Below are 56,657 nucleotides of genomic sequence, written 5' to 3'. Positions count from 1 at the left end.
TCCAAGAGCGTGCGTGCACCGGTGTTGATCAGCACCTCGGCCGGCATGCCCGGTACCAAAGCCAGATTGCCCAAGGCCTTGCGGCCTTCATCGGTGACGGCCACACGAGCGAGGTAATAAGCCGTGCCGGTGTCCTTGTTGGTCAAGCGGTCAGCCGAAATCTGGATCAGCCGACCGCTGATCACGGGTGTGGTGCTGCTTTTAAAGGCGCTGAAGCGGATGTCCACCGGACGTCCCACTGAAATTCGGTCGATGTCGATCGGCGACACCTGGGCTTCGACGATCAATTCTTCGCTGGCCGGGACAATATCCAGCAATGGTGTTCCGGGGCTGATCACACCGCCGAGGGTGTGCACGGTCATGCCCATGACCATCCCCGATTCCGGGGCGAGAATCTCGGTGCGCTGGTCGCGGTCCTGCACGGAGGAGAGTCGTTCGCGAAGGTCATAGACTTTGGTTCGTGCCTCGCCCAGTTGCCCGGCCACCTCGGAAGCGAAGGTTTTTTTCAGTTGCAGGATCTTCAGCTTGGCCTCGCCTATCTGCACGGAAGCCCGGGCACTTTCCGACTGCTGCTCGGCCACTTCAGCTTGCAAGCGCGAGAGGCTGCGTTCCTGTTCACGCAGGCGCTGCTTGTCGACGTAGCCATCGGCCAGCAGCGCGCGCAGGTCGACGATTTCTTCCTCGTAGGAGTGCGCCAGTGTCTGTTTGCTGGCGACGATCGCTTTGAAGCCGCGGATCTGCTGCTCGATCTGCCCGATGGCCTGTTCCTGCAGACTTATTTCACCCAGCAGCGAGTTGCGGCGGGTCTGGAAAATCCGCAACTCACTGTCGTGTGCTTCACGCACCCGCGGATCGTCAGCGTTGAGACCCGGGACCGCTTTCGGCTCGGGCAACCCATCACGCTCGGCTACCAGGCGCGCTTCCAATTCGAGCGCGGCGACCAATTGGCTTCTCATCATTTCCATCTCGGAGCGGGCCTGGGTGTTGTCCAGCACCAGAAGGATATCGCCGGTTTTCACCTGGTCACCGTCATGCACACGCAATTCGCGAACGATACCGCCCTCCAGGTGTTGCACGGTCTTGCGGTAACTCTTGACCGTGACCACCCCGGGCGCCAATGCGGCGCTACCGAGGGGCGCCAGGGTCGCCCATCCACCGAACAGACCAAACGTCAGTAGCAGAATAAGGTAGCCGACGCGGCGGGTCGGCCGGTCATCGACAGGCAGTTCGGATGCATCAGTAGATAAGGGCTTGGGGGTTTGCATGGTGTGGCGTTCTACACTTTATCGTTGCACGGAGGTGGGTTCCGCGCTTGCGGCGGCCTGTTGCGTGTTTTGCAGCTTGGCCCAGACCTGTTTCAGCGGTCCGTACATGGCCAGTTCGCCATTGTTCAGCACCAGCAGCTTGTCGACATGGGCCAGGACACTGGGGCGGTGCGTAATCACGAACACCGTGGCACCACTTTGCTTGAGCTTGTGCAGGGACTGGGCAAGCATTTTTTCGCCGACGTCATCGAGGTTGGAGTTGGGCTCGTCAAGCACCACCAGCCGTGGCTCGCGGTACACGGCGCGGGCCAGCCCGATTCGCTGGCGTTGACCACCGGACAGGCCGCCACCATTGGCACCGATCACGGTGTCGTAACCATCGGGCAATTGCAGTACCAGTTCATGCACGCCGGCCATACGTGCTGCCGCCACGACGGCTTCGGCATCCAGTTCGGAAAAACGCGAAATGTTCTCGCTGATGGTGCCTTCGAACAGTTCGATGTCCTGGGGCAGGTAACCGATGTGCGGACCCAACTCGTCCCGCCGCCATTGTGTGATGTCCGCTCCGTCCAGCCGTACGCTGCCGGCCAGGGGCGGCCAGATACCCAGCAGGGCTCTGGCCAGGGTGGACTTGCCAGAGCCACTAGGGCCGATGATGCCCACCGATTCGCCCACTGCCACATCAAAGGTCAGGCCACGGATGATCGCTTTGCGGCTTTCGGGCGGAGCCACCGACAGGTTCTCCACGCTCACCCTCCCTTGCGGCGCCGGAAGTGACATGCGCTGAGGTTCGGCGGCGATTTTTTCCAGGAGTTCATGCAGGCGTCCGTATTGCGAGCGCGCGCCAATAAAACCCTTCCAGGCGCCGATCAACTGGTCGATGGGCGCGAGTGCCCGGCCCAGCAGGATCGAGCCGGCGATCATCAAGCCTGAGGAAATCTCGTGCTGGATAGCCAGATAGGCGCCGAGGCCCAGCACCAGTGACTGGACGATCTGGCGGAAAGTCTTGGAAATCGCCGAGATCGCGCCCGCTCGATCACTGGCCTGACTTTGCAAGGACAGCACCTTGTGGACTCGAGCGCTCCAGCGCTGGCGCAAATGCCCAAGCATGCCCATGGATTGGACGACTTCGGCGTTGCGCAGGCTTTTGTTGGTGAACGCGGTGGCGCCCATGTGTTCACGGTTGGCGGCATGCAGCGGACTGTTGGTGAGCTTGTCGTTGATGTACGCCAGCCCTACAAGCAGCAGGGCGCTGATCACGCCCATCCAGCCGTACCAGGGATGGAAAATGAACATCACCGCCAGGTAAATGGGAATCCATGGTGTATCGAAGAAGGCGAACAGGCCGTTGCCGGTAAGGAACTGACGCAGGCTGCTCAGATCGCTCAGCGGTTGTGCCGAGGCGTTCATGCCCCCGGTGTTGAGTGCCTGCTTGAAGCTGGCATCAAACAGGCGCTGGCCGAGCAGGGTTTCAAGGCGTGTGCTAATGCGCACCATGATCCGTGAACGCACCCATTCCAGGCCGCCGAGCGTGATCATCAGCAGCAGCATGATCAGGGTCAGCATCAGCAGAGTCGACAGGCTGCCGCTGCCCACCGCGCGGTCATAGACCTGAAGCATGTAGAAAGAGGGAACCAGCATCAGCAAATTGACGAAGAAGCTGAAGAAACCGACTGAAAGAAAGCTGCCTTTGCAAACGGCCAGGGCATTTTCCAGTTCGGTCCTGGGAGGGGCTGACATAGTCCATTACCTGAGGCCCGCGTAAGCGAGCCGTAAAAATTCGTTATCCGCGAAGGTGCAGACGGACCTTCGTGGCGGGAAAAATGTGTACCTTTTACAGCTTTCAGGGTATGCGACCTAGCCGCTGTAAAGATCGAAACCAATATTGTGCGTTCACGCTTGAATCGGTGATGCAATCTTCCGCCTCGAAGATCAAAACATCACGATCTGCACTGCCGGTTGTATGACCACTCTTGATGGTCGCCATTTTTTGCTTTTTTAATGGAAGGCGCATAAACAATCGTGAGTTAAAACGGCATTTCAGTGCAGGGCCAAACATTGAAGAAACACTGAAAACAACCTTTTTTGGCGCTATACAGCGCTGTGTTTTATCGAGTCGTTTTTTGGGAGAACAATAATCCCGACAAGGAAAAACATTTTCCGCTGCGGGCAGACCAGCGCTCCCGCGCGGCGAGCATATCTGCTTGCCGAGAAAAAAAATACATGCTCAGTGAAAAGCATATAGCAATAGGAAATGGCTAATTGCCATTAGCTTGCCGCCTTGCTATAACACTGCAATTTTAGCAGTCGCTTTAAACTGTCAATTCGCGCCCCCGCGAACCTGGCAGTGGTCATCACACCCCCATACAACGCCACGGCTAAAACGCCGCATTTCGCTATGCAAGGAAAGGATTATGAGCACTCCGACCCAGGTCCCAGGAAATCAAACGGATTATAGTTTCAGTGACGACGGTGAAAACATCGTAGTAACGGACAACGAAGGAAGTGTTATCCATAGTGTCGGCGGCGACAGCGGTGAGCGGGTTCTGGAATTTACCGATGGCAGCACGCTGACGGCTACTCGTGAAATCGAAACGAAAACGGCGGGCAACGGTGCCGAAAGCCCGAATGTGACGGCGCTCAGCGACGGTGGTTATGTCATTACCTGGGCGTTGAGTAACGACAACTTTGAAGGCATCGTGGTCAAGCGTTACACGGCCGATGGCGAGATGTTGCAACGCACCAACATTCCAACGCCGGACGCGGATGATCCTTCCGTCACTGCGCTGGCCAATGGTCAGTTCATTCTGTCCTGGACTTCGGAAAACGAAGCCACTCACGTCTCGACCGTTTACACACAGTCGTTCGGCACCAATGGCGTCGCCAGTGGCAATGCCGTAAAAGTTGCGAGCGCCGCCTTCGAGTTGGAGGATGCACAAGTCACGGTACTGGCCAACAACAAGTACATCGTGACCTGGGGTGAAACCCATGAACATATATCAGGTGACGAGCGGCTCGACCTTTCCGATATCAAGGCCGTTGTTTACACCAATGGCAAGCCGGGTGTCGTGCAAACCCTGACCAAAGGCAACGAAGCCCTGGGCGAAGCCGACGATATGACGGTGCTGCCGACGGGCGATGGCGGGTACTGGCTGACCTATACCACTCAGCATTTTTCCGTGGATAACAGTACATTCGACTCCAAGTTTCAGATCAGCCGGATTGACGCCAACGGCAAGGTCGTCGCGGATTCGGCGAAGACCCTGGACAGCTTGGTCAGCACCTTCGGATACGCCTCTTACTTCGATATCACTCCCGTCACCGACGGTTACGTACTCAGCCGTGTCGATCAAGGCTCGGGCGGTATGGATCGGGTGATCATCACCCAGCTCTACGACAAGAATTTCTCCCCTGTGGGAGACCCGGTTGAAGTCGGCAGCAACCTCTCGATCAATGGCGCGGCAATCACTTCGCTGCCGGACGGTGGTTATGTCCTGGCCTGGAACGAATTCGCCCAGGGTAGCGGCGGTGTTTTCATTCAGCGCTTCGCTGCCGACGGCACCAAGACCGATCTCTCGCCGGTGCGGGTGGCCACCGCCGATGCCGACGAACAACTGATGGACACCCCGGTCGTCACCGTGCGTACTTCAGGTACCGTCGTGGTCAGTTGGGAAAGCTCCAAAGCCGGAAGCGGCGCTGAAGTCCACATACAAAAAGTCACTGCCGGTAACCTGTTGGTTGGCTCCAGCACCACGGTGATCACCGGCGATGAAAACGACAATACCTTGAACTGGACGGGTACCGACGACGTCACCCTCAACGGTGGCGGGGGTGAAGATACCGCCGGTTTGTCTGGCCAGTCCGGTTACAGTTTTACTCAGGACAGCCAGGGCAATGTAGTGGTGCATGGCACCCAGGACACAACGCTGGTCGGTATTGAAAAAGTAGTCTTTGGCGACGGCACGACCGTCGGCATCAACGATGGCAGGTTTGACAACGAAGCCGGCAGTGTGGTCTCCATGGAACCCGCTTCCACGCTGCTGAGCGATGGCAACTATGTGGTGGTCTGGGAGGAAGCCGGGCAGCTTCATCTGCAGAAGTTCGACCAGAACCATGCAGTGCTCAGCGACCATTTGCTGGAAGGCATCAACGGCCGTAATCCGGTGATTGCCGCAAACAACGATGGCGGTTTCGTGGTCGGCTGGACCACTGACGGCAACAAGCTCGAGGTCCAGGCGTTCAACGCTGAAGGTGTCGCCACCGGTTCCCTGATCAGCCTGTCGCCGCAAGACAGCGACGAACCCAATGTTCACTTCGAGGACATCGCGGTTACCGTTCTGGCCAATGGCAACTATGTGGTGACTTGGGCAGAGGAGATGAATGGCTCCAGCAGCTCAAGCAATTCACCGTTCTACGCCTCCGAACTGTTCATGCAGATGTTCAGCGGCGACACCCACGCGCCGATCGGCGGAATGGTCAAGGTCGATACCAAAGTCAAGGACGCCGCGATCTTCGCCGAAGAGCCGAGCATCACCAACCTGAAGGATGGCGGCTTCGTCATCGTCTGGGAGCGCGAAACCAAAGCCGCGGGTGACGTCGATATCTACATGCAGCGCTTCAACGCCAACGGTCAAAAAGTCGGCGATGGCAGTGCAGCACCCGTCAATACCAGCAAGGCCGGCGATCAGTATGGGGTGGAAGTTGCCACGCTCGAAGACGGCAGTCTGGTGTTGACCTGGGTCAGCGTCACGATGAAAAACGGCGAGCCGGTCACCGGTAACGTCTACATGCAGCGGTACAACGACAAAGGGGTAAAACTGGGCGGCGAAACGCTGGTCAATACGCCCACTTCGGAAATTCAGGGCGAGCCGGCGATCACGGCACTGAAAGGTGGCGGCTATGTCATCAGTTGGGCCACTTCCGATGAAGCCGCGCACTCGGCAGACGCCAACCTGTACGCGCAGGTCTACGACAAAAACGGAGTCAAAGTCGGCAATCAGTTGCTGCTCACCAGCAATGAAAACGACATGTTCCCGGTGGTCAATGCCACCCAGGACGGCGGCTTCGTGATCACGTGGGAAGTGCTGTCGTCGGATAACCTGATCGGCGATATCCATAGCCAGCGCTTTGATGCGAACGGCAACTCCACAACGCTCACTGGCGATGCCAATGACAACACCTTGATCTGGAGCGGTTCGGGGTCGGCCATCCTCAAAGGTGAAGATGGCAATGACACGCTGACCGGCGGTGCCGGTAACGACAGCCTCGACGGCGGAAACGGCAACGACATCCTGAATGGTGGTGCCGGGGCAGATGCCTTGAAGGGTGGTTCGGGTGACGACACCTACGTGGTCGATAACCTCAAGGACTTGATCATTGAGGCAGCCAGCCAAGGTGTCGATTCGGTGCAGTCCTCGATTAACTGGACCCTGGGCGACAACCTGGAAAACCTGACCCTGACCGGCACCGCCGTGATCAATGGCAACGGTAACGGGCTGGACAACGTCATCACTGGCAACAGCGGCAAAAACATCCTCAGTGGCGGCGCCGGCAATGACACCCTCGACGGTGGTGCGGGTGTGGATTCGCTGATTGGCGGCACTGGCGACGACACCTACGTCGTTGACCTGGTCACCAGCGGTGTCGGTGCCAAGGCCATCGCCGTACTGCAAGACACCATCACCGAGAAGGCCGGTGAAGGTGATCACGACATCCTGAAATTGCGCGGCGATTCGCTGATCAACTTCAGCGGTACCGCTGCCGTGACCCTGGGTCTCAATCTCGAAGACCTCGATGCTTCCGCGACCGGCTCGCTGGCAATCAACCTGACCGGTAACGCGGCCAACAACATCATCACCGGCAACGACGGCAACAACGTCCTCAATGGTGGTGCCGGCATCGATACCCTGATCGGCGGCAAAGGCAATGACACCTACGTCCTCGACAAGGCGGAAGAGCAGGCGCTGGTGACGGAAGAAGAGGATGAAGGCAACGACACCCTGCAAATCGCTTACAACAATGTGTCCAAGACTGAGGCCCAGACCATCGATCTGAGCAGCGGCAACCTGCAGAACTTCGAAAACGTCACCGTCACCGGTACCGGGCTGTTCAATCTGGTCGGCAACGACCTGGGCAACAAACTGACCGGCAACGCGGCGCGCAACGAAATCACCGGCGGTGCCGGCAATGACCTGCTCGACGGCAAAAACGGCGGCGACCTGTTGACCGGTGGCAGCGGCGATGACGCCTACGTGATTTACAGCAACAAGGACGTGGTGGTCGAAGCTGCCGATGGTGGCAACGACACCGTGCGTGTCGCCGCCTACACCGGTAACAGCTACACCTTGGGCGACAACATTGAAAACGCCATTATCGACTCCCTGGCGGCGATCAACCTCGTCGGCAACGAGCTGGATAACACCCTGACCGGTAACGCCGCCAACAACGTCCTGAACGGCGGTGCCGGTGTGGACACCCTGATCGGTGGCAAGGGCAACGACACCTACGTCGTCGACAATGAAGACGACAGCGTCGTCGAGCTGCTCAACGAAGGTGTCGATACCGTCAACGCGTCGGTCGACTACACCCTGGCGGCCAACGTCGAGAACCTGATCCTGAGCGGATCGGCTATCAAAGGCACCGGCAACGGGCTGAAAAACGTCATCACCGGCAACAACGAGGCCAACCTGATCGATGGCGGCGCGGGTGCGGACACCCTGATCGGCGGCAAAGGCAACGACACCTACGTCGTTGACCTGGTCACCAGCGGTGTCGGTGCCAAAGCCATCGCTGTACTGGAAGACACCATCACCGAGAAGGCCGGTGAAACAAAACACCCTGCGAAAGCGTAGCCCTCGCAGGGTGTGGGGGTGACCATCTCATTAGCCCACCAAACGGTGGGCTTCGTGTTTACAGCCGTTCGATCAGAACAACTTCAGCTTCGGCGCTTCTTCTTTCAGCGGCTCGACTTTCGCGGTCTGCTCATTCCAGCCACCGCCCAGTGCCTTGTAGAGATTCACGGCACTGGTCAGTTGCGCCAGGCGATCGGTGATCAGCGCCTGTTGGGCACTGAACAGCTGACGCTGGGCATCGAGGAAGGTCAGGTTGCTGTCGACGCCAATGCGATAACGACGCTCGGCCAGACGGTAGTAGTCCTGGTTGGCGGTGACGAAATCACGCTGGGCCTGCAACTGCTCGGTGTAGGTCTGGCGGGCGGCCAGGCCATCGGCGACTTCCTGGAAGGCCGTTTGAATGGACTTCTCGTAGTTCGCCACGCCGATGTCTTTCTGGATTTTCGAGTAATCCAGGCTGGCGCGCAGGCTGCCGGCGTTGAAGATCGGCAGGTTGATTTGCGGCTGGAACAACCAGGTGCCCGAACCACCCTTGAACAGACCTGACAGGTCCGGGCTCAGGGTACCGGCATTGGCGGTGAGGCTGATGCTCGGGAAGAACGCCGCCCGTGCCGCGCCGATGTTGGCGTTGGCAGCCTTCAGGTTGTATTCGGCTTGAAGGATGTCTGGACGACGTTGCAGCAAGTCCGACGGCAAGCCCGGCGGTACGTCGCTCAGCAGGTCGTCAGCCAGCGGCTTGGCTTCTCGCAGATTGGCCGGGATGCCCGTGCCAAGCAGCAGCACCAGGCTGTTTTCATCCTGGGCGACCTGGCGGGTGTAACGGGCCAGTTGCGCACGGGCGTTTTCCACCGAGGTCCGCGACTGCGCCAGATCCAGCGCCGAAGCGACGCCGACTTCGTTGCTGCGTGCGGTGAGCTTGTAGCTCTCCTCGAACGCGCCAAGCGTGTCTTGAGTCAGCTTGCGCAGCTCTTTGTCAGCCTGCCAGGTCAGGTAGGCATTCGCCACGCTGGCCACCAGGCTGATTTGCGTGCTGCGACGGCCTTCTTCGGTGGCGAAGTATTTTTGCAGCGCTTCTTCACTCAGGCTGCGAACCCGACCGAACAGGTCGAGTTCATAAGCACTGATGCCGACGGTGGCGGAGTAGGAGCTGGTGATCCCCGCTTGACCGGTCTGCGATGCATCTGCCGGAACGCGCTGACGGCTGCCGGTGCCATTGGCTGACACGGCCGGGAACAGATCCGCACGCTGGATGCGGTACTGCGCCGCGAACGCGTCGATGTTCAGCGCCGCGACACGCAGGTCGCGGTTGTTTTCCAGGGACACCTGGATCAGCTGTTGCAACGCCGGGTCATGGAAAAACTGCTTCCAGCCCTGTTCGGCGGCGGCCTGGTTCGGCGCCTGGGCCGGCGAATACGCCGGACCTTGCGGGTACTGGGCTGCCACCGGTGCCTCAGGCTGCTGATAGTCGGGTATCAGCGAGCAACCGCTCAGTACGAACGCGGCGACTGCGATGGAGAGTAGCGACTTGCTCATTGGCCAGCCTCTTTAGAAGGTTCAATAGCGTCGTCCTGACCGGCGTTTTTACGCTGACCAATCGACGACACGGTGACAAAGAACAGTGGGACCCAGAAGATCGCCAGGATCGTGGCTGTGATCATACCGCCAATAACGCCGGTACCGATCGCGTGTTGGCTGCCTGAACCGGCGCCCGTGGAAATCGCCAGCGGTACTACGCCGAGGACGAAGGCGAGGGAGGTCATGATGATCGGTCGCAAACGCATGCGGCAGGCTTCAATCGCCGCGTCGCGCAGGCTGCGCCCTTGCTCATGCAGTTCCTTGGCGAATTCGACGATCAGGATGGCGTTTTTCGCCGCCAGACCGATGGTCGTCAACAGGCCCACCTGGAAGTAAACGTCGTTCGACAGGCCGCGCAGACTGGTGGCCAGGAGCGCACCGATGATCCCCAACGGCACCACCAACATCACCGCGATCGGGATCGACCAGCTTTCGTACAGCGCTGCCAGACACAGGAACACCATCAGCAACGACAAGGCGTAAAGCGCTGGCGCTTGCGAGCCGGACAGCCGTTCCTCGTACGACAAACCGGTCCAGGAAATACCGACACCGGCCGGCAGTTTCTTGGCCAGGGCTTCGACTTCCGCCATGGCTTCACCGGTGGAGTAGCCCGGAGCCGGGGCGCCGAGGATTTCCATCGCTTCTACGCCGTTGTAACGCGAAAGCTTCGGCGCACCGTAGATCCACTCACCCTTGGCGAAGGCGGAGAAGGGAACCATGGTGCCTGCGCTGTTACGCACATACCATTTCTTGATGTCTTCCGGGCTCATCCGCGCCCCGGGTTGACCTTGCACGTAGACTTTCTTCACCCGACCACGGTCGATGAAGTCGTTGACGTAGCTACTGCCCAAGGCAATCGACAGGGTGCTGTTGATGTCGGAGAGGGTAATGCCCAGCGCGCTGGCCTTCTCGTCGTCGATTTCGAGCTGATATTGCGGTTCGTCGTTCAGGCCGTTCGGACGTACCTGCGACAGCACTTTGCTCTGCGCTGCCATGCCGAGGAACTGGTTGCGCGCTGCCATCAGTTTTTCGTGACCGATACCGGCACGGTCCTGGAGGAATACGTCGAAGCCCGTGGCGTTGCCCAGCTCCAGTACCGCAGGTGGCGCGAAGGCGAACACCATGGCATCACGGAACGAGAAGAAGTGCTTTTGGGCCCGAGCGGCCAGGTTGAATACGCTGTTATCGGCGTTACGCTGGTCCCAGGGTTTAAGCATGATAAAGGCCATGCCCGAACTCTGGCCGCGTCCGGCGAAGTTGAAGCCGTTCACGGTAAACACCGAGGCCACCGCATCGCCTTCACCGCCGTCCTTGGTCGGACGCAGCAGGAATTCGCGCATTTCATCGATCACTACCTGCGTGCGCTCGGCGCTGGAGCCGGCCGGGGTCTGTACCTGGGCAAACAGTACGCCCTGGTCTTCTTCCGGCAGGAACGCCGTTGGAATACGGGTGAACAGCCAGATCATGCCGACAACAATGATCACGTACGCCAGCAGGTACGGCGCCTTGTGCGTCAGCATGTTGCCCACGCCACGCTCGTAGCTTTTGACGCCACGGTCGAAGCTGCGGTTGAACCAGCCGAAGAAGCCGCGTTTCGGTGTGCCGTGCTCGCCTTTCGGAATCGCCTTGAGCATGGTGGCGCAGAGTGCCGGGGTGAAGATCAGTGCGACCAGTACCGACAGGGCCATGGCCGAAACGATGGTGATCGAGAACTGCTTGTAGATCACGCCCGTGGAGCCGCTGAAGAATGCCATCGGCAGCAGTACCGCCGACAACACCAGGGCGATACCGACCAGTGCACCCTGGATCTGCCCCATGGATTTCTTGGTGGCCTCCTTGGGTGACAGGCCTTCTTCGCTCATGACCCGTTCGACGTTTTCCACCACGACGATGGCATCGTCCACCAGCAATCCGATGGCCAGCACCATACCGAACATGGTCAGGGTGTTGATGCTGAAACCGAACGCCGCGAGGATCCCGAAGGTACCCAGCAATACCACCGGCACAGTCATCGTGGTGATGACGGTGGCGCGGAAGTTTTGCAGGAACAGGAACATCACCAGGAACACCAGCACGATCGCTTCGACCAGGGTTTCAAGCACACCCTTGATCGACTCGGTCACCACCGGAGTGGTGTCGTACGGGAACACCACTTCCATGCCTTGCGGGAAGAACGGCTTGAGCGTGTTGATGGTGTTGCGCAACGCTTTCGCGGTGTCGAGGGCGTTGGCTCCGTTGGCCAGTTTCACCGCCAGACCGGAAGCCGGTGCGCCGTTGAACTGAGCGTTGATGCTGTAGTTTTCACCGCCCAGACCCACATCGGCGACATCGGACAGGCGCACTTGCGAGCCGTCCTTGTTGACCTTGAGCAGGATCTTGTTGAACTGATCGGCTGTTTGCAGACGGGTCTTGCCGATGATCGTGGCGTTCAACTGCTGGCCGGGCGCGGCAGGCAGGCCGCCCAGTTGACCGGAGGACACCTGGATGTTCTGCGCTGCGATGGCCGCTTTCACGTCCACTGGCGTCAGGTTGAAGTTGTTCAGCTTGGCCGGGTCGAGCCAGACACGCATCGCGTACTGGGAACCGAAGACCTGGAAGTCACCGACACCGGCGGTTCGCGAGATCGGGTCCTGCATGTTCGACACGATGTAGTTGGACAGGTCGTCCTTGGTCATGCTGCCGTCGCGCGAGACCACGCCGATCACCAGCAGGAAGTTCTTCACTGCCTTGGTCACGCGAATACCCTGTTGCTGCACTTCTTGCGGCAGCAGCGGGGTGGCCAGGTTCAGCTTGTTCTGGACCTGAACCTGCGCGGTATCGGAGTTGGTGCCTTGCTCGAAGGTCGCCGTAATGGTCATGCTGCCGTCGGAGTTACTTTCCGAGGAGACATAACGCAGGTTATCGATACCGTTGAGCTGTTGCTCGATCACTTGCACCACGGTGTCCTGCACGGTTTGTGCAGACGCGCCTGGGTAAGTCACCTGAATCGCAATGGCCGGAGGCGCAATGCTCGGGTATTGGTTGATCGGCAGTTTGAGAATCGAGAGTGCCCCGACCAGCATGATCACCAGGGCAATTACCCAAGCGAAAATCGGACGGTCGATAAAAAATTTCGACATGGTTTACTCCCCTTTGCCGCTGGAAGCCTTGCTAGCTGCCTGTGCGGGGGCCGGGTTCTTTGCGCCAACGTTAGTCGCCTCAGTGGCCTTGACTTCAATGCCAGGTTTGACGAATTGCAGGCCTTCGGTGATCAGACGATCGCCGGCTTTCAGGCCGTCCTCGATCAGCCATTGGCTGCCGACTGTGCGGCTGGCCTTGAGCTGACGCAGTTCGACCTTGTTGTCCGCACCGACGACCAGCGCGGTCGGGGTGCCTTTGAGGTCGCGGGTCACGCCTTGTTGCGGCGCCAGGATTGCAGCGGCGTTGACGCCAGCCTGCAGCTGGGCGTGCACGAACATGCCTGGCAACAGGGTGTGATCAGGGTTCGGGAACACCGCACGCAAGGTCACGGAACCGGTGGTCTGGTCAACCGAGACTTCGGAGAATTCGAGCTTGCCGTCGAGTTTGTACTGGCTGCCGTCTTCGAGGGTCAGCTTGACAGTGGCCGAGTTGTCGCCGGCCTTTTGCAGACGACCGCTTTCCAGTTCGCGACGCAGTTCAAGCAGCTCAACCGAGGACTGGGTGACATCGACGTAGATCGGATCGAGTTGCTGGATCACCGCCATGGCGTCCGCTTGTCCGCTGGTGACCAGAGCGCCTTCGGTCACGTTGGAGCGACCGATGCGACCGGACAGTGGCGCGTACACTTTGGTGTAGCGCACATTGATCTGGGCGCTTTGCAGCGCGGCTTCCGATTGCAAGCGGTTGGCCAGGGCCGTGTCGTATTCCTGACGGCTCACGGCCTGTTCATTGACCAGTTGCTTGTAGCGATCGGAGATCGATTTGGTCTGTTGCAGGTTGGCTTCAGCGCTTTTCAGCGTGGCTTCATAAACCGCCGGGTCGATCTGATACAGCTGCTGACCGGCCTTGACGTCGCCGCCTTCCTTGAACAGACGCTTGAGAATGATGCCGTTGACCTGCGGGCGAACTTCGGCGATGCGGTAGGCGCTGGTGCGGCCCGGCAGCTCGGACGTCAGGGTAAAGGCTTGAGGTTGCAGGGTTACAACGCCGACCTGAGGGGGTGGCGCGGCCGGTGCCGCTTCTTCCTTTTTGCATCCGCTGAGCAGCGATGCCAAGGCGACGGCAGTGACCAGAGCGGTAACAGCTGGCTTGAATTGCATGAAAATCCTCGGGTCAGGCGCGCAAATTGCGCACAAGAAATGTGAAAGGGTAAAAAATGTGCGCTGAGTGGATAAGTAGCTTGCTAAGGAATATACTTACGTTCATGGTTGTTTGTAAATACCTTGGCTGCGTACCCACACCGTTACAAAAGCCGTTCAAAGGTTCGAATTGTAGGCCGGGGACGACACCCAAGAGCGTTCGCCCCACTTTTATTCAGCGGCTGTTCAGGCATCGCTGAAGCATCCTGATTGAGGTTGTACTGCCATGGTCCGTCGTACCAAAGAGGAAGCTCAAGAAACCCGCAGCCAGATACTCGAAGCGGCAGAGAAAGCCTTTTATGAAAGGGGCGTGGCGCGCACGACGCTGGCGGACATCGCTACCCTGGCCGGCGTGACTCGCGGGGCCATCTATTGGCATTTCAGTAACAAGGCGGATCTGGTGCAGGCCATGCTCGATACTTTGCATGAGCCGCTGGATGAAATGGCCAAGGCCAGTGAAAGCGAAGATGAACTCGATCCGCTGGGTTGCATGCGCAAGCTGCTGATTCATTTGTTTCATCAAGTTGCCCTGGACCCGAAAACCCGACGCATCAATGAGATTTTGTTTCATAAGTGCGAATTCACCGATGAAATGTGTGACTTGCGCCAGCAGCGTCGGGAGGTCAGCCTCGATTGCAATGTGCGTATCGGCCTGGCCCTTACCAATGCAGTGAATCGGGGGCAGTTGCCGGAAAACCTCGACACTGCGCGCGCAGCTATCAGCCTGCATGCCTACATCGATGGCATTTTGTATCAGTGGCTATTGGCGCCCGACAGTTTTCAACTGCATACCGAAGCCGAGCGTTGGGTCGATGCAGCGTTGGACATGCTGCGCCTGAGCCCCAGTCTGCGCAAATGAAACAAAATGCGTAATTGGATCCGTTTCTGTCAATAGACGCGGGCGAAGATAAACGCTTCGCCCGCGTTGGTGTAATGGGGTGCTTTTATATACGGACGCGCTTTGGGATGACAGGTAGCGAGCTACGTATTTTGTAGGAAATTTGTGTCGCCGATGTGAAAAGGTTCGCGCCATCCCGCAAGTTCGCTGCTTCAGCCGAACGTGATTTCCACCTCGAAGTTGAAAGGTTCATCCGCTGCCATGCGAGTGATTTTGGTTGAGCAATTGACCCTGGATGAGCCAATGGAGGTGACGGTATTTTTTACCGTTGCCCTGTGTCTTGGCGAAATCACGCCGAAGGATTTGTTCATGATCATGCCGAGGTCAAAACGGACCCCGACGTTCTGATCGATGAAATCAACAAACTGATTGAACATGATTTTGTTTTTGGGCCAAGGGTAACCGTATGTATAAGCGAAATCGGATTTGAATGCTGTTTTTGTATGAGGGGAAAGCTGGAATGACTGGCGCTCTGATTTTTGCAAAGGCAGAGTGGTTTGTGCGATTTTAAAAGTGTGCGGCGTGTTATTGATTAGTTTGACGATCACGCGAGTGTTTTTCGTGCTTTTATCTTCATTTCGCCACAGCTCAATTCTCTCGTTCAGAAGGCGTTCTGACTCAATCCCTTCAAGAAAGTTTATTAATTCTACCTTGGCTGTTCCGATCAACTTGTCCAGTGCTTGCTGATTTTCCTCGCTGAAAAACAGCGGCGTCAGGTTGTACAGTAGTCCAATGGGTGTGTGATTGAAAAACGATAGTAGGTCTTCGTACTGGTTGCTGGTTTCTTTAATGTCGTTCATATCGATTCCTTTCGATTAAGTAAGTGGTTTGCGGTGGATTGCATCTAAACGATCCATGATGACGGCTGTGTTTGCATGTTGGGTCGTTTGTAAGTTGTGTGGGGTGCTGAAACTAACCTTGTTCTAAGTTCTGCTGCAATGAAGATGTTGTTTCATGAGTTGAGCGTTATTCAATATAAAAAAGCCCCAGGTATTTCTACCTGGGGCTTTTTTATACAGGCAGGACTTACATCATTGGATAGTCGATATAACCCACCGGACCTTTGGCATAAAACAATTCCGGACGTGCTTCGTTCAGCGGCGCATCGGCTTTCAAACGTGCCGGCAGGTCCGGGTTGGCAATGAACGGCACGCCGAAGGCGACCGCGTCAGCCTTGCCGCTGGCCAGCCAGGCGTTGGCGCTGTCCTTGGTGAAGCGTTCGTTGGCGATGTACGGGCCGCCGAAGGCTTCTTTGAGTTGTGGGCCAAGGCTGTCGCCGGCTTCTTTCTCGCGCGAGCAAATGAACGCGATGCCTCGTTTGCCCAGTTCGCGAGCGACGTAGGTGAAGGTCTCGGACAAGTTGTCGTCGCCCATGTCATGGGAGTCGGCGCGCGGTGCCAAATGCACACCGACGCGGCCGGCGCCCCAGACTTCGATCGCCGCGTCGGTCACTTCCAGCAACAGGCGTGCACGGTTTTCCAGGGAGCCACCGTAGTTATCGGTGCGCTGGTTGGTGCTGCTTTGCAGGAACTGGTCGAGCAGGTAACCGTTGGCACCGTGGATTTCCACGCCGTCGAAACCGGCGGCCTTGGCGTTTTCGGCACCTACGCGGTAAGCGTCGACGATGTCGGCGATTTCAGCGGTTTCCAGTGCACGCGGCATTGGGTAATCGGCCAGTGGGCGAACCAGGCTGACATGACCTTTGGGCTGGATAGCGCTCGGTGCAACCGGTGCTTCGCCGTTCAGGTAAGACGGGTGGGAAACCCGGCCGACGTGCCACAGTTGCAGGACGATCTTGCCGCCAGCGCCGTGGACCGCTTTGGTCACGTTGGTCCAGCCTCGCACTTGGTCGTTGGACCAGATGCCCGGGGTGTCCGGGTAGCCGACGCCCATCGGCGTGACCGAGGTGGCTTCGCTGAGGATCAGGCCGGCCGAGGCGCGTTGAACGTAGTACTCGGCCATCAGCGCGTTCGGCACACGGCCTTCGTCGGCGCGGCAACGGGTCAGCGGTGCCATGATGATGCGGTTGGCCAACTCGAGGTCGCCCAGTTTGATCGGATCGAAAATAGTCGTCATGAAATGCACCCTCGTGAGGTATCAGTGAGTCAGTTGGTAGCAGGGGCCAGTTCGGAATTACCGCTCTGACGGAAAGTAATCAGGGTCACCAGCAGGGCGAGTACCGCCAGTGCGGCGGCCGCGAGTGGCACGCTGGTCAGGCCGAAGCCGTGGGCGATGACGCTGCCGCCGACCCAGGCACCCAGTGCGTTGCCGACGTTGAACGCGCCGATGTTCAGGGTCGAGACCAGGTTCGGTGCAGCCTTGCCGTAGGTCACCACGTTCACTTGCAGGGCAGGGACGGCGGCAAAGCACGCGGTAGCCCAGAGGAACAGGGTGATTTCGGTCGGGATCAGCGCAACGCTGGTCCAGGTCAGCACGGTGGACACCACGGCCATGCTGATGAACACGCCGATCAGCGTCGCTGCCAGGCCTTTGTCCGCCAGCTTGCCGCCGATGATGTTGCCGACGGTCAGGCCCAGGCCAATGAGCATCAGCGTCCAGGTCACGCCGCGTGGCGAGACGCCGGTCACCTCGCCCAGCAGCGGGGCGACGTAGGTGAACAGGGTGAACACCGAGGCGGCGAACAGTGCGGTCATGCTCAACGACAGCCAGATGCCGGCGCCTTTGAGGGCACGCAGTTCGGCGCGCATGTCGAGTTTTTCTTCATCGCGCTTGGCTGGCAGGAAGCGAATCAGGCCGATCAGGGCAATCACGCCGATCACGGTCACCGCCCAGAAGGTCGAGCGCCAGCCGGCTTGTTGACCGAGCGCGGTGCCCAGCGGCACGCCGAGCACGTTGGCCAGGGTCAGGCCGGTGAACATCAGGGCCACGGCCGAAGCGCGCTTGTTGGCCGGGACCAGGCCTGCCGCGACCACCGAACCGATACCGAAGAATGCACCGTGGCACAGGGCAGTCACCACCCGGGCAAACATCAGCACGTTGTAATCGCTGGCCACTGCACACAGCAGATTGCCGATGATGAAGATGCCCATCAACGCCACCAGTGCAGCCTTGCGCGGCAGTTTTGCGGTGGCCAGTGCCATGAACGGCGCGCCGATGGCCACGCCGAGGGCGTAACCGGTCACCAGCCAGCCGGCGCCGGGGATCGACACACCGAGGTCGGCCGCCACATCGGGCAGCAGGCCCATGATGACGAACTCGGTGGTGCCGATAGCGAAAGCGCTCAAGGCCAGAATGAGGAGCGAGAGGGGCATGGGTGATTCCTTATCGGCGTACTGACGTAAAGGGTCAGAGCTCTTTGCTGAAGGTGCTGAGGAAGGCCTGGATGGTTTCCTCGTTGCGTTTGAAAAAATGCCACTGGCCGACTTTGCGGCTGCTGATCAGGCCGGCGCGTTGCAGGGTCGCCAGGTGAGCGGACACCGTGGACTGCGACAGGCCGCAGCGTTGATCAATCTGACCGGCGCAGACACCGTGCTCGTTGCTGTGGGTCTGGTCGGGAAATTCGACGTCCGGGTTTTTGAGCCAGTGCAGGATTTCTCGGCGTACCGGGTGTGCCAGGGCTTTTATTATTTCGTCGAGGTCGAGGTTCATGGCTTGGGGCTCGTGATGAGTAAAACGCTATATCGCGATGGGGCGAACTTTAAATCGGTAGTTCGCGATATACCAATATGATTTTGGTCTTACGGCCGTATAAATCGGTATATCGGGTTATAACGATATTTAGGCTGCAGTGTTAAGCTGCGAGGCATGAACTATCTCGCGCATCTTCATCTCGGTGGCCAGCGTCCCGGTCAATTGCTCGGCAGTCTGTATGGCGATTTCGTCAAAGGACGGCTGCAAGGGCAGTTCGACCCGGAGATCGAGGCGGCTATCCAGTTGCATCGCAGCATCGATGTCTTTACCGACCGCCATCCGTTGGTGGACGTGGCGTTGTCGCGGTTTTCCCTGACCCGACGGCGTTACGCGGGGATCGTGCTCGACGTGTTTTTTGACCATTGTCTGGCGCGGGACTGGACGCTGTATGCCGACCGGTCGCTGGAGCTGTTCACCTCGGATGTGTATCGGGTGCTGTCCAATGAACCGCAACTGCCGGAACGCCTGGCGAGGATTGCGCCGCACATGATGGCGAATGACTGGTTGGGTTCTTACCAGGAGTTCGACGTGCTGGAGCAGGTGCTGCGGGGGATTTCGCGGCGGCTGAGCAAGCCTGAGGAATTGGCGGCGGCGATGCAGGAGTTGCGGGTGTTGTATGAGCCGTTGAGCGAGGATTTCAGATTGTTCTATCCACTTTTGCAGAATTTTTCGCAGAACCATCAAACGGCGTAAATTCCTGTGGGAGCGGGCTTGCCCGCGATGAGGCCGGATCACCCAACATCCATGTTGACTGACCCACCGCCATCGCGGGCAAGCCCGCTCCCACAGGGTTCTCTGTGAATCAAAGAGTGCGTCAGGCCGCGATGGCGGGCCGCATCGGAACCTGCTGTTTCTCCGGAATCGTCCCAAACAACGCCTTCTGCACCGCCTGCTGTGCCTCAAACGCCAGCGCCGCACGCTCGCGACCTTCACAGGCAATCGGCTTGAGCAGATGAATCTCCACATCGCCCCGGTCATTGGCAAACAAGCGCATCAGGTGCGAGAGCAAATCATCGTCGCCAATGAACGGCGCCAGCGAATCGACTTCACCGTCGCGCAGATAACGAATCGCCAACGGTTGCAGCTTCGCTTGCGAATCAATCGCCGCCGACAGCAAGCGACCATGAAAGGTGCGCAACGAACGGCCATCGGTGGTGGTGCCTTCCGGGAACATCAGCAGCGGATGCGCTTGCTCCAGGTGGCGTGTCATCTGTTTGCGGATCAACTGACTGTCGCCCGAGCCACGGCGGATAAACAGGCTGCCGGCCTTGGCCGCCAACCAGCCCGCCACCGGCCAGGTACGCACTTCGGCCTTGGACAGGAACGACATCGGCGTGAGCATGCCCAGCAGCGGAATATCCGTCCACGACACGTGATTGCTGACCCAGAGCATCGGCTCTTTCGGCAATTCACCGTGAACCGTCACGCGAAAGGGCAGGGCATTCGCCAGGCGTGCCATGAAAAATCGCGACCAGCGCTGACGGCGGACCATCGAATGGGCGATACCCAGGCGCTCGAACACGCCGAAAACACTGGCCATGCTCAGCCCCAATGCCACCACCACCAGCACTCGCGCAATTCGCGCGTACACCCGCAGGCGGCTCATTACACGGCCGCCTTGAAGTGTTTGGCGTAGCGCGGGCAGAGTTCGTCGCGCTTGAGCAGGATGAACACGTCGGCGACCTGGAAGTCTTCGTCCCAGCACGGCTCGCCGCAGATCTTCGCCCCCAGACGCATGTATGCCTTGAGCAGCGGTGGCATTTCGGCGATGACGTTGGAGGGGAGGTCCAGCACCGGCAACGGTTTTTTCGGCTCGGCGCGCAGGTGTTCGGTGCACAGGTAACGTTCGCGCAGACGCTGCATGATCGCGTGAGCCTGAATGCCGCCGTCCTGCATCGGGATGCTCGCGCAACCCATCAGATAGCTGTAACCGCCCTGGTTCAACACTTCGGCCAGTTCACCCCAGAGTACGGCGATGGTGCCGCCGTTGCGGTAGGCCGGGTCGACGCAGGTGCGGCCGATTTCGAGGATCGGGCCTTTGAGGTGAATCAGGCCGTGCAGGCTGAATTCTTCTTCGCTGTAAAACCTGCCCAGGCTGCTGGCGGCGGTGTGGTCGAGCAGACGGGTGGTTGCCACCAGGCGTCCGGTGTTCAGGTCACGCACGCCGATATGGGCGCAGTGAACATCATAGTCATCCATGTCCAGACCCCGTTCCGCGCCTTTCAGCTTGGCGTTGAACTCGCCGCTGAACACGTTGAAGCGCAAAGCCTGGGCTTCCTGCAAGGCCTCGGCGCCCACCAGGCGTTCGGCTTGCAGGCGGCGTTCATTGCCGGTGTCGCTGATGCGGGCGATCTGAGTCATTGCGAATCTCCGTGCGGGCTGGTCACCCGTCTTGGGTTAGAGCCGATCGACTTTCTTTATGCGGCCGTGTTGTGCAAAGTCAGGCTATGTAGCCCCGGTGTCATCGCCATGAAGCTTTGGTGATGCTTATATGACAGCCCACAAGGAGCCTCTTATGCCCTGGCAAACCCTGTTGAAACGCCGCGATCGCTTGCCCGCCAATCCGGACCTCGGTGAAGGTTTCGCGACCTTGCTGCAGCAGTTGGGCGCGGTCACGCCGTTCGAGTTGGCGGTGCTCGGTGGACGCCTGATGACGACACCGGGGCTGGCGTTTCTGGTGGGTTATCAGGCGGCGTTGCGCATGCTCTGGCCGAGCGCGCCGCCGAGTCTCGGCGCGTTGTGCGCGACCGAACTGCGCAGCCTGCGAGTGGCAGACATGCAGACGCGCCTGACCGATCTGCGCCTGAGCGGGCGCAAGGATTTCGTCACCGCCGGCGATGCGGCCGACTGGCTGCTGATCGCCGCTCGCAGTGAAGCGCCCGGCGAGTCGCCGCGCCTGAGCCTGGCGGTGGTTTATCCCGGTGAGCCGGGCGTGCGCCTGGAAAAACTGCCGGCGATGCCGCTGATGCCGGACATCAGTCATGGCCAGCTGTTTCTCGACAATGCCTTGTGTGAATTGCTGGCAGGGGATGGTTGGGATGCGTACGTCAAACCGTTCAGAACGCTGGAGGACGTCTATGTTTTGAGCGCGATGACGGCGTGGTTGTATGGCGTCGGCCAGGAGAGTGACTGGCCGCAGGTCTTGCAGTTGCGTTTGCTGGCGCTGTTGGCCGGGTGTGCGGAAGCCAGCCGGCAGGCGCCGAACAATTCGGCGGGGCATGTGTTGCTGGGCGGTTTGTTTGCGCAGTTTGACGGGTTGAAGGTTGAGGTGAATCAGGCATTGGCCGATGGTCCACCGCAGTGGGCGGCGATGTGGCAGCGGGATCAGGCGGTGATGGATTTGGCGGCGGGCGCGCGGGGCAAGCGATTGGTCAAGGCATTGGCTGGATCTTCAGTGAATTGACTGGCCCCATCGCTGGCAAGCCAGCTCCCACATGATCTGCGTCGTACACAAATTTGCGCACGCCAGAGATCCCTGTGGGAGCTGGCTTGCCAGCGATGGCGGCCTCCTTGACGACAGAAACTCCGAAATTGTCATCAACCTCAACTAACCTCAGCGAGCCAATCCCGCCGAGCCCCCACCATGTTCAAAGGCTTGTCCCTGTTTTTCATGCTGCTGCTCAGCCTCACGGCCCAAGCCGAAACCTGGCCCGCCGAGCAATGGTCAACCGGCCCGGCCGTCAGCGGCCCGGCGTTGCAAGCCCTGGAAACCTACGCCTTCCCACCCCGCGACGAGAGCGCCCGAAAAGGCATACGCACGGACGCCTTGCTGGTGATCCGCGACGGTCAGTTGGTCTACGAGCGCTACGCCGGCCCGACCACTGCCGACACGCCGCACCTGACCTGGTCGATCAGCAAAAGTCTCATGGCCACCGTGCTCGGCGTCGCCTATGGCGAAGGCCTGTTCAAACTGCAGGACCCGGCGCTGAAGTTCTATCCGCCGCTGGAAAAACACCCGGCGATCACCATGGCCGATCTGCTGCACTGGGCCTCGGGCCTGGACTGGCAGGAGGATTACGAATACGCCCCGTTGAAGTCCTCCGTCGTGGCGATGCTGTACACCCGCGGCCATCACGACATGGCCGCCTTCACCACCGATCACGCTGAGTACGCCAAGCCCGGTCAGGCCTTTCGCTATTCCAGCGGCGACAGCAATCTGCTGTCTGCAGCGCTGAAAAACATCGTCGGCCCGGCGCGTTATCCCGACTATCCTTGGACCGCGCTGTTCGCGCCGCTGGGGATTCGTCACGCGGTGTGGGAAACCGACGGCACGGGCACTTTCGTCGCCTCGTCCTATGCCTACCTCACCGCCCGCGACCTGGCGCGAGTCGGTCTGTTGATGGCGCGCGACGGCCGTTGGGGCGACCGGCAATTGCTGCCCAAAGACTGGGTCACCTTCAACCGCGAAGCCTTTGCCCACTTTCAAGCGAATCAGGACGACGCGGTGCCGGGCGGCCAGTGGTGGCTCAATCGTGCCGTGGAGGGTGCCGCACAACCCTGGCCCGATGCGCCCCCCGACACCTTCGCCGCGCTTGGCCATTGGGGCCAGGCGATGTACGTGATCCCCAGTGAAAACCTGGTGATCGTGCGCTACGGCGATGACCGCGACGGCAGCTATCGACACAACGAAATGCTCAGACTCGTGCGCATGGCATTCGCCGGGAAGGTGCAGCCATGAGCCTCCGCCCGGTCAGTTCACTGTTGTTGATCCTGTTGATCGCCTTGCTCGGCTGGGCCTGGCACGAGCGGGTGGCGTTGTGGGCGTTCCCGGACATCATCAGCGCCTACACCGCCAAGGAATATTGTTCGTGTCGGTACGTGATGAATCACCCGGTTGAGTATTGCCGTGGCTATGTGAAGCAGTGGCTGCCCTTCAGTGGATTTTCCGATGACGCCGCCGGCAAACGCGTGACGGTCAGCGGCATGGGCCGCAGCAACAGCGCGCAATGGATCGGCGAACACCAAGGCTGCCGCCTGCAACCCTGACAGATTGCTGCTTGCTTGCCGACGATGGCGATCTCCGGGACGCCATCGCCGGCAAGCCGGGCTCCGACAGACACGGTGTTTAGTCATCGCGGTTTGCAATGCGCTCACGGACGGTTAAGGTTCGCTCAGGTTTATCTGCCCCACGAGTCTTTATGTTCAAGCGGTCTCTCACCAAAACCTTCGCCTTTGTGCTGCTGGCCGGCGCCACTTTATCGGCCCAGGCCAATTGGTACCTGGACGGCGAATCCTCGCGGCTGTCGTTCGTTAGCACCAAAAACGCCCATGTTTCCGAAGTGCAACGCTTTCTGGTGCTGCACGGCAAGGTCAGTCCCAAAGGCCTGGCCGAGGTGGAAGTCGAACTGGATTCGGTGAACAGCGGCATCCCCCTGCGCGACGAACGCATGCGCAAGGAGCTGTTCGAGATCCAGACCTACCCCGAAGCCTTGATCACCGCGCAGATTGATTTGCGCCCGATCAACGACCTTGCCCCCGGCGCGCAACTGGAATTGCGTTTGCCGGTGACCGTCAACCTCCACGGCAAAACCCGTGAATACAATGCCGAACTGCTGGCGACTCGTCTCGATGATCGGCGCTTTCAGGTGGTGACGCTCGAACCGCTGGTGATCAACGCCTCGGATTTCGATCTGGCGCCGGGGCTGGACAGTTTGCGCAAAGTCGCCGGGTTGTCGGCGATCAGTTTGTCGGTGCCGGTGGGTGCGGTACTGATTTTCACGGCACGCTGACATGGCCGGCGCGATTTTTCCCTGGCGTGAAGGCAACAGTTTCGAACTGCTGATCGACGGTCCGCAGTTCTTTCCACGGATGCTGGTCGCGATTGCGCGCGCCGAGGAACAAGTCGAACTGGAGCTTTACCTGGTGGAGGCGGGCGCCTGTGCCGAGGCCATGGTTCAGGCATTGGTCCAGGCCGCCGAGCGCGGCGTGCGGGTGCGCTGCCTGTTCGATGATTACGGCAGCCTCGCGTTCACCCTGACCTTGCGCCAGCGGCTGATGGCGGCCGGCGTGGAACTGCGGTTCTACAATCGCCTGAGCTGGCGGCGCTGGGTCGGCAATTTCTACCGCGATCATCGCAAGCTGCTGCTGGTCGATCAGAGCATGGCCGTGGTCGGCGGCACCGGTGTCACCGATGAGTTCTGGACGCCGGGTGAAGACACCAGCGAATGGCACGAAGTGATGGTGGAAATCACCGGTCCGCTGGTCATCGACTGGCAGTTGCTGTTCGACCGCCAATGGATCGCCAACCGCCACCGCCGCGCCTGGAAACCTGCTGCGCATTTCGGCCTGCCACGATTGCCGCGCGTGCCGTCCACAGGCGAGGGCATGGGCCGGGTGGCGTATGCCGACGCCCGCCAGCACCGCGACATTCTGCAATCACTGGTTCGCGCGTTGAACAGCGGCCAAAAGCGAATCTGGCTGGCCACACCATATTTTCTGCCGACCTGGAAAGTCCGCCGCTCGTTGCGTCGTGCGGCGGGCCGAGGCGTCGATGTGCGGCTGCTGTTGACCGGGCCGCGCACCGATCACCCGTCGGTGCGTTACGCCGGGCATCGCTACTACCCGCGACTGCTCAAGGCCGGAGTGAAGATCTTCGAATACCAGCCATGTTTCCTGCACCTGAAAATGGTGCTGGTCGATGATTGGGTGAGTATTGGCTCGTGCAATTTCGATCACTGGAATTTGCGCTTCAATCTGGAGGCCAACCTTGAAGCACTGGACCCAGGGCTGACGCGGGCAGTGGTGGCGAGTTTCGAGCGGGACTTTGCGTTGAGCCAGGAGGTCAGCCTGGAGGCATGGCGACGCCGCCCGCTGTGGCGGCGGGTGAAGCAGAGGGTTTGGGGATGGGTGGATCGGCTGGTGGTGAATCTGCTGGATCGACGGGGCTGAACCCAGTCTCCTCAACACCCTAAAACCACTGTGGGAGCGAGCCTGCTCGCGATGAGGCCATAACATTCAACATCATTGTTGACTGTCAGGTCGCCATCGCGAGCAGGCTCGCTCCCACAGGGTTATTGCGGTGTGTCAGGCGTTACAGCAGCTCGAAACTCTGCTGCGTCACGTCCTGGGAATCCAGGCCGATCTGCACGTTGAACTTGCCTGGCTCCGCCGCGTACTTCAACTGGGCGTTGAAGAACTTCAGATCATCCTCGGTGATGGTGAAGTGCACGACTTTCTGTTCGCCGGCCTTGAGCGCGATTTTCTGGAAGTTCTTCAGCTCCTTGATCGGCCGGATCATCGAACCGGTCACGTCCTGGATGTACAACTGCACCACGGTTTCGCCGTCACGCTTGCCGGTGTTTTTCACCATGACGCTGGCGTCGAGCTTGCCGGTCTTGTTCAGCGTGGTCGATGACAGGGCCATGTCGGTCAGGCTGAAATCGGTGTAGCTCAGGCCGAAGCCGAACGGGAACAGGGGGCCGGTGGTGTCATCGAAATACTGCGAGGTGTAGTTGCCCGGTTTGCCCGGCGTGAACGGCCGGCCAATGCTCAGGTGGTTGTAGTAGGTCGGAATCTGGCCCACCGAACGCGGGAAGGTGATCGGCAGTTTGCCCGACGGGTTGTAGTCGCCGAACAGCACGTCGGCGATGGCGTTGCCGCCTTCGGTGCCGCTGAACCAGGTTTCCAGAATCGCGTCAGCCTGATCCTTCTCTTCGAGAATCGACAGCGGACGGCCGTTCATCAACACCAGCACCAGCGGTTTGCCGGTGGCTTTCAAGGCACGGATCAGCTCACGCTGGTTTTCCGGGATGTTCAGGTCGGTGCGGCTCGACGATTCGTGGGACATGCCACGGGACTCGCCCACCGCTGCCACCACCACATCGGCATCCTTGGCGGCTTTCACCGCTTCGTCGATCAGCACTTGCGCCGAACGCGGATCGTCCACCACTTCCGGGGCGTCGAAGTTGAGGAAGTTCAGGTAATCCAGGACCTTCTTGTCGCTGGTGATGTTGGCGCCTCGGGCGTAGATCAGCGTCGATTTATCGCCCAGAGCGTGGGTCATGCCGTCGAACAGCGTGACCGATTGAGCCGGACGGCCAGCGGCAGCCCAACTGCCCATCATGTCGATCGGTGCCTTGGCCAGTGGACCGACCAGCATGATTTTCGCGGTTTTCTTCAACGGCAGGGTTTCGCCCTGGTTCTTCAGCAACACCATGCTGCGACGCGCAACATCGCGGGCCTCGGCACGGTGCAGGCGGCTGTCGGCGTAAGTGTCGGCCGGATCATCCTCAGCCTTGCCGATGCGCAGGTACGGGTCCTTGAACAGGCCCATGTCGTACTTCGCGTCCAGCACCGCACGCACGGCGTTGTCGATATCGCTTTGCTCGATCTCGCCGGCCTTCAACAGCCCTGGCAGTTCCTTGCCGTACAGGGTGTCGTTCATGCTCATATGGATGCCGGCCTTGATCGCCAGCTTCGCGGCTTCGCGACCATCACGAGCGACGCCGTGCTTGATCAGCTCGAAAATCGCCCCGTGGTCGCTGACGGCCAGGCCCTTGAAGCCCCATTCCTTGCGCAGCAGGTCGTTCATCAGCCAGGTGTCGGCCGTGGCGGGTACGCCGTTGATCGAGTTCAACGCGACCATCACGCCGCCGGCACCGGCGTCAATCGCCGCGCGGTACGGTGGCAGGTAGTCCTGGTACATCTTGACCGGGCTCATGTCGACAACGTTGTAGTCGCGACCGCCCTCGACCGCGCCGTACAAGGCAAAGTGCTTGACGCTGGCCATGATGCTGTCCGCCGCGTTCGCACCGGTGCCCTGGAAAGCCTTGACCATCACGCCGGCGATGCGCGACACCAGATAGGTGTCTTCGCCGAAGCCTTCGGAGGTCCGGCCCCAACGCGGGTCGCGGGAGATGTCGACCATCGGCGCGAAGGTGATGTCGAGGCTGTCTGCCGCAGCTTCCTTGGCGGCAATGCGCCCGGACAGGCCGATGGCGTTCATGTCCCAGCTCGACGCCAGGGCGATCGGGATCGGGAAAATCGTGCGATGGCCGTGGATCACGTCATAGGCGAAGAACATCGGGATCTTCAACCGGCTGCGCATGGCCGCGTCCTGCATCGGACGGTTTTCCGGGCGGGTGATCGAGTTGAACGTACCGCCGATGTTGCCGGCGGCGATTTCCTTGCGGATCATCTCTCGAGGCATTTCCGGGCCGATGCTGATCAGACGCAACTGGCCGATTTTTTCATCGAGGGTCATCTGCTTCATCAGGTTGCTGATGAAAGCGTCCTTGTTCTCCAGAGGTGCGGGTGTCGTGGCGGCCAATACGGTATGACTGGCCAGGCTGACGAACAGGCCCAGCAAACACAGCTTCTTCATGAATGGTTTTCTCTAAAGCCTAAACGGCAGTGAATACGCGCCGGTCAGCCAAAATTTAGGGAGCGACTATTGTTGTTCAGGTAAATGCAGCACACTTCTGCGTGTTTTTTGCGCTGGGGCATCTTTTAGCCCATTGGCTCGATGCAATCCAGTGGCGGCGGCAGATTATGCCCCAAGAGTCCGGTCAGGAGGTTGCTGGATGTTTTTTCAACGGAATGTGCACGGGAGCGTCAACCAGATGAATGTACGACACCACACTCGGTCAAGCCTGCAGATCGCAGCCTTGATGTTGCTGACCACGTTGCTGGCCGGTTGCGGCATCAACAACATTCCGACCCTCGACGAACAGGCCAAGGCCGCCTGGGGCCAGGTGCAGAACCAGTATCAGCGTCGCGCAGACCTGATCCCCAACCTCGTGGAAACGGTCAAGGGCTATGCCAAACACGAAGAGGAAACCCTGACCGCGGTGATCGAAGCCCGGGCCAAGGCCACTTCGATCCAGGTGGATGCCAGCACCCTCGACAACCCGGAAAAACTCAAACAGTTCCAGCAAGCCCAGGATCAGCTGACCGGTGCCTTGAGCCGTTTGATGGTGGTGTCCGAGCGATACCCGGACCTCAAGGCCAACCAGAACTTCCTCGCGTTGCAATCGCAACTGGAAGGCACCGAGAATCGCATCGCCGTGGCGCGTCGCGACTTCATTCTTGCGGTGCAGAAATACAACACCGAAATCCGTACCTTCCCGGGGCGCCTGTGGCACACCGTGATGTACAGCGATCTGCCGATCCGCGAAACCTTCGAAGCCACCAGCCCCAGTGCCGAAAAAGCACCTGAAGTGAAGTTCTGACCGGCCTGAAGCATTACCACGGATGAGGTTGCCAATGCGTGTGTTGAAAGTGGGCCTGGCGCTGTTGCTTTGGGTGTTTGTCGCCACGGCGCAAGCGGAGCTGAAGTTTCCGCAGCTGACCGGGCGGGTGGTGGACAACGCCCAATTGATCGAGCCGTCAGTGCGCGAGCAGTTGACGCAACAGCTCAATGCTCATGAAAAGGCCACCGGTGAGCAGTTGGTGGTGGTGACGTTACCGGACTTGCAGGGCGCCGAGATTGCCGACTTCGGTTATCAGCTCGGGCGTTACTGGGGCATCGGTCAGAAGGACAAGAACAACGGCGCCTTGCTGATCGTCGCCCGCGATGAGCGCAAGTTGCGGATTGAAGTCGGTTATGGTCTGGAAGATCGGCTGACCGATGCGCAGAGTTCGGTGATCATCAATCAGGTGATCACCCCGGCGTTCAAGGCCGGCAACTTCAGCAAGGGCATCAGCGACGGGGTCGCGGCGATGCTGGTGGTGTTGGGCGGCAGTCCGCTGGATGAACCTTCGACGGTGTACGACTCCGGCGGCAATCAGGAGAGTGACTTCGTTTCGCGGCATCCCGGGGTGTTTGTGTTCCTGGTGTTGCTGTTCATCCTGACGATATTTGTCTTGCAGATGTTCGGGATTCTGCCGGCGGGCCGAGGTGGCTCGGGCGGTTCGAGTGGTGGTTTTGGCGGTGGAGGTTTTGGAGGCGGCGGTGGAGGCGGGGGCTTCAGCGGCGGCGGGGGCAGTTTCGGGGGCGGCGGTTCGTCGGGCGGCTGGTGATGACAACAATGAACGGGCATTCGTAAACATGGCACTACTGACTGAACACGAACAACGCAAAGTCGCCGAGGCGATTGCCCGGGTCGAGCGCGACACCGACGCCGAACTGGTGACCGTGCTCGCGGCCCGCGCCGACGACTATGCGTACATCCCGCTGCTATGGGCCAGCCTGCTGGCGCTGGTGGTGCCGGGAGTCGTGCATTATCTGACCGGCTGGCTGACCATGCACAGCCTGCTGCTGGTGCAATGGATCACCTTCATCGTGTTGTGCCTGGTGTTCCGTATTCCGAAAATCACCACGCACCTGATCCCGCGCTCGGTGCGGCACTGGCGCGCCTCGAACCTGGCGCGCCGGCAGTTCCTCGAGCAGAACCTGCACCACACCGTTGGCAGCACCGGCATGCTGATTTTCGTCTGCGAGGCCGAGCGTTACGTGGAAATTCTGGTGGATGAAGGGATTTCCAAACGGCTGGATAACAAAAACTGGGACGCCATTGTGGCGGTGTTCACCCAGCAGGTGAAACAAGGGCAGACGTTGCAGGGCTTTGTGACGTGCGTGGAAGCGTGTGGCGAACTGCTCAAGGTGCATGTGCCGGTGACGCATGTGAGGAATGAGTTGCCGAACCGGTTGGTGGTTCTAGGCTGAACCTCATTCCTTGTGGGAGCGAGCCTGCTCGCGATGGTCGTCAACGATGACGCGGGATTGCAGGATAATCGCGGTGTTTTTGAGCCCATCGCGAGCAGGCTCGCTCCCACAGGTCGCACCGTTCGGGAAATTACCCGTGCCCTCAATCCCCATCCCCCCTAAAATACCCGCCACTTCCGATTCGCTCCGCCCGAGGCCGTTTTTTCCATGTCCGTCACCGCCACTCCCGCCAGCCTCGCGCCGGATCACCACGCCCAGTTCATCGACCTGCTGCAAACCAGCCTCGACGCCAATGCCTTCATCAAACTGGTGCTGGCAAAGTACGTCGGCACCGAAGTGGATTTGCAACGGCTGATCATCAAACAACTGACGGTCAAGGATCAGCCTTGCCTGTCCTTCGTCTACCGCTACAAAACCCGCGACATCACCAAGAACCTGCCGCTGGCCGAGGGCGTTGCGACCCTCGCCGCGTTGTTGCCGGCCTCGTTCAAAAATGCGCATTTGTTGTCGCTGACTGACGAAGCCCAGCTCGAATACAGCAAAAAGGGCAAGTCTTCGCTGTTCAAGAGCAAACCCCAGCAATTGCGCGAAGTGCCATCCGCCGAGCACAACCGTGAGAAGAACCGTTTCCTCGACCTGAGCCGGCCGTTCCTCGCCGACCTCGGTGTGACGAACAGCAAGCACGAGCTGATCCCGGCGATGTCGCGCAAATGGAAGCAGATCAACAAGTTCATCGAAGTCTTCAGCCATGCGCTGACCACCTCACCGCTGGCGCTGGACAAACCGGTGCGGGTCGCCGATTTCGGCTCGGGCAAGGGCTACCTGACGTTCGCGATCCACGACTATTTGCGCAACACCTTGAACGCCGAAGGCGAAGTGACCGGCGTCGAGTTGCGTGAAGAAATGGTCAACTTGTGCAACGCCGCCGCCGCGAAGCTGGACCATCCGGGGTTGGTGTTTAAATGCGGTGACGTGCGCAGCGTGGCACCGAGCGAGCTGGACGTGATGATCGCGCTGCACGCCTGTGACATCGCCACTGATTATGCGATCCACACCGGCATTCGTTCCGGCGCCTCGATCATCATGTGCTCGCCGTGCTGCCACAAGCAGATCCGCCTGCAAATCCAGAGCCCGGCGCTGCTCAAACCGATGCTGCAATACGGTTTGCACCTGGGGCAGCAAGCGGAAATGGTCACCGACAGTTTGCGCGCATTGTTCCTCGAAGCCTGTGGTTACGAGACCAAGGTCTTCGAGTTCATCTCACTGGACCACACCAACAAGAACAAGATGATCCTGGCGGTCAAGCGTGCCGAGCCGGTGGACCCGGCCCCGTTGTTGGTGAAAATTCAGGAACTGAAGGATTTCTACCACATCACCGAGCACTGCCTGGAAACCCTGCTGCGCGCCGACAATTACCTCTGATCCCCTGCGATCCTGTGGGAGCTAGTCTGCTAGCGATGGCGGCCCTACGTTCAGCATAAATGTTGAATGTTACGGCCCCTTCGCGAGCAAGTTCGCTCCCACACTTGGTTTGATGGCGGTCTTGCGTCCAAGCATCACCGTCACAATCACCCCGGCCGCAAACAGCCAGGTGATCGGTTCAACGTGCTCACCAAAGAACAACGCCGAAAACGCGATGGTGAAGAAGATCTGCAACAACTGGATCTGACTGACCCGGGCAATGCCGCCCATCGCCAAACCGGCGTACCAGGCGAAGAAACCGATGAACTGCGAGAACAGCGAGACGTAACCAAACGCCCACCAGGTCTTGGCCGAAATCTCGCCCTGGTGTTGCAGCGCCAGGTACACCACCGGTCCGATCAACAGTGGCGTGGACAATACCAGTGCCCAGCAGATCACCTGCCAGCCACCCATCTCCCTGGCCAGACGGCCACCTTCGGCATAGCCCAGTCCGCCCACGGCAATCGCGCCGAGCATCAGCAAATCCCCGGCCTGAATGCTGCCGGCGCCGCTGATCAGTGCGTAACCCAGCACCAGCGCACTGCCCAGCGCGGCGCAGGCCCAGAAGGCTTTCGACGGTCGTTCGTGGGACAACCACGCAGCGTACAGCGCGACGCACAGGGGTTGCAGGCCATTGACCAATGCGCCGTGGGACGCGGGCAAGGTTTGCATCGCCCAGGCCGAGAGCACCGGGAAACCGAGGATCACCCCGGCGATCACCAGCGTCAGGCCTTTGACCTGTTTCCAGGTCGGCCATTTTTCCCGGTGCCACAGCAACAGTATCGCGGCCGGAATTGCCGCGAACAACGCACGACCCAAGCCGTTGAGCAGCGGATGGAGTTCCTGCACGACGATCCGTGTGAAGGGCAGGGTGAGGCTGAAAATCACAACGCCGAGCAGGCCGAGGGCCATGCCGGTGTTTTCGCGCGAGGACATGATGTGGACCAGAATCTAGGGTGGCGGGAAGACTTTCATCTAGCCATAAACCGCGGGCGTTGCTCTGTTACAGCTAGGTGCAGAGTTATCCGTACAGTTTGAAACCGTCATCGCGGGCAAGCCCACTCCCACAGGTCCTGCGCCGCTCTTGCGGCCGATGCAAAACCTGTGGGAGCGTGCCCTGCGGCGTTCCGACTTGCCCGCGATGAACGGTAACGCGGTCTATCAGGTAGTAGCTGGTTATTACCCGACCCCGCAGATTAGGACTACCTTGAGTACTCCTGCATGCCCACGTATTCCCAGAGGAGTCCACCCCATGGCTGCCAAGAAAATCCTGATGCTGGTCGGCGATTACGTCGAAGACTATGAAGTGATGGTGCCGTTCCAGGCATTGCTGATGGTCGGTCACACGGTGCACGCCGTCTGTCCGGACAAAACGGCAGGCCAGACCGTGCGCACGGCGATCCACGACTTTGAAGGCGACCAGACTTACAGCGAAAAACCCGGCCACCTGTTTGCCCTGAACTTCGATTTCGCCAAGGTCGCTGAAGCCGACTACGACGCGCTGCTGGTCCCCGGCGGTCGTGCCCCGGAATACTTGCGCCTGAACGAAAAAGTCCTGGAACTGGTGCGCGCCTTCGACAAGGCCGGCAAACCGATCGCCGCCGTGTGTCATGGTGCGCAATTGCTGGCGGCGGCGGGGATTCTCGAAGGTCGCGAGTGCAGCGCCTACCCGGCCTGCGCGCCGGAAGTACGCTTGGCAGGCGGGACGTTCATCGATATCCCGGTGACGCAAGGTCACGTTCAAGGCAATCTGGCCACTGCTCCGGCCTGGCCGGCCCACCCAAGCTGGCTTGCCGGTTTCCTCGGCTTGCTGGGCACCAAAATCACGCTGTAACGAGGAACGCTTCCATGTGCGAGCTCTACGTCAAGGCCGATCCGATCCTCTACGAATCGCGCTCTCGCTCGCTGCGCATCTGCGGGGTGGTCACCACCCTGCGGCTGGAGAATCAGTTCTGGGACATCCTCAGCGAAATCGCCGAGGTCGACGGCATGACCACCAACCAGTTGATCGCCAAGCTGTATGAAGAGGTGATGGATTATCGCGGTGAGGTGGTGAATTTTGCTTCGTTCTTGCGGGTGAGTTGTACGCGGTATTTGTCGCAACGGCGGGTGCAGGCACCCGAGTTGTCGGTGGTGCGCGCTGTGGTGAAATAGCGTAGACCGTGTTGACCCCATCGCGAGCAGGCTCGCTCCCACATTGGAATGCGTTCCCCTGTGGGAGCGAGCCTGCTCGCGATGGGGCCGGTTCAGGCGACAAGAATCCACGGCTGGTCTTTACTCTGAAGCGCGAAACCCCTCAATCGCCAAGGAGAAAATCATGCCTGGATGGTATGAGTTGAGCAAAACCAGCAACGGCCAGTTTCGCTTCGTGCTGAAAGCGGCGAATGCCGAAACCGTTCTGAACAGCGAGCACTACACCACCCGCAGCGCCGCCGAAAACGGCATCGCCTCGGTGCAGAAGAACAGCCCGCTGGATGAACGCTACGAGAAAAAGACCACCAAGGACGGCCAGCCGTACTTCAACCTCAAGGCCGGCAACCACGAGATTATCGGCAGCAGCGAAACCTATTCCTCTGATGCCGCGAGGGAAAAAGGCATCGCCAGTGTGAAGGCCAACGGCCCGACGACGGTGATCAAGGACAAGACGTTGCCGGTGCTTTGACCACACCTTCGCAACCAATACAAATCCATTGTGGGAGCTAGCCTGCTAGCGATGGCTGCTTAACATTCGACGAAGATGTTGAATGTCAGGCCGCTATCGCTAGCAGGCTAGCCCCCACATTGGTTTTTTGTGAACGTCGAGATCAGCGCAATGCTTTCAACAAGCCTTGAAGCTGACCAAGCCCAGCCTCACCCAGCGCAAACACCGGCAAACGCGGATCGCCCACTTCCAGCCCGGTCGCGCGCAAGCCAGCCTTGATGGTCGCCGGCAAGCCGCCCTTCAAAATGAAATCGAGCAGCGGCAACTGACGATAGAACAGGTCACGCGCCTTGCTCAAATCGTTGGCCAACACCGCTTCATACAAATCAAGGTTGAGCTGCGGAATCAGGTTCGGCGCCGCCGTGCACCAGCCTTTCGCACCTGCCGCGAAGGCTTCCAGCGCCAGCGGGTTACAGCCGTTGTAGAACGGCACCTGACCTTCGCCGAGCCGTTGCAATTGGTGCATGCGCTGGATGTCGCCGGTGCTCTCCTTGACCATCGTCACGTTGTCCACCGTGTTGACGATGCGCAGGATCAAGTCGACCGACATGTCCGTGCCGCTGGTGGCCGGGTTGTTGTAGAGCATGATCGGCACGCCGATGCTGTCGCCGATGGCTTGGTAATGGGCGAGGATTTCTGCTTCGCTGAGCTTCCAGTAAGACGTCGGCAATACCATCACCACATCGGCGCCGTGTGCTTCGGCGAAACGCGCGCGGCGAACCGCTTTGGCGGTGGTCAGGTCGGACACGCTGACGATGGTCGGCACGCGTTTGGCCACGTGCCTGATGCTGAATTCGCTGACCTGGTCCCATTCCGCGTCACTCAGGTAAGCGCCTTCGCCGGTGCTGCCGAGCGGCGCGATCGAGTGGACGCCGTCGTCGATCAGACGGTCGATGGAACGCCCGAGCGCGTCAAGGTCAACGCCTTCGCCATTGGCGGTGAACGGGGTGATGGTGTAGCCGATGATGCCGTGAATCGTTGGGGTCGACATGGCGACGCTCCTCTTGAAAATGCGTGGGTTCAGTTCAGGCAATCGGCGTGTTGGCGTAGGTTCTGCCGAGCGTAATAGTTGAAAGCGGCGCCATGGCGCTTGGGTGTCGAGATCCAGTCATGGGCTTCACGACCCAGCTGCGCAATGATCGGCTTGATAGTCCCTGCACTCATCGCCAACAGTTGCAGCTTGGCGGCGCGTTCGATCAGTTGCGCGATGACGCAGGCTTCCTCGATGGTCGTGCCGGTGGACAACTGGCCGTGGTGCGACAGCAGGACCGCGCGCTTGTCGCCGAGGGCGCCGGCAATCAGTTCGCCCTCTTCGTTACCGACCGGCACGCCCGGCCAGCCTTCAAGAAACGCACAATCGTCGTAGAGCGGGCAGAGGTCCATGTGGGAAATCTGCAGCGGCACTTCGAGCATCGACAGCGCCGCGACGTGGGTCGGGTGCGTGTGAATGATGCAGTTCACGTCCGCACGGGCGCGGTACACCCAACTGTGGAAACGGTTGGCCGGGTTGGGCATGCCGTGGCCTTCAAGCACTTCCAGGTCTTCGTTGACCAGCAGCAAGTTGCTGGCGGTGATTTCGTCGAAACCCAGGCCCAGTTGTTGAGTGTAGTAAGTGCCGGGCTGCGGGCCACGGGCGGTGATCTGCCCGGCCAGGCCGGAGTCGTGACCATTCTCGAACAGAATCCGACAGGTCAGGGCCAGCTTTTGCCGGTCGGTCCACGTATTATCCGCCAGGGTATTTTGCATCTGGGTCAGTGCTTGCTTGACCAGTTGCTCTTTGGGTAGTGCTAAGGTCTTCGCCATATCAGTGTCCTCGGGTGTTTCACGCAAATGACACTAACGAGGCTATATGACACCTTGTGTCATTGGCAAGGGCAAATCGTCGCCTTCTTGATGGGTTAATCGATCTCCATGTCTATCCGTTTGAAATTATTGAGAAAAAAACTAGGCGTGACGCTCGAAGCCTTGGCCGAAAAATCCGGCATGACCAAGAGCTATCTGTCGAAAGTCGAGCGTGGGCTGAATACGCCGTCCATCGCGGCCGCGCTGAAGCTGGCCAAGGCGCTGAACGTCAAGGTCGAGGAATTGTTCTCCGAAGACAGCGTCAGCCTCGATAGCTACAGCCTGGTGCGCAGCCACGAGCGCCAGTCGTTGGCGGCCAATGATGAGAGTCCTGGTTATGCGGTGCTGGCGCATCAGGTGAGTGAGCGCAGTCTGTTGCCGTTTATCATTTATCCGCCGTTCGAATTCGCGGACAAAACCTTCAAGGAACACTTGGGGGAAGAGTTTCTGTTTGTCCACGAAGGGCAGGTGGAAGTGGACTTCATGAACGAGCGCGTGCTGCTCGATCGCGGCGATGCGCTGCACTTCAATGCGCAGAAACCGCACAGGATTCGCTCGGTGGGCGAGGTTCAGGCGCAGTTGCTGGTGGTGGTGCATAGCGCGGAAGAATGAGTCGACTGGACTGACGCCATCGTCGGAATGCCGCCCAGACGATGGGGTCATTAGCGTCGCCGCTAAACCTCGACAGGAACGGTCAGCTTCGGGCTCCCCAGCGCATGCGTTTTCGAATCAAAAAACCGCAGCTCTGATCCGGTCCCCTCAAACACCTTCGCGTAATGCCGCTTCTGATGCTGGATGAACGCCTTGCTGCGCGGATAGATCGAAATCGCGACCACCTTGGGTTTTGCCTGGCGCAGTGCATGAATGATGTGGCTGTCCTGCTCACCCAGGGCATGCCCAAAGACGCACAAGCCCTCGGCATGCCCCAATAACTGGTCATAGCAAAACGACAAATAATCCGAACTGCGAATGGTCTTGAGCTTGTCCGCGCTCGGCCCTTCGTTCACAAACAGCGGCACGTCATCGAGGGTCTTGATCGTGTTGTTGATCGCAAAACTGCCCAGCAACGTGCCCTCGGTCGACATCAGTTTGCGCGCCGTGCCGTCCTGATTGCGCACCAGGTGCAAACCGCCATGCAGGTACAGCAAACGGGTTTTATCGGTCGCCGTGGCGCTCAAATCAAACCCCGGCTCGGCCCCTTGGAACAGATCGGTGATGGCCTCGGGCTGGTGCTGGATTGCCCAGTAGCTGAGCAAGTCGTAATTGGTGGTGAACACCGTCCGGTAGCCGCCCAGTTCCTGACTGATCGTCGCCAATGTCGAAGGCACTACCAGCCGCCACGGGATGTGCACCGCGTGCACGGTGTTGATCAGCGCTTCCTTGATCGCGTAGTAGCGATTACGCGGTGCGGCGGAGCTGACGGCCAGGGCCTTGTTCACCCGGCTGGTGGTTTTCAGCGCGCTCAACACCTGCTCGAAACTGCGTGTCTGCATGGCGTCGAACACGCTCAGCTCGGACTGGCTCAGGGGTTTTTCTTCGACGGTGCGGGCGTTTTCGAACAGCGAGTCGTAGCCGAAATCGTCCCACACCGCGCGGCTGGCGCCGTTGCCTACCAGCAGGCCGCTGATCGAGGCGGTGGCGCGCAAGGCGTTCCAGTCTTCAAGCTGGGCATCGACATCCTGGAATTCGGTCATTGCGTTCGTCGTCTCAAAAAGCAAAAGGTCGGATGGGCGGCGACTTTATCACGACCCGGACTTGAGCCAGATCAAGTTAGCGCTTGGCCGATGGGGCGATCCTGTGGGTATCCGCCGGATCGAACAGCCGATACGGCCCTAGACCTGGAGATTCGCCATGAGCAGCACGTTTTTCATCCCCGCCGTGAACATCATGGGTATTGGTTGCCTCGACGAAGCCATGACGGCCATTGGCAAGTACGGCTTTCGCAAGGCGTTGATCGTCACCGACGCCGGGCTGGCCAAGGCCGGCGTGGCGGCGATGATCGCCGAGAGGCTGGCGATGCTGGACATTGACTCGGTTATCTTCGACGGCGCCAAGCCCAACCCGAGCATCGCCAACGTCGAAAGTGGCCTGGGCCTGCTCAAGGAAAGTCGCTGTGATTTCGTCGTGTCGCTGGGCGGTGGTTCGCCCCACGACTGCGCCAAGGGTATCGCCTTGTGCGCGACCAACGGCGGGCAGATTCGCGATTACGAAGGCGTCGATCAATCCGAGAAGCCGCAACTGCCGCTGATCGCCATCAACACCACCGCCGGCACAGCCAGCGAGATGACGCGCTTCTGCATCATCACCGACGAATCCCGTCACGTGAAAATGGCCATCGTTGACCGCAACGTCACGCCGCTGCTGTCAGTCAACGACCCGGCGCTGATGGTCGCCATGCCCAAAAGCCTGACCGCCGCCACCGGCATGGACGCGTTGACCCACGCCATCGAAGCCTACGTGTCCACTGCCGCCAACCCGATCACCGATGCCTGCGCGCTGAAGGCGATCACGCTGATCAGCAACAATCTGCGCCTTGCTGTGCGAGATGGCAGCGACCTGTCCGCGCGGGAAAACATGGCTTACGCACAGTTTCTTGCGGGCATGGCGTTCAACAATGCGTCGCTTGGCTACGTGCATGCCATGGCCCACCAGTTGGGTGGTTTCTACGACTTGCCCCACGGCGTCTGTAACGCCGTGCTGTTGCCGCATGTGCAAAGTTTCAACGCGCTGGTGTGCGCCGACCGCCTGACCGACGTGGCCCACGCAATGGGCGCCGATATCCGCGGCTTCAGCCCGGAAGAGGGCGCGCAGGCGGCCATTGCGGCCATCCGCAGCCTGGCCAGGGACGTGGAAATTCCAGCCGGTCTGCGTGAACTCGGCGCCCGCCTCAACGACATCCCCACCCTCGCCACCAACGCCTTGAAAGACGCGTGCGGCGTGACCAACCCACGTGCAGCGGATCAGCGGCAGATCGAGGAGATTTTCCGCAGCGCGTTCTAAGCGGTTTTTCGGCCGGGCGCGATGATCACGCAGAGCATCGCGCCCAGGGCCAGCAACGTGCATAACAGTGATAACGGCCATGCCTGCTGGCTGGCAATCAGGCTGGCGATGCCACCGATGACGGCCGCCATCAGTTGATGGATGAACCCGCTCAACGCCATCGCATAGGCACCGCCGACCGGCGAGCCGTCGTTGGCCAGTGCCAGGCTGATCGGGTAATTCAACGACTGGCCGAACACCGCAACGCAGTAGGGCAACCAGAACAGCAGCGCAATCGAAGTGCCGGCGATGCTCCCCAGCAACATCACCGCGCTGCCGGCCAGCACCAGCCCCACACCCGCCGTCATCAACCGACGCTGACCGGTGCGCAGCACCAGACCGTTGACCGCCAAGGCCCCGAGAAAATACCCCGCGCTGATCGGCCAGCCCAACAGCCCGTACTCCACGGCGGACCAGTTGAACGGTCCCTGCAAAATCAGCGGGCCGGCAGTGTTGAACGCGATGATCACCCCATAACCCAGCCCGCCGGTGAGCGCCGGCAACAGGAAGGCCCGATCACGCAGAATGTGCCAGTAACTCGACCACGCGGACGACTGAACGGTGTCTTCCACCCGCACCGGGAACGTGACCCGTGCCACGACCATCGCCATTAACAGACTGACACTGCCCAGCAGGTAGAAAATCGCCGGCCAGCCCAATGTGACCTGGATAATCGACCCTAGATACTGGCCAATCCCCAGGGCCACCACGAAAGAAATTGAAAGCCAGGACAGCGCTTTGGCCAACAAGTCTCCCCGAAAACTGTCGCGGATCAACACCCGTGCCATGACCGAAATTCCGCTGGCGCCAATGCCCTGAACCAGTCTGAAAAACAGAAAGGATTCCAGCGTCTGGCCCAAGGGCAGCGCAAGGTTGCCCAACCCATAAATACCAAGCGCCGCAAGCAGCACCGGTTTTCGACCGATGCGCTGAGCCAGGCTGCCCCAGAACAACATTGGCAGCGCCATGCCGATCAGATACACCGCTAGCCCCCACGAAACCTGCGAGGCCTCGGCAGACAGATATCGAGCCATCTCCGGCAGCGCCGGCAGGTAAATGCTCATGCCCAACTGCGCGAGAAAAACCGTGCTGCAGGTGACGAGGAGGGTGGTGCTGCTCTTCATGGAAAGCCTTGGGTTGTTGTTTTGTCAGGCGTTTTGATTGCGGCAGACTATACCGAGGCGACCGGTCGAGGACGAATCGTCCACGGTTTTGTGTTGCCAGACCTGAATGGCGATCTCCTCCCGGCACAGCCAGCCCCAAAAAAAACGAGCAACAAGGGGTGACCGTTGGCGAGCCAGCTACAGGCTCGGGACGCTCAAGCAGTGCGTTGAACGGGTTGAATGGGCGGATAGAGGAGGCGATAGTGCGGGTCTGAAATTATCTCGTTTTCAGCAATACATAAGGAACAGGGAATGACCTTGAAGTCTGGATGGATGAGTTGTGTAGCGCTGTGTGGACTGGTAATGACAACGCAGGCCTTCGCTGATTGCGCGAAACCGTTTCTGGCCGGCGATTTCGGCTATTCGGTGTGCAAAGACTGGCCGGCTTATCCGGGGCTGACGATCACAGCGTTGTCGCAGTTCGAATCGGGGTATTCGGCGAGCGATGATGGCCCTCAGGGTAAATACGATCTCAATCTTGCCATTGTCTCGGCTGGCGATTCGAAACCGCTGGCGACGTATCACAAAGCAGCGGCTTTTGAGTCGGATGCCATCGCTTATGAAGACCTGCAACTCGACACCGCACGTTACAAGCTCACGCCGGACCTGAGAGCGTTTGGTGTGCGCGTCACGTTCAATGGTTCGTCACGGGTCAATCCCGTGAGTGAAACGTTGCTCTCGCTCTATGTGAAAGAGGGCGGCCAGTTGCGTCCGGTCCTCGACAAGCTCATCACCTATGAGTACGGCGGTGAATGGGATGGCAATTGCGCCGGAGAGCTTTATCAGCACACCCGAACCCTCGAAATCGGCAACACCCGCTCACATGGCTACGCGGATCTGATCGTCAAAACAGTGTCCACCCGCGAAATCGGGAAGGGCGAGGGGGAGGCTTGTGAATCAAAGACCATTACCGAAAAACCGGTACTGACGACGCTTCGATACGACGGTAAAAGCTACGTCCTGCCACAAGGTTTCAAAGGTCTATAACTATCATGCTGAGCGGCCTCAACCACCTGACCTTCGCCGTCACCGACCTGACCCGCAGCGTTGAGTTCTATCACGACCTCCTGCAACTTCAGCTCGACGCTACCTGGGACACCGGTGCCTATCTTTCGCTGCCCGGCCTTTGGCTGTGCCTTTCCCTCGATCCGCTGCGCAACTGCGAACCTGCCGCCGATTACACCCATTACGCCTTCAACATCAGCGCACCCGACTTCCCGCCCTTCGTCGAACGCCTTCGAGCCGCCAACGTCCGGGAATGGCGCGACAACCGCAGCGAAGGTGCCTCGTTCTACTTCCTCGACCCGGACGGTCACAAGCTCGAAGCCCATGTTGGCGATCTGGCGTCGCGACTGGCCGCTTGTCGGCAACGGCCCTATGCGGGAATGAAGTTCTTTGACGATCAGTCAGTTGATTGCCAGGGACCTGATATAGACTTGAGCCCATTCACCACATAGTTCGGAAGGATTTCCCCGATGACACCATCGCTGCTAATGGCCGTTCTCGCCTCGGGCTTCATTTACGGGATCACTCCGGGGCCGGGCGTATTGGCGGTGTTTGGCATCGGCGCGGCGCGTGGGCGGCGGGCAGGGGCGGGTTTTTTGTGTGGTCATTTGCTCGGTGACGTGGTCTGGTGCAGTACCGCGCTGATCGCCATTGTCGGTGCGCGGGAAATCGGCAGTACGGCGTTTGACGTGTTGGGCGTGCTCAGCGGGCTCTATCTGTTCTGGCTTGGTTTGCGGGCGGTGCGGGCCAAACGCAGCAGCGCCGAAGCGCCGCAGGGCCCGGCGCGCCAACCTTTCTGGCACGGCATTCTGTTCGGACTGACCAATCCCAAGGCGTATCCGGTGGCGGTGGCGACGTTTACGGCGTTGCTGTCCAGCCGTGCGGAACTGCTGCATTGGTCGATGCTGCCGTGGTTGATTGTCTTGAGCTTCGTTGGTGGTCTGTTGGCCTACGCTATCCTCATTGGCATCGTCGGTGCACGGCAGGTACGCAGCCTGTATCAACGGCATGAACTGGCGATCACCCGGTTGTGCGGGGTGATGTTTATCGGTTTCGCCATCAACGCCCTGGTGCATGCTTTACCGGGGCTGATGCCGAACAAGGCTTGACACTGATCGCAGGGACGCGTCAGCGACATTATTACCGGTCAGGGATGTTTTTTTATTGCTGCATTGTTCGGACATGCTCTCTGCATCATGGCAACCAGAAATTCCGCGCCGCTGGCGAGTTACATCGATCTACTGCTGGACGCCGTTTGCGCGGTCGATAAACAGGGTCGCTTTGTTTTTGTCAGTGCGGCGTGCGAGCGCATTTTCGGTTACACGCCTGATGAGCTGGTGGGCCTGCCGATGATCGATATGGTGCATCCCGCCGATCGCCAGCGCACCCTCGACGCTGCGCGGGAGATCATGGGTGGCGAGCCCAAACTCAACTTCGAAAATCGCTACCTGCGCAAGGATGGCGGCGTGGTGCACATCCTGTGGTCCGCGCGCTGGTCGGAAGTCGATCAACTGCGCATCGCCGTGGCCCGCGACATCACCGAGCGCAAGCAGGCAGAGTCCCGGCAGGCCGCGCTGTATGCGATTTCCGAAGCGGCTCACGCGGCGGAGGACTTGCTGGCGTTGTTCAAACGCATTCACTTGATTATCGGTGAATGGCTGCCGGCGCTGAATTTCTCCGTCGCGCTGTATGACGAGCACTGCGCGCAACTTAATTTTCCTTACCACGTCGACGACAGCGAACAGCAACCCGAGCAGCCGGGAACCGTTACCGGACGGCTGTGTGCCGAGGTGATCCGCAGCGGCCAGCCGATTCTGCTAACCCCGGATCAGGACAATGCCCCGGAAGGTTTCGAGTTGATGGTTGCCGGCCAGCATTCGCCTTGCTGGCTGGGCGTGCCGTTGAACTCGCAGAACGGCACCATCGGTGCGCTGATCGTTAAAAGCGTGGCGGGCGGCGAGCGCTACACCGAGCAAGACAAGGAACTGTTGCAGTTCGTGTGCGCTCAGGTCGCGACTGCCATCGAGCGCAAGCAGTTGCATGCCCGGCTGCAGCGCATGGCCCAATACGATCAACTGACCCAACTGCCCAATCGCGAGTTGCTGCGCGACCGGCTGAAAGCCTCGCTGACACTGGCCAAGTCGGAGTGTGGGCGCATGGCCCTGCTGTACGTCGACCTCGACCGCTTCAAGGAAGTCAATGACACCCACGGCCATGCAGTCGGTGACATGCTGCTGCAAGCGGTAGCCAATCGGCTCAAGGGCTGCGTGCGCGACACCGACACCGTGGCACGCATCGGCGGCGATGAATTCGTGGTGTTGTTGCACAGCATCCAGGCCTCGGAAGATGCTGACAGTGTGGCGGGAAAAATCCGTCAAATTCTGGCGCAGCCGCTGCGATTGGACGGTCACAGCGTCAACATTCAGCCGAGCATCGGCGTCGCGCATTTTCCCGAGCATGGCACGGAAGAAAAGCAATTGCTCCGCCATGCCGACGAGGCCATGTACAGAGCAAAGCGGCAGAATCATTTGCGGCTTGAGTGCTGAACACGGGTAGCCGTTCGTCGCATCGACCCCAGTTTTTCTAAACCTTTACCGTGATCGAAATTCAGATTCTATGCGGGCTACAGCTCGCTGCGATCAATCCCATGAGGTAGAGAATCATGCCTAACTCAAGAAACTCGAACACGGGACATACTGCCACCGATCGAACGAAAGCGTCTGAAGCCGGTCGCAAAGGTGGGAAAACTACCACCACGACTGTCGATAAAGAGCCTTCGAAACCCGATATGGGCCGCAAAGGTGGTCAGAAATCCAAGTAGTGGTGAACGTAGTTTTGATTGAGAAGCGGGAGCGAAAGCTCCCGTTTGAATTTTATATTGAGGAGGGCGCGACCATGAGCCGGATGGCCACCCGATTACGCAGTGCAAGTTTTGCCACGTTACTGGGCCTGTGTGCGAGCAGTGCGTTTGCCCAGTCCCCCGCCGAATTCATCAACGATGCTTCGGCCAAAGGCATGGCCGATATCGAAGCCAGCCGCCTGGCGCATCAGAAATCCGAATCCAAAGAGGTCAAGGATTACACCATCGTCGTCATCAACGACCGCACCACCGCCAACCAGCACCTGGCGAAAATCGCCAAGCAACTGGATCTGCCGGTCGCCCCCCGTGAAGAAGTGGTCGACAAGGCCAAAGCCTTGATGCCGCAGGTGCAGGACGGCGCGTCCTTCGACCAGGCATACGCGGCCAGTCAGGTGAAGACCACGCAGGCAGCTATCGAGCAGCTTCAGCAGACTGCGCAGACCACCGACGTGCCGGAAATCAAAGCCTTCGCTGAAGAAACCCTGCCGAAGTTGCAGAATCATTTGCAGATGGCCAAAGCGCTGCAGGCCAGTCGCTGACGCACATGTTTGGTAACCGGCTCCTGCAGCAGGAGCCGGCTTGCTGCGGGCGGCGTTCCGACGACCCAATAGCCGTGGTGTATCAGACACGCAGTTCCCGCACTCAGCAGTCGTTCAAATCCTGTTTGTGCTTGCCCTTGGTCGCTAACCCCGCCAGGTCATGCACCTCGTTTTCACCCATGGCACGGTAGTGTTTACGCAGGGCCTCCAGTTGCTTGAGATCCAGCGCCTCGAGCCCGAGCATCGCGTTTTTCGCCTCTTTGTTCACCCGCAACAACTCATCGATTTTCAAGTGCAAAATGTCAGTGTCGCGGTTCTGGGTGTTCTGGATCAGGAACACCATCAGGAATGTGATGATCGTGGTCGAGGTGTTGATGATCAGTTGCCAGGTGTCGTTGTAATCAAAGATCGGCCCGCTCAACCCCCACAGACCGATGAGAATCAACGCCCCCATGAACGTCTTGGGACTGCCGGCCCACAAGGCGAGTTTCTGCGAGATTTTTGCGAATTTCATTGCCGTTGTCCTTATAGGGATGCGCCTGAATTTGTGACAGCGCGGGGGCGATGAAAATTCTGCTTACATTCTTTGATTCCCTGAAAAGCGGTGAAGTCCCGGATCGAAGCCTGGAGGCGGTTGTTCGCTATTCTTGGGCGGAATCTTTCTTTGTGCCGGTTTATGTCTAGTATCAAAGGAAGTCAATTTGCCAGCATGCAAACACACGGATCGAACAGGAAGGGGTCACGCATGGAATTTTTCGAAAAGTTAGCAAGTCTAGCCGCCAAAGTTCGTTTGCAGAGCGCTGCAATTCAAACGGAAGAGGCGACCAAGAACGCTTTTGTCATGCCCTTTATCAGCACGGTGCTCGGCTACGATGTCTTCGATCCGACTGAGGTTACTCCTGAATTCGTTTGCGATATCGGAACGAAGAAGGGGGAGAAAATTGACTACGCGATCATGAAGGGGGGGGAGGTTCAGATCCTGATCGAGTGCAAAAAAATCGGCGAGCCGCTACACATCAATCATGCCTCACAGCTGTTTCGTTATTTCCATGTCACCAGCGCTCGTATCTCCATCCTCACCAATGGCCAGGTTTACAAGTTTTTCACCGATCTGGACGCGCCCAACAAAATGGATGAGAAGCCTTTTCTTGAACTCGACCTTCTGGACATCGACGAATACTCCGTCCCCGAATTAGTAAAGCTCACCAAATCGGCGTTCGATGTGGATTCGATTATCAGTGCCGCTGGTGAGTTGAAGTACGTCAGCCAAATCAAAAAAATCATCGCTTCACAAGTCAGCAAGCCCGACGATGATTTTGTGAAAGTGTTCGCTTCGCGTGTCTACGACGGCGTGATTACTCAGAAAGTCCGTGAGCAGTTTCATGAGCTGACGAGAAAGGCTGTGGTTCAATTTCTCAATGACCAGATAAATGACCGGCTCAAATCGGCCATGAGTGGTTCTATTCAACCAGCGCTGGCATCTTTACCGGTTTCTTCCAGTGGTACCGAGCAGTCGGATGTGCGGGATGAGTCAGAAGACAAGGTGCTGACAACTTTGGAAGAGCTAGAGGGTTATCACATCGTTCGTGCAGTGGTTCGATCAGTCGTGGATGCCAAACGGATTGTTCAGCGCGATACCCAGAGTTACTTCGGCATTCTGCTGGACGACAACAATCGCAAACCGATCTGCCGTCTGCACTTCAATCGTTCACAGAAATACATCGGCATATTTGACGAAGAGAAGAATGAAACCCGGCATGCAATCAACTCGGTCGACGACATCTACGAGTACTCGGATCATTTGAAGAAGACGGTAGGGTATTACGATTAAGTGCTTTATCCCGCGACGAAAAAACTGGCCAGTAAAGCCGGTATTTTTTGCGGAGGCGCTCAGTGATATTGCCCACCGAAGGTGGAGTAGAGCGGAGCCTGCCAGGCGCTGTATCGTAGCGAACCGGTTGTCGGCCCAGGTCCGGACAACGATTCGACAGGAGAACGCAATGAGTTGGTCCGCCCAGCAATACGTCACTTTTGAAGATGAACGCACCCGCCCGGCACGTGATCTGCTCGCGGCGATTCCGCCTGTGGACGCGCGCTCGGCCATCGACATCGGTTGCGGCCCCGGCAACTCGACCGAATTGCTGGTGGAGCGCTTCACTAACGCCACGGTGCGTGGCGTCGACAGTTCGAGCGACATGATCGAAGCCGCCCGCAAGCGCTTGCCGCACGTGCAGTTCGACACCGTGGACATCGGCACCTGGAACGACAGCGGTTCGTTCGACGTGATCTTCGCCAACGCGGTGCTGCAGTGGTTGCCCGATCACGCGACGTTGCTGCCCTCGCTGGCCGCCCGTCTGGCCCAGGGCGGTAGCCTGGCCATTCAGATGCCCGACAACCTCAACGAACCGTCCCATCGCCTGATGCGCGAAGTGGCAGCCGATGGCCCGTGGACCAGCAAATTGGCGGACGCCGCCGGGCAACGCACGGAAATGGCCAGCGCCAGCGACTACTACTCGATGCTGCGACCGCACTGCGCGCGCGTCGATGTGTGGCGCACCACTTACCATCATCCGCTGGCGGGCGGCGCGTCGGGCGTGGTCGAGTGGTTCAAGGGCAGCGGCTTGCGACCGTTTCTCGAACCGCTGGATGACGCGGAAAAGGCGCAGTACCTCAAGCAATATCACGCCGCGATCGAGCAGGCATATCCGGCGCTGAGTGATGGTTCGGTGCTGCTGCCGTTCCCGCGATTGTTCATCGTCGCGACTCGCTGATGGCAACAAGGGACGGATAACGCTGAACGTTATCTGTCCCTTCGCTTGGCGCTCAAGTAATCGAAAAGAAACGACGCAAAGCCGAACAACCCAATCATTGAAATGATCATGATCCCCAACTCTGAATTTTCCATGCTGATCTCTGCCTGAAAGGTGAGCCGGCAGGGTAGGGGGTTTTTGGTCGGGGATGATGCTGCGCTACTGCATCTTTACTGGGTGGCGGGGATCTATACGGAAAATATACGTGGGGCGCCACAGTAATTGGTCGTTCTATCTCTTAACGGACCCAGGCATGTCCAGATATTTGGTCATGTCGATGTCTAGCTCTGCCCAGACAAACGCTGCGTATTTCGGATTAGCCGAATGCCGGTTGAAAACGCTGGCTAGTGGAATCGGGGATCTGAACTCGTGGAGAAGCTCAAAATGGCCTTCGATGGCTTCGCGAGCCATGGCCACTGCTTCGTCGAGACCTTCCCCGGCGGAAAAACAACCTGGGATATCTGGGACGTCTACGCCCCACGCGTGTTCGTCATCGCCGATTGAAATAGCTATCGGATAAAGCATGTTCACCTTTCCTCTGCTGATCCAGTTACTGACGCTGGAAACGCAAAGGGCGCCTCGAAAGGCGCCCCTAAGTCACGGCACTACTATTCCGCATCCATCCGTCGCGCAATGACATCCAGCACATCGCAGCCATCGCGCAGCGGGATGGCGCAGAGCATTGCGAAGTCGCTGAGAATCACCGAATCGCTGGAGATTTCGCCGCGCATCGCGAGGTTCTCCAGAACCTGCGTTACCGCGCCGATTCTGTACCGGGCGGAGCTGAGCAGTGAATGCAGCGGTTGGGTGGTGTTGACGTAGAAGGTGGGGAGGTCGTCGGCGTTGCTGGTTAAAGCCATGTATTCATTCATGAGTGTTTACCGTTAGTAGGGGAAAGACCTACCACTCAATCGTCGCCAAACAAAAGGGTGGTAGCTGTACGCGGGTTGGCGAACCGGACAACGGTAAAACCGGCAGACCCGAAGGTCTCCCACGCACAGCCACCAAAAAAAGCGCAGCAAAGTGCAGTCAGAAAAGCTCCGAAAAAACTCCGAGGCTTCTGGGTCGTTGTCACCGAGTCGCCAAACCCGATACGCCATTTGGGCGTGGACGGACTATAGGCTTCGTGACAAAAACACAGCAATGGACAAGTGTACGGACAATTCCCAGAGTCGTGTAGGACCCTGCCTTTTCTGCATACTGCCTCGTTTAAACCCCCGGAGAATGGGGCATTGCCCCTTCGGTGTCAGTGTCGGCAATCCTTTAATTGGGCATCGAAAACGCTAACAAAACGCCGATTTCATAGAAAAATGCTAATTTCCGCGTTGAAACCGAGAAGGATGCTCACGAGGCCGGTTGCTTCACGCCTCCAGGGTGGCTTTCTCGTTGTTTTTTCTGGTACTCCTCCGCCTTGTGCGAAGAACCCGAGTCTTTCTCCAGCGTTTTCGAATCGGCTCCGGAATTTGCCCCCGAAGACTCCTCGCCCTTTTTGCTGGCCTTGTCCTTGTTTGATTCAGCGTCTTGCCCCTGGTTAAGACCGGGAAGGGCGGCAGGAGGAACGGCACTTCCTGTCGTCGTCTTCTCGGTCGCTAGCGCGTAGAACGAACAAGAAGACAGTAGACCCGCAAGCGTCAGAGCAGTGATTTTGGTGTTCATGCTTAAGCCTTCTGTGCAAGGGAATGTACTTATTGGAAGGCAGGGTCGAGGGAGTGTGCTGGAGAGCTGACGAGCGGCAGGAATTAAAAGCAGGCGGAGCTGAGCAGTGAAAGCAGCGTGTCACTAAATCCGAACCATAAAAAAACCGGCCACATGGGCCGGTTTTTTTCTTTCTACATCCCCGTCAAAACCATCTTAACGTGAGACAAAAATTCGATTGGAGCGGGTGAAGGGAATCGAACCCTCGTTATCAGCTTGGGAAGCTGGAGTAATGCCATTATACGACACCCGCTCAGAGCGGCTGACTTTGTACCAGATGTGCGCGTGGAAATGAAGTTTTTCTTTGCGCTGGATGGCTTTAGCGCAGGTGAAACAAGACATCGGACCGTGTGACGGTCGTTCGCGGGCAAGCCTCGCTCCTACAATACGGCGTTAGGCTGCGAAGCTTGCTCGCGATGACGCTGTTTCAGATTGCGAATGCATGGTGGTCCTGGACGTAGTGATAACGCGGTCGGCTTGCCTGCTGCTCAGGTTTCAGGAAACCCAACAGCGCATTGCGGCTGTCTCGGCAGGCGGCTTTGTGTTCCATGTCGAGAAAGTGACCGGTCGCATCCAGTGTCGTGAACGTGGCGTGTTGCACGCGATTGGCGAACAAACGCGCGCCATCGGCGGCGGTGTATTCGTCCCATTCGCCGTTCATGAACAGCACCGGTACGTTGATTTTTTCCGAGGCCTTGAGGAAGCACTCGCGATCACTGTGCAGCAGGTCGCTGATGTGGAAGTGCATCTGCCCGTATTCATGATCGGCCAGGCTGCTGACGTGGCGATAGTTGAAGCGTTTGAACAGGGTCGGCAGGTGTTTGCCGATGGTGCTGTTCACCAGATTGCCGACACGGTCGCCGTCACGGCTGCCGAGGTAGTCCACACCGCGCTCGAGGTAGTCGAGCATGTGTGCGTTGATCTCCGGGGAGAACGAGCTGATCACGGCTTTTTCGATGCGCCGTGGCCGTTGGGCGAGGGCGACCAGGGTCGCGGCGCCACCCCAGGAAAACGACAGCACGTGTTCGGCGGCGAAGTGGTCGATCAGCTCCAGAAGGATCTGCCCTTCGACTTCCTTGGTGAGCAATTTCTCATGCAGGTTGTGGGCTTTGGACTTGCCCGCGTAGGGCTGGTCGTAGCAGACCACGTTGAACTGCGGGTGAAGGTTTTTCACGGTTTGTGCAAACGACGCAGTCGTGGCCATCGAGCCGTTGACCAAGATAATGGTCTTCTCTGCGGCGTCTGCGCGATAGAACTCCGTGTAAACCCGATACTGACCCTGTATATCCAGCACAGCGATTTCTGGCCTCATGTCATAAGACTCCTGGCAAGCGGGTATGCGCGCAAATGAGATTGCACGAGCTTTGTGACAGGTAGGCATACGCCTGGAATGTTGGAGGCCCATGTCGATCCATTGCAGTCCGGTCGACGGGTTTTATTATTGGCGGGCAGTCTGCCGGTCTGAGGCGGAACCTGAGGGTTCTCTAACCGACAAAAAGTTTCTTAGAAGTATGTTGTGACTCGTCAGTCACATTTCGGCTGACGTCCTGATTCAAGCAGGGGAGCAGGGATCGCGCAAGTGCCATTGGTAAATTGTTCGACAACTTCTGCTGAGCGGTAGGCTGCTTAGATCAATTGGATCTCTTCGGTGCGCAACGCGCGGTACTCGCCCGGTTTTAGCGCGTTATCGAGCACCAGCGGGCCCATGCGTTCGCGGTGCAGGCGCAGTACTTTGTTGTCGAAGTGGCCGAACATCCGCTTCACCTGATGGTAGCGGCCTTCAACGATGCTCAGTCGCGCCGATTTCGGTCCGAGCAGCACCAGTTCGGCCGGCAACGTGGTGAGGTCCTCGAAGGCAAAGTACAGGCCTTCGGTGAATGTCAGCGCGTATTCCGGGCCGATCTCCTGCTCGGTCTCGACGTAATAGACCTTGGGCAGTTTGGTCTGCGGTTGGGTCAGGCGTCGCGACCAGCTGCCGTCGTTGGTGATCAGCATCAGGCCGGTGGTGTTGAAGTCCAGGCGACCGGCGATGTGCAGGTCTTCCTTGTCGGGCTCGTCGAACAGATCGAGGACCGTCGGGTGCTCCGGGTCGCGGGTGGCGCTGACGCAACCTGGCGGTTTGTGCAGCATGAAGTAACGCGCGGGTTTGCCGACTTGCAGCACTTCTTCATCGACTTCGACGCGGCTGAACTCCAGCACCTCAGCGTGCGGGTCGCTGACGACTTTTCCGTCAATCCGCACGCGTTTTTCCACCAGCAACAGGCGAACCTGCTGACGGTTGAAGCGGGGCAGGTTGCTGAGGAAACGGTCAACGCGCATGAAATGAGATCGACAGGAAACGGGCCGCGCATCTTACGTGATCGGCCACAAGGATGCTTACAACTGCGCCTCGACCTGCGTGCAACGTGGGCACAGGCAGGATTTGTCGCGCAACTCGGGCGGCAGCGCTTCGAGGACTGCCGGGTCGATGCTGACGCCGTAGCACCAGCAGGCCCGATCGGCGGTTCGAGGGTCGGCCAGGGTGCAGTCATTGGAGGCGCCGCAGGCCGGGCAGAATTCAGGCTTGTTCATGTAGGACTATGCATAACTGGTTTGGGACATTTCCGCGCAGGTACGGTTACGGCCGGATTGCTTGGCCCGATACATCGCATGATCGGCCCGGGAGAGCAGGGTGTGCAAGGTGTCATCCCGTTGCAAAGTGGTCAAGCCGATGCTCACCGTCAGGTGCAAGGTCTGATCGTTGTAGGCATAACGCTGTTCTTCGACATGTTGACGAATTTTCTCGGCAATCTTCAGACCGGTCTCACCGTCGGTGTCCTTGAGCAGCACGATGAACTCTTCGCCGCCCCAGCGGCAGACGATGTCGGAATGGCGCAGGCAACTCTGCAGATCCCGCGCAAAGCCGATCAGCACTTGATCGCCGGCCAAGTGGCCGTAGGTGTCATTCAAGACCTTGAAGTGGTCCAGATCCAGCAGCAGCGCGGTCAGCGGCTTCGGTTCGCGCTGAGCCTCGTGCATCGCTTGCGCCGCCAGCAGGTCGAAGCCGCGACGGTTTGGCAGCTCAGTGAGGCTGTCGAGGGTTGCCTGCGCCTGGATCTTGCCCTGATAGCGCTTGATCACCCGGTTGAGCAGGGCCAGCACGGTCAACGTCACGAGCAGGCAAATCAGCAGATTGAGGTATAGCGATTGACGAATTTCGCTGAGCGCGCCGTCTTCGCGTTTGTCGACGAACAGGTACCAGTTCAGCTCCGGAATGAACCGCACGTTGAGGAAATGTCCCTGGCCCTGGACGGAGTATTCGTAGCTGCCGCTATGGGGCTTGGGCAACTGGCTCACCAGGCCTTTCATGCTATCGAGCTCGCTGAGTTTCTGGCCGATATGTGCACCCTGCGGACCACCCTCGGCGCCGGTGAGCACCAATCGGCCGAAGCTGTCGACGAAGTACACGCTGCGTTGATAGCGCTGTTGATACTTGTCGATCAGCTTGATCACCGCATCCACCGTCAGACCGACACCCGCCGCGCCGATGAAACGGTCGTTGTAGTCGTAGACCTTGTAGTTGATGAAGAAGGTCAGGTTGTCCTTGTTGGCAAGGTCCGGGTCGACGTTGATCTCGTAAGGATCAGTCATGTCACGCACGCGGAAATACCAGGCATCGCGCGGTTCGGTGACTTTGACCTGCTTGAGCACGCCTTTGGCATGGTAGTAGGTCAGCGTGCCGTTGGAGACGAAAAACGCGGTGTAGGCGCCGTAGTGAGTCATGACCTCGTTGAGGTAGCGGGTCATCTGGTCGGGGTTGTGTTCGCCGTTGACCACCCAATCGCGCATGAAGGTGTCGCGGGACATCATCGAGGAAATCAGGATCGGTCTGACGAGGTCTTTCTGGATTTCCGAGTAGACCGTGTCCGAAGTCAGCGGCAGTTCAGTGTTGACGATGTTGTCGCGGATCGAGGCGCGCGAGGCGTAGTAGCTGAGCAATGACGTGGCGAGAAAGCCTGCGCCCAGCAGCGCGATCAGCGTGAGAACCAGCGAACGTTGCGAATACAGCGGCGAGTGAAGCGGCATGGCGATTCCGTTGGCAGTGACCCGTTGGGGAGCATTCTAGTGGGACTGCTGGGAAATAACTGCGGGATTTGTAGGGTGAATCGGCAAGGATCAGGTTCAGTGGCGCCTGGGCGGACGCCATCGCTGGCAAGCCAACTCCCACAAGGACCGCGCAAAACCTGTGGGAGCGGGCTTGCCCGCGAATCGAAAGATCACCCCAGATTTTTCAGGTACGCACGCCATCCGCCCAAATGACTGATATCCACCGCACCCTCCAACCCATACGCCTCACAGATAAACCCGCTCTCCCAACGCCCATCCGCCAGTTGCACCTTGCCCAACCCCAGCGGTGCCGGAATCCCGGTCAAAAACGACCCCAACTCACTGCTCGGCAACTCCCAGACCTCCACCGCAACCGCCACGCCGCCATCCTTCACCCGCACCATCCCTGGACGAAACGGCGGGCCACCGGCCAACGCATACAGCTGATAGTCCGGCGAACTGAACGTCGTTTCGACCAACGTCGCGCCGCGCCGTTTCAGTTGCCAGTTCAGCGCCAGCCCATCCAGATGCGCGCCGCACACCACCAGCCGCGCACGGTCATTGCGAGCGACGGCCAACGGTGCGGGCGCATCTGAACGACGTTGAAACGCATCCGCCACGCTCAACAGATACTGATCGGTAAACGCCCGGCCAAACAGCGTCACACCCCACGGCAAACCATTGCCCATGAACCCGCTCGGCACCGCGACGGCGGCGTAATCGAGCAGGTTCATGAAGTTGGTGTAGTAACCCAGTTCCGAATTGCGCAGCACCGGTTCAGCCTCAAGTTCCGCCAACGTCACCGGACGGCCGATGGTCGGTGTGACCACGCAATCCAACCCTTCCAGCGCCTTGTCGCACAGGGCTTTCAAGGCTTGCAGCCGATACTGCGCGCGGAACGTTTGCACGCCGCTCACCGCAGGCGCCTTGGCCAACACCGCGCGAATCACCGGCAACACCGCTTGAGGATTTTGCTCCATCAACTCGCCAGCCACGCTGTACCGTTCCGCCACCCACGGGCCTTCATAAAGCAGGCGCGCCGCTTCAAGGAATGGCGACAGATCCAGTTCCACCGCCTCACCGCCCAACGCCTTGAGCCGATCGATGGCATCGCCGAACAACAGCGGTCCTTCCGGGCAACCGAAGAACTCCAGGTCCTGCGCACGCGGCACGCCGAAACGCAAGGGACGCGGTGTGCCAAACGCCGAGCCGTCATTCCACAGCGGGTTGCTGCGGCTGTACTCGTCCCGTGGATCGAGGTGTGCGGTGAGCGCCAGTAACTGACTGGCTTCCTGCGCCGTCGCGGTAAACGTCGTGACGCAATCGAGCGTGCGACACGCCGGCACCACACCCGCCGTGGAGATCAACCCTTTGGTGGCTTTCAATCCCACCAGATTGTTCAACCCCGCTGGCACGCGCCCGGAACCCGCCGTGTCCGTGCCCAACGAAAAACTCGCCACGCCCAGCGCCACCGCCAGCGAAGACCCGGCGCTGGAACCCCCCGACGGGTATTCCGGCAACACGCTGTTCGGGCACGCGCCATAGGGCGAGCGACTGCCATTGAGGCCTGTGGCGAACTGATCAAGATTGGTCTTGCCCAGCGGAATCGCGCCGAGTGCCAGCAACTGCTCGACGATGGTCGCCGACTGCTGCGGCACATAGGCAAACGCCGGGCACGCTGCTGTGGTTGGAATGCCGGCCAGATCGATGTTGTCCTTGATCGCGAACGGCACGCCGTACAGCGGCAGGCTGTCGATATCGCGACCGTCGAGCGCGGCGAGGTACGGTTCCAGTTCTTCAACGCTGAGCAAATGAATGAACAGGTGATAGTCCGGGTTCAGCGCGGCGGCTTTGTCACGCAGGCTCAGCAGCAATTGACGTGGCGTGATGTTGCCGACGCGATAGGCACTGCGCAGGGCGTCGAGTTGCAGATTGATGGTCATGATGTGAGTCCTTTTCCAAATGGGTTCAGTCGAGTTGCAGCACCACGACGCGCTGTCCGGCGCGCACCGCCGAACCCGGTTGCACGCGGATCTCGCGCACCACGCCGGCGGTGGGCGCGAGCAGCGGGATTTCCATCTTCATCGACTCCAGAATCACCAGCACATCACCGGCGGCGACGCGGCTGCCGGTCTCCACCTGAACCTGCCAGAGGTTGCCGGCGATGTGGCTGTCGACGCTCATTTCGCCGCTGGCCAGCGGTGCGTTTTCGGCCGTTTCCGGGGCCGCTTCTTCACTGTCGAAATGCGCCTGGCCACTGGCAATCCAACGCTCTCGCTCGGCGTTGAATGCGCCTTTCTGTTGATCCCGAAAAGCGGCAATGCTCGAGGACTCTTTAGTCAAGAAGGCCTGGTAATCCGCGAGGTTCAACTGGCTGTGCTCGATGTTCAGCTCGAAACGCCCGAGGGGGAAATCCCGGCGGATGCGCAGCAGTTCATCGGCGCTCACCGGGTAGAAACGGATCTGATCGAAGAAACGCAGCAGCCATGGTTTGCCATCGAACGCGGCGACTTCGCGGTAGCGGTTCCACATTTGTAACGTGCGACCGACGAACTGATAACCGCCGGGGCCTTCCATGCCGTACACGCACATGTAGGCGCCACCGATGCCCACCGAGTTTTCCGCGGTCCAGGTGCGCGCCGGGTTGTATTTGGTGGTGACCAGGCGATGGCGCGGATCGAGCGGGGTGGCGACCGGCGCGCCAAGGTAAACGTCGCCCAGGCCCATCACCAGGTAGCTGGCTTCGAACACCGTGCGCTGCACTTCATCGAGGTTCGGCAGGTCGTTGATGCGGCGTATGAATTCCAGATTGCTCGGGCACCACGGTGCGTCCTTGCGCACGGTGGTCATGTATTTTTCGATCGCCAATTGGCAGGCCGGGTCATCCCAGGACAGCGGCAGATGGACGATGCGCGAGGGGACTTGCAGGTCTTTGGCGGCGCACACCGCGTCCCATTCACCGGCGACGATACCGAGCAGATCGGTCAGTGGCAGTTGTTCGGGCTGGTAGTGCACTTGCAGCGAGCGGATGCCCGGTGTGAGGTCGATGACACCGTGCAGGTTTTTGCTTTCCAGGGCTTGCATGAGGGCGTGGGCGCGGAAGCGCAGAACAAGGTCGAGTTCTGGCGCGCCGATTTCCAGCAGAAGATGCGTATCCCCCGACAACCTTGCAACCAACCGCGTATCCCCCTGACCCAAATCCAACACCACAGGCGACACAATCCCCTGTGGGAGCGAGCCTGCTCGCGATAGCGGTGTGTCAGTCTCATTAATGCTGAATGTACTACCCTCA

At 59.2% G+C, this 56,657-nt stretch carries 51 protein-coding genes, 1 tRNA gene and 1 pseudogene (1 of these 53 running past the window's edge); 25 read left to right on the top strand and 28 right to left on the bottom strand.

Features of this window, described 5'->3' with window-relative positions; translation table 11 throughout:
- Both Q7W83_RS20210 and Q7W83_RS20205 read right to left on the bottom strand, forming a co-directional pair.
- On the bottom strand, positions 1–1,265 hold the 5' portion of the coding sequence (locus Q7W83_RS20210) for an HlyD family type I secretion periplasmic adaptor subunit (RefSeq protein WP_150654637.1). It extends 55 nt beyond the left edge of the window; 1,265 of the gene's 1,320 nt are visible here — the first part of the coding sequence; it begins with the start codon at positions 1,263–1,265; its stop codon lies beyond the left edge, outside the window.
- 18 nt (positions 1,266–1,283) lie between these two features.
- Positions 1,284–3,005 (bottom strand): type I secretion system permease/ATPase, encoded by a 1,722-nt coding sequence (locus tag Q7W83_RS20205; protein WP_150654638.1) that lies wholly within the window; start codon positions 3,003–3,005, stop codon positions 1,284–1,286.
- Positions 3,006–3,679: 674 nt separating this feature from the next.
- On the opposite strand from Q7W83_RS20205, the gene Q7W83_RS20200 reads away from it, so the two are divergent.
- A complete protein-coding gene (locus Q7W83_RS20200) occupies positions 3,680–8,116 on the top strand; it encodes a hypothetical protein (RefSeq protein ID WP_473656678.1) in 4,437 nt (1,478 codons plus the stop codon).
- A 72-nt stretch (positions 8,117–8,188) separates the two neighbouring features.
- On the opposite strand, the gene emhC is transcribed toward Q7W83_RS20200, so the two are convergent.
- From emhC to emhA, 3 genes are read right to left on the bottom strand one after another with little or no spacing between them, the layout of a single operon-like run.
- Positions 8,189–9,649, bottom strand: coding sequence for an efflux RND transporter outer membrane subunit EmhC (gene emhC / locus Q7W83_RS20195; protein ID WP_150630966.1), 1,461 nt, complete (start codon positions 9,647–9,649; stop codon positions 8,189–8,191).
- Positions 9,646–12,810, bottom strand: coding sequence for an efflux RND transporter permease subunit EmhB (emhB, locus tag Q7W83_RS20190; RefSeq protein ID WP_150653735.1), 3,165 nt, complete (start codon positions 12,808–12,810; stop codon positions 9,646–9,648). The genes emhC and emhB overlap by 4 nt, the downstream gene beginning before the upstream one ends.
- A 3-nt stretch (positions 12,811–12,813) precedes the next feature.
- Positions 12,814–13,971 (bottom strand): efflux RND transporter periplasmic adaptor subunit EmhA, encoded by a 1,158-nt coding sequence (emhA, locus tag Q7W83_RS20185; RefSeq protein ID WP_150630964.1) that lies wholly within the window; start codon positions 13,969–13,971, stop codon positions 12,814–12,816.
- A gap of 265 nt (positions 13,972–14,236) precedes the next feature.
- Here emhA and emhR point away from each other — a divergent pair, with 265 nt between their 5' ends.
- On the top strand, positions 14,237–14,869 hold the full coding sequence (gene emhR, locus Q7W83_RS20180; RefSeq protein WP_150653736.1) for an efflux system transcriptional repressor EmhR: 633 nt from the start codon (positions 14,237–14,239) through the stop codon (positions 14,867–14,869).
- 191 nt (positions 14,870–15,060) lie between these two features.
- On the opposite strand, the gene Q7W83_RS20175 is transcribed toward emhR, so the two are convergent.
- From Q7W83_RS20175 to Q7W83_RS20160, 4 genes are all read right to left on the bottom strand, one after another.
- Positions 15,061–15,708, bottom strand: a complete 648-nt coding sequence (locus tag Q7W83_RS20175; RefSeq protein WP_473656674.1) for a hypothetical protein — start codon at positions 15,706–15,708, stop codon at positions 15,061–15,063.
- Positions 15,709–15,934: 226 nt separating this feature from the next.
- Positions 15,935–16,984, bottom strand: coding sequence for an alkene reductase (locus tag Q7W83_RS20170; RefSeq protein WP_473656672.1), 1,050 nt, complete (start codon positions 16,982–16,984; stop codon positions 15,935–15,937).
- Between the two features lie 29 nt (positions 16,985–17,013).
- Positions 17,014–18,180 (bottom strand): MFS transporter, encoded by a 1,167-nt coding sequence (locus tag Q7W83_RS20165; protein WP_150630959.1) that lies wholly within the window; start codon positions 18,178–18,180, stop codon positions 17,014–17,016.
- Between the two features lie 34 nt (positions 18,181–18,214).
- Complete coding sequence (locus tag Q7W83_RS20160; RefSeq protein ID WP_150630958.1) at positions 18,215–18,517, bottom strand: ArsR/SmtB family transcription factor; 303 nt, start codon at positions 18,515–18,517, stop codon at positions 18,215–18,217.
- Positions 18,518–18,673: 156 nt separating this feature from the next.
- Here Q7W83_RS20160 and Q7W83_RS20155 point away from each other — a divergent pair, with 156 nt between their 5' ends.
- Positions 18,674–19,252: an acyl carrier protein phosphodiesterase gene (locus tag Q7W83_RS20155; RefSeq protein ID WP_150636266.1), complete on the top strand. Its 579-nt coding sequence runs from the start codon at positions 18,674–18,676 to the stop codon at positions 19,250–19,252.
- Between the two features lie 121 nt (positions 19,253–19,373).
- Here the strand turns inward: Q7W83_RS20155 and Q7W83_RS20150 are convergent, their stop codons facing one another.
- Together Q7W83_RS20150 and olsB are read right to left on the bottom strand one after the other, a co-directional pair.
- A complete protein-coding gene (locus Q7W83_RS20150) occupies positions 19,374–20,165 on the bottom strand; it encodes a lysophospholipid acyltransferase family protein (RefSeq protein ID WP_150653738.1) in 792 nt (263 codons plus the stop codon).
- Positions 20,165–20,920 carry an L-ornithine N(alpha)-acyltransferase gene (olsB, locus tag Q7W83_RS20145; RefSeq protein ID WP_150630955.1) on the bottom strand — a complete coding sequence of 252 codons (756 nt, stop codon included), beginning with the start codon at positions 20,918–20,920 and terminating at the stop codon, positions 20,165–20,167. The genes Q7W83_RS20150 and olsB overlap by 1 nt, the downstream gene beginning before the upstream one ends.
- A 154-nt stretch (positions 20,921–21,074) precedes the next feature.
- Between olsB and Q7W83_RS20140 the strand changes: the two genes are divergently transcribed.
- The 5 genes from Q7W83_RS20140 to Q7W83_RS20120 all read left to right on the top strand — a co-directional run bounded on the left by Q7W83_RS20140 (position 21,075) and on the right by Q7W83_RS20120 (position 25,447).
- Positions 21,075–21,962: an acyl-CoA dehydrogenase family protein gene (locus tag Q7W83_RS20140; protein WP_150630954.1), complete on the top strand. Its 888-nt coding sequence runs from the start codon at positions 21,075–21,077 to the stop codon at positions 21,960–21,962.
- A 180-nt stretch (positions 21,963–22,142) separates the two neighbouring features.
- Positions 22,143–23,237 carry a serine hydrolase domain-containing protein gene (locus tag Q7W83_RS20135; protein WP_150653739.1) on the top strand — a complete coding sequence of 365 codons (1,095 nt, stop codon included), beginning with the start codon at positions 22,143–22,145 and terminating at the stop codon, positions 23,235–23,237.
- On the top strand, positions 23,234–23,545 hold the full coding sequence (locus tag Q7W83_RS20130) for an amidase (protein WP_150653740.1): 312 nt from the start codon (positions 23,234–23,236) through the stop codon (positions 23,543–23,545). Before Q7W83_RS20135 ends, Q7W83_RS20130 begins: the two co-directional genes overlap by 4 nt.
- 152 nt (positions 23,546–23,697) lie before the next feature.
- Complete coding sequence (locus tag Q7W83_RS20125) at positions 23,698–24,288, top strand: YceI family protein (RefSeq protein WP_150653741.1); 591 nt, start codon at positions 23,698–23,700, stop codon at positions 24,286–24,288.
- 1 nt (position 24,289) lies between these two features.
- On the top strand, positions 24,290–25,447 hold the full coding sequence (locus Q7W83_RS20120) for a phospholipase D-like domain-containing protein (protein ID WP_150630950.1): 1,158 nt from the start codon (positions 24,290–24,292) through the stop codon (positions 25,445–25,447).
- Positions 25,448–25,589: 142 nt separating this feature from the next.
- On the opposite strand, the gene bglX is transcribed toward Q7W83_RS20120, so the two are convergent.
- The gene (gene bglX, locus Q7W83_RS20115; RefSeq protein WP_473656669.1) at positions 25,590–27,881 is read right to left on the bottom strand and encodes a beta-glucosidase BglX; all 2,292 of its coding nucleotides are present in this window, start codon (positions 27,879–27,881) and stop codon (positions 25,590–25,592) included.
- Positions 27,882–28,119: 238 nt separating this feature from the next.
- On the opposite strand from bglX, the gene Q7W83_RS20110 reads away from it, so the two are divergent.
- The 4 genes from Q7W83_RS20110 (at position 28,120) to Q7W83_RS20095 (ending at position 31,586) form a co-directional block, all read left to right on the top strand.
- Complete coding sequence (locus Q7W83_RS20110) at positions 28,120–28,728, top strand: LemA family protein (RefSeq protein ID WP_150630948.1); 609 nt, start codon at positions 28,120–28,122, stop codon at positions 28,726–28,728.
- Positions 28,729–28,762: 34 nt separating this feature from the next.
- Positions 28,763–29,518: a TPM domain-containing protein gene (locus tag Q7W83_RS20105; RefSeq protein ID WP_150630947.1), complete on the top strand. Its 756-nt coding sequence runs from the start codon at positions 28,763–28,765 to the stop codon at positions 29,516–29,518.
- Positions 29,519–29,546: 28 nt separating this feature from the next.
- On the top strand, positions 29,547–30,164 hold the full coding sequence (locus Q7W83_RS20100; protein ID WP_150630946.1) for a TPM domain-containing protein: 618 nt from the start codon (positions 29,547–29,549) through the stop codon (positions 30,162–30,164).
- A 207-nt stretch (positions 30,165–30,371) separates the two neighbouring features.
- Positions 30,372–31,586 (top strand): class I SAM-dependent methyltransferase, encoded by a 1,215-nt coding sequence (locus tag Q7W83_RS20095; RefSeq protein WP_150630945.1) that lies wholly within the window; start codon positions 30,372–30,374, stop codon positions 31,584–31,586.
- 69 nt (positions 31,587–31,655) lie between these two features.
- On the opposite strand, the gene Q7W83_RS20090 is transcribed toward Q7W83_RS20095, so the two are convergent.
- Positions 31,656–32,561 (bottom strand): DMT family transporter, encoded by a 906-nt coding sequence (locus Q7W83_RS20090; RefSeq protein ID WP_150630944.1) that lies wholly within the window; start codon positions 32,559–32,561, stop codon positions 31,656–31,658.
- A 316-nt stretch (positions 32,562–32,877) separates the two neighbouring features.
- On the opposite strand from Q7W83_RS20090, the gene Q7W83_RS20085 reads away from it, so the two are divergent.
- The 3 genes from Q7W83_RS20085 (at position 32,878) to Q7W83_RS20075 (ending at position 34,287) form a co-directional block, all read left to right on the top strand.
- Positions 32,878–33,459, top strand: a complete 582-nt coding sequence (locus tag Q7W83_RS20085) for a DJ-1/PfpI family protein (RefSeq protein WP_150630943.1) — start codon at positions 32,878–32,880, stop codon at positions 33,457–33,459.
- A 14-nt stretch (positions 33,460–33,473) separates the two neighbouring features.
- Positions 33,474–33,779 (top strand): ribbon-helix-helix domain-containing protein, encoded by a 306-nt coding sequence (locus Q7W83_RS20080; RefSeq protein WP_008025707.1) that lies wholly within the window; start codon positions 33,474–33,476, stop codon positions 33,777–33,779.
- A 163-nt stretch (positions 33,780–33,942) separates the two neighbouring features.
- Positions 33,943–34,287, top strand: coding sequence for a YegP family protein (locus Q7W83_RS20075; RefSeq protein ID WP_473656665.1), 345 nt, complete (start codon positions 33,943–33,945; stop codon positions 34,285–34,287).
- A 142-nt stretch (positions 34,288–34,429) separates the two neighbouring features.
- Here the strand turns inward: Q7W83_RS20075 and Q7W83_RS20070 are convergent, their stop codons facing one another.
- Positions 34,430–35,317: a dihydrodipicolinate synthase family protein gene (locus tag Q7W83_RS20070; RefSeq protein ID WP_473656663.1), complete on the bottom strand. Its 888-nt coding sequence runs from the start codon at positions 35,315–35,317 to the stop codon at positions 34,430–34,432.
- Positions 35,318–35,346: 29 nt separating this feature from the next.
- On the bottom strand, positions 35,347–36,129 hold the full coding sequence (locus Q7W83_RS20065) for an aldolase (RefSeq protein ID WP_150630940.1): 783 nt from the start codon (positions 36,127–36,129) through the stop codon (positions 35,347–35,349).
- Positions 36,130–36,237: 108 nt separating this feature from the next.
- Here Q7W83_RS20065 and Q7W83_RS20060 point away from each other — a divergent pair, with 108 nt between their 5' ends.
- Complete coding sequence (locus tag Q7W83_RS20060) at positions 36,238–36,780, top strand: helix-turn-helix domain-containing protein (RefSeq protein ID WP_150630939.1); 543 nt, start codon at positions 36,238–36,240, stop codon at positions 36,778–36,780.
- A 62-nt stretch (positions 36,781–36,842) separates the two neighbouring features.
- Here the strand turns inward: Q7W83_RS20060 and Q7W83_RS20055 are convergent, their stop codons facing one another.
- Positions 36,843–37,862 carry a DUF4917 family protein gene (locus Q7W83_RS20055; RefSeq protein ID WP_150630938.1) on the bottom strand — a complete coding sequence of 340 codons (1,020 nt, stop codon included), beginning with the start codon at positions 37,860–37,862 and terminating at the stop codon, positions 36,843–36,845.
- Positions 37,863–38,019: 157 nt separating this feature from the next.
- Between Q7W83_RS20055 and yiaY the strand changes: the two genes are divergently transcribed.
- Positions 38,020–39,168, top strand: a complete 1,149-nt coding sequence (yiaY, locus tag Q7W83_RS20050) for an L-threonine dehydrogenase (protein ID WP_150630937.1) — start codon at positions 38,020–38,022, stop codon at positions 39,166–39,168.
- On the opposite strand, the gene Q7W83_RS20045 is transcribed toward yiaY, so the two are convergent.
- The gene (locus Q7W83_RS20045; RefSeq protein WP_473656660.1) at positions 39,165–40,331 is read right to left on the bottom strand and encodes an MFS transporter; all 1,167 of its coding nucleotides are present in this window, start codon (positions 40,329–40,331) and stop codon (positions 39,165–39,167) included. The genes yiaY and Q7W83_RS20045 overlap by 4 nt on opposite strands.
- A 291-nt stretch (positions 40,332–40,622) precedes the next feature.
- Here Q7W83_RS20045 and Q7W83_RS20040 point away from each other — a divergent pair, with 291 nt between their 5' ends.
- From Q7W83_RS20040 to Q7W83_RS20015, 6 genes are all read left to right on the top strand, one after another.
- Positions 40,623–41,357, top strand: a complete 735-nt coding sequence (locus tag Q7W83_RS20040) for a PA3715 family protein (RefSeq protein ID WP_150630935.1) — start codon at positions 40,623–40,625, stop codon at positions 41,355–41,357.
- Positions 41,358–41,362: 5 nt separating this feature from the next.
- On the top strand, positions 41,363–41,827 hold the full coding sequence (fos, locus tag Q7W83_RS20035; protein ID WP_150630934.1) for a fosfomycin resistance glutathione transferase: 465 nt from the start codon (positions 41,363–41,365) through the stop codon (positions 41,825–41,827).
- 18 nt (positions 41,828–41,845) lie between these two features.
- Positions 41,846–42,484, top strand: a complete 639-nt coding sequence (locus Q7W83_RS20030) for a LysE family translocator (RefSeq protein WP_150636288.1) — start codon at positions 41,846–41,848, stop codon at positions 42,482–42,484.
- Positions 42,485–42,571: 87 nt separating this feature from the next.
- Positions 42,572–43,921 carry a sensor domain-containing protein gene (locus tag Q7W83_RS20025; protein WP_473656650.1) on the top strand — a complete coding sequence of 450 codons (1,350 nt, stop codon included), beginning with the start codon at positions 42,572–42,574 and terminating at the stop codon, positions 43,919–43,921.
- Positions 43,922–44,037: 116 nt separating this feature from the next.
- The gene (locus Q7W83_RS20020; protein ID WP_150630931.1) at positions 44,038–44,196 is read left to right on the top strand and encodes a stress protein; all 159 of its coding nucleotides are present in this window, start codon (positions 44,038–44,040) and stop codon (positions 44,194–44,196) included.
- 74 nt (positions 44,197–44,270) lie between these two features.
- Positions 44,271–44,774 (top strand): DUF4142 domain-containing protein, encoded by a 504-nt coding sequence (locus tag Q7W83_RS20015; RefSeq protein WP_150630930.1) that lies wholly within the window; start codon positions 44,271–44,273, stop codon positions 44,772–44,774.
- A gap of 103 nt (positions 44,775–44,877) precedes the next feature.
- Here the strand turns inward: Q7W83_RS20015 and Q7W83_RS20010 are convergent, their stop codons facing one another.
- The gene (locus Q7W83_RS20010) at positions 44,878–45,288 is read right to left on the bottom strand and encodes a low affinity iron permease family protein (protein ID WP_150630929.1); all 411 of its coding nucleotides are present in this window, start codon (positions 45,286–45,288) and stop codon (positions 44,878–44,880) included.
- A 231-nt stretch (positions 45,289–45,519) separates the two neighbouring features.
- On the opposite strand from Q7W83_RS20010, the gene Q7W83_RS20005 reads away from it, so the two are divergent.
- Together Q7W83_RS20005 and tam are read left to right on the top strand one after the other, a co-directional pair.
- Positions 45,520–46,605 carry a type I restriction endonuclease gene (locus Q7W83_RS20005; protein ID WP_473656648.1) on the top strand — a complete coding sequence of 362 codons (1,086 nt, stop codon included), beginning with the start codon at positions 45,520–45,522 and terminating at the stop codon, positions 46,603–46,605.
- Between the two features lie 169 nt (positions 46,606–46,774).
- Complete coding sequence (gene tam / locus Q7W83_RS20000; RefSeq protein ID WP_473656646.1) at positions 46,775–47,545, top strand: trans-aconitate 2-methyltransferase; 771 nt, start codon at positions 46,775–46,777, stop codon at positions 47,543–47,545.
- A gap of 297 nt (positions 47,546–47,842) precedes the next feature.
- Here the strand turns inward: tam and Q7W83_RS19995 are convergent.
- From Q7W83_RS19995 to Q7W83_RS19950, 10 genes and pseudogenes are all read right to left on the bottom strand, one after another.
- A pseudogene (locus Q7W83_RS19995) lies at positions 47,843–48,109 on the bottom strand (type II toxin-antitoxin system HicB family antitoxin); the annotation flags it as partial.
- An 83-nt stretch (positions 48,110–48,192) separates the two neighbouring features.
- On the bottom strand, positions 48,193–48,456 hold the full coding sequence (locus Q7W83_RS19990; protein ID WP_150636297.1) for a short-chain dehydrogenase: 264 nt from the start codon (positions 48,454–48,456) through the stop codon (positions 48,193–48,195).
- Positions 48,457–48,928: 472 nt separating this feature from the next.
- Positions 48,929–49,240 (bottom strand): hypothetical protein, encoded by a 312-nt coding sequence (locus Q7W83_RS19985; protein WP_150653754.1) that lies wholly within the window; start codon positions 49,238–49,240, stop codon positions 48,929–48,931.
- Positions 49,241–49,458: 218 nt separating this feature from the next.
- Positions 49,459–49,532 (bottom strand) — tRNA-Gly (locus Q7W83_RS19980).
- 174 nt (positions 49,533–49,706) lie between these two features.
- On the bottom strand, positions 49,707–50,591 hold the full coding sequence (locus Q7W83_RS19975) for an alpha/beta fold hydrolase (RefSeq protein ID WP_150636301.1): 885 nt from the start codon (positions 50,589–50,591) through the stop codon (positions 49,707–49,709).
- Positions 50,592–50,905: 314 nt separating this feature from the next.
- Positions 50,906–51,598, bottom strand: a complete 693-nt coding sequence (locus Q7W83_RS19970) for a pseudouridine synthase (RefSeq protein WP_150630924.1) — start codon at positions 51,596–51,598, stop codon at positions 50,906–50,908.
- A 57-nt stretch (positions 51,599–51,655) separates the two neighbouring features.
- Positions 51,656–51,850 (bottom strand): cysteine-rich CWC family protein, encoded by a 195-nt coding sequence (locus Q7W83_RS19965; RefSeq protein ID WP_473656642.1) that lies wholly within the window; start codon positions 51,848–51,850, stop codon positions 51,656–51,658.
- A gap of 6 nt (positions 51,851–51,856) precedes the next feature.
- The gene (locus tag Q7W83_RS19960) at positions 51,857–53,344 is read right to left on the bottom strand and encodes a sensor domain-containing diguanylate cyclase (RefSeq protein WP_473656640.1); all 1,488 of its coding nucleotides are present in this window, start codon (positions 53,342–53,344) and stop codon (positions 51,857–51,859) included.
- A gap of 191 nt (positions 53,345–53,535) precedes the next feature.
- Positions 53,536–55,308, bottom strand: a complete 1,773-nt coding sequence (atzF, locus tag Q7W83_RS19955; RefSeq protein WP_150653763.1) for an allophanate hydrolase — start codon at positions 55,306–55,308, stop codon at positions 53,536–53,538.
- Between the two features lie 25 nt (positions 55,309–55,333).
- Positions 55,334–56,657 (bottom strand): carboxyltransferase domain-containing protein (locus Q7W83_RS19950; protein ID WP_473656637.1); only part of this gene is annotated, 1,324 nt, incomplete at its 5' end.

Source organism: Pseudomonas sp. 300, assembly GCF_055803035.1.
This window is presented reverse-complemented; position numbering and strand designations above follow the sequence as displayed.

Coding starts and splice junctions, on each gene's coding strand:
- Q7W83_RS20045 (WP_473656660.1), bottom strand. CDS start 40,331: ATGAAGAGCAGCACCACCCTCCTCGTCACCTGCAGCACGGTTTTTCTC.
- Q7W83_RS20015 (WP_150630930.1), top strand. CDS start 44,271: ATGAGCCGGATGGCCACCCGATTACGCAGTGCAAGTTTTGCCACGTTA.
- Q7W83_RS19970 (WP_150630924.1), bottom strand. CDS start 51,598: ATGCGCGTTGACCGTTTCCTCAGCAACCTGCCCCGCTTCAACCGTCAG.
- Q7W83_RS20110 (WP_150630948.1), top strand. CDS start 28,120: ATGAATGTACGACACCACACTCGGTCAAGCCTGCAGATCGCAGCCTTG.
- Q7W83_RS20175 (WP_473656674.1), bottom strand. CDS start 15,708: ATGAACGACATTAAAGAAACCAGCAACCAGTACGAAGACCTACTATCG.
- emhB (WP_150653735.1), bottom strand. CDS start 12,810: ATGTCGAAATTTTTTATCGACCGTCCGATTTTCGCTTGGGTAATTGCC.
- emhR (WP_150653736.1), top strand. CDS start 14,237: ATGGTCCGTCGTACCAAAGAGGAAGCTCAAGAAACCCGCAGCCAGATA.
- emhA (WP_150630964.1), bottom strand. CDS start 13,971: ATGCAATTCAAGCCAGCTGTTACCGCTCTGGTCACTGCCGTCGCCTTG.
- Q7W83_RS20055 (WP_150630938.1), bottom strand. CDS start 37,862: ATGACCGAATTCCAGGATGTCGATGCCCAGCTTGAAGACTGGAACGCC.
- Q7W83_RS20140 (WP_150630954.1), top strand. CDS start 21,075: ATGCCCTGGCAAACCCTGTTGAAACGCCGCGATCGCTTGCCCGCCAAT.
- Q7W83_RS20150 (WP_150653738.1), bottom strand. CDS start 20,165: ATGAGCCGCCTGCGGGTGTACGCGCGAATTGCGCGAGTGCTGGTGGTG.
- Q7W83_RS20030 (WP_150636288.1), top strand. CDS start 41,846: ATGACACCATCGCTGCTAATGGCCGTTCTCGCCTCGGGCTTCATTTAC.
- Q7W83_RS20005 (WP_473656648.1), top strand. CDS start 45,520: ATGGAATTTTTCGAAAAGTTAGCAAGTCTAGCCGCCAAAGTTCGTTTG.
- Q7W83_RS20075 (WP_473656665.1), top strand. CDS start 33,943: ATGCCTGGATGGTATGAGTTGAGCAAAACCAGCAACGGCCAGTTTCGC.
- Q7W83_RS19990 (WP_150636297.1), bottom strand. CDS start 48,456: ATGAATGAATACATGGCTTTAACCAGCAACGCCGACGACCTCCCCACC.
- Q7W83_RS20095 (WP_150630945.1), top strand. CDS start 30,372: ATGTCCGTCACCGCCACTCCCGCCAGCCTCGCGCCGGATCACCACGCC.
- Q7W83_RS20165 (WP_150630959.1), bottom strand. CDS start 18,180: ATGCCCCTCTCGCTCCTCATTCTGGCCTTGAGCGCTTTCGCTATCGGC.
- Q7W83_RS20155 (WP_150636266.1), top strand. CDS start 18,674: ATGAACTATCTCGCGCATCTTCATCTCGGTGGCCAGCGTCCCGGTCAA.
- Q7W83_RS20040 (WP_150630935.1), top strand. CDS start 40,623: ATGACCTTGAAGTCTGGATGGATGAGTTGTGTAGCGCTGTGTGGACTG.
- Q7W83_RS20060 (WP_150630939.1), top strand. CDS start 36,238: ATGTCTATCCGTTTGAAATTATTGAGAAAAAAACTAGGCGTGACGCTC.
- Q7W83_RS19960 (WP_473656640.1), bottom strand. CDS start 53,344: ATGCCGCTTCACTCGCCGCTGTATTCGCAACGTTCGCTGGTTCTCACG.
- fos (WP_150630934.1), top strand. CDS start 41,363: ATGCTGAGCGGCCTCAACCACCTGACCTTCGCCGTCACCGACCTGACC.
- Q7W83_RS20170 (WP_473656672.1), bottom strand. CDS start 16,984: ATGACGACTATTTTCGATCCGATCAAACTGGGCGACCTCGAGTTGGCC.
- emhC (WP_150630966.1), bottom strand. CDS start 9,649: ATGAGCAAGTCGCTACTCTCCATCGCAGTCGCCGCGTTCGTACTGAGC.
- Q7W83_RS20205 (WP_150654638.1), bottom strand. CDS start 3,005: ATGTCAGCCCCTCCCAGGACCGAACTGGAAAATGCCCTGGCCGTTTGC.
- Q7W83_RS20160 (WP_150630958.1), bottom strand. CDS start 18,517: ATGAACCTCGACCTCGACGAAATAATAAAAGCCCTGGCACACCCGGTA.
- Q7W83_RS20065 (WP_150630940.1), bottom strand. CDS start 36,129: ATGGCGAAGACCTTAGCACTACCCAAAGAGCAACTGGTCAAGCAAGCA.
- atzF (WP_150653763.1), bottom strand. CDS start 55,308: ATGACCATCAATCTGCAACTCGACGCCCTGCGCAGTGCCTATCGCGTC.
- Q7W83_RS19985 (WP_150653754.1), bottom strand. CDS start 49,240: ATGAACACCAAAATCACTGCTCTGACGCTTGCGGGTCTACTGTCTTCT.
- tam (WP_473656646.1), top strand. CDS start 46,775: ATGAGTTGGTCCGCCCAGCAATACGTCACTTTTGAAGATGAACGCACC.
- Q7W83_RS20085 (WP_150630943.1), top strand. CDS start 32,878: ATGGCTGCCAAGAAAATCCTGATGCTGGTCGGCGATTACGTCGAAGAC.
- Q7W83_RS20020 (WP_150630931.1), top strand. CDS start 44,038: ATGCCTAACTCAAGAAACTCGAACACGGGACATACTGCCACCGATCGA.
- Q7W83_RS20130 (WP_150653740.1), top strand. CDS start 23,234: ATGAGCCTCCGCCCGGTCAGTTCACTGTTGTTGATCCTGTTGATCGCC.
- Q7W83_RS20010 (WP_150630929.1), bottom strand. CDS start 45,288: ATGAAATTCGCAAAAATCTCGCAGAAACTCGCCTTGTGGGCCGGCAGT.
- bglX (WP_473656669.1), bottom strand. CDS start 27,881: ATGAAGAAGCTGTGTTTGCTGGGCCTGTTCGTCAGCCTGGCCAGTCAT.
- olsB (WP_150630955.1), bottom strand. CDS start 20,920: ATGACTCAGATCGCCCGCATCAGCGACACCGGCAATGAACGCCGCCTG.
- Q7W83_RS19965 (WP_473656642.1), bottom strand. CDS start 51,850: ATGAACAAGCCTGAATTCTGCCCGGCCTGCGGCGCCTCCAATGACTGC.
- Q7W83_RS19975 (WP_150636301.1), bottom strand. CDS start 50,591: ATGAGGCCAGAAATCGCTGTGCTGGATATACAGGGTCAGTATCGGGTT.
- Q7W83_RS20105 (WP_150630947.1), top strand. CDS start 28,763: ATGCGTGTGTTGAAAGTGGGCCTGGCGCTGTTGCTTTGGGTGTTTGTC.
- Q7W83_RS20200 (WP_473656678.1), top strand. CDS start 3,680: ATGAGCACTCCGACCCAGGTCCCAGGAAATCAAACGGATTATAGTTTC.
- Q7W83_RS20135 (WP_150653739.1), top strand. CDS start 22,143: ATGTTCAAAGGCTTGTCCCTGTTTTTCATGCTGCTGCTCAGCCTCACG.
- Q7W83_RS20120 (WP_150630950.1), top strand. CDS start 24,290: ATGGCCGGCGCGATTTTTCCCTGGCGTGAAGGCAACAGTTTCGAACTG.
- Q7W83_RS20070 (WP_473656663.1), bottom strand. CDS start 35,317: ATGTCGACCCCAACGATTCACGGCATCATCGGCTACACCATCACCCCG.
- Q7W83_RS20100 (WP_150630946.1), top strand. CDS start 29,547: ATGGCACTACTGACTGAACACGAACAACGCAAAGTCGCCGAGGCGATT.
- Q7W83_RS20080 (WP_008025707.1), top strand. CDS start 33,474: ATGTGCGAGCTCTACGTCAAGGCCGATCCGATCCTCTACGAATCGCGC.
- Q7W83_RS20025 (WP_473656650.1), top strand. CDS start 42,572: ATGGCAACCAGAAATTCCGCGCCGCTGGCGAGTTACATCGATCTACTG.
- yiaY (WP_150630937.1), top strand. CDS start 38,020: ATGAGCAGCACGTTTTTCATCCCCGCCGTGAACATCATGGGTATTGGT.
- Q7W83_RS20125 (WP_150653741.1), top strand. CDS start 23,698: ATGTTCAAGCGGTCTCTCACCAAAACCTTCGCCTTTGTGCTGCTGGCC.
- Q7W83_RS20090 (WP_150630944.1), bottom strand. CDS start 32,561: ATGTCCTCGCGCGAAAACACCGGCATGGCCCTCGGCCTGCTCGGCGTT.